Source organism: Micromonospora sp. AMSO12t (genome assembly GCF_008806585.1).
In the GTDB taxonomy this organism is placed as follows: Bacteria; Actinomycetota; Actinomycetes; order Mycobacteriales; family Micromonosporaceae; genus Micromonospora; species Micromonospora reichwaldensis.
This window is the reverse complement of sequence record NZ_WAAS01000011.1, coordinates 1-53,890: the sequence shown is the minus strand read 5'-3', so window position 1 is coordinate 53,890 and position 53,890 is coordinate 1. Positions and strand designations below refer to the sequence as shown.

Annotated in this window: 54 protein-coding genes; 14 read left to right on the top strand and 40 right to left on the bottom strand. The window is 73.3% G+C overall.

The genetic code is table 11. The annotated features are described in order from the left end of the window. The 3 genes from F6X68_RS03230 to F6X68_RS03225 form a co-directional block, all read left to right on the top strand. Window positions 1–1,370, top strand: a 1,370-nt coding sequence (locus F6X68_RS03230; RefSeq protein ID WP_370518895.1) for an ABC transporter ATP-binding protein, incomplete at its 5' end; no start/stop codon positions are given. Continuing rightward, a complete protein-coding gene (locus F6X68_RS34605; RefSeq protein WP_255474683.1) occupies window positions 1,367–1,498 on the top strand; it encodes a hypothetical protein in 132 nt (43 codons plus the stop codon). The genes F6X68_RS03230 and F6X68_RS34605, both read left to right, overlap by 4 nt. Beyond that, complete coding sequence (locus F6X68_RS03225; RefSeq protein ID WP_151452832.1) at window positions 1,495–2,295, top strand: energy-coupling factor transporter transmembrane protein EcfT; 801 nt, start codon at window positions 1,495–1,497, stop codon at window positions 2,293–2,295. The genes F6X68_RS34605 and F6X68_RS03225 overlap by 4 nt, the downstream gene beginning before the upstream one ends. Window positions 2,296–2,460: 165 nt before the next feature. Here F6X68_RS03225 and F6X68_RS03220 read toward each other — a convergent pair whose 3' ends face one another. After that, window positions 2,461–2,697: a hypothetical protein gene (locus tag F6X68_RS03220; protein WP_151452831.1), complete on the bottom strand. Its 237-nt coding sequence runs from the start codon at window positions 2,695–2,697 to the stop codon at window positions 2,461–2,463. 463 nt (window positions 2,698–3,160) lie between these two features. Between F6X68_RS03220 and gndA the strand changes: the two genes are divergently transcribed. Next, window positions 3,161–4,603, top strand: coding sequence for an NADP-dependent phosphogluconate dehydrogenase (gene gndA, locus F6X68_RS03215; RefSeq protein ID WP_151452830.1), 1,443 nt, complete (start codon window positions 3,161–3,163; stop codon window positions 4,601–4,603). A gap of 150 nt (window positions 4,604–4,753) precedes the next feature. Here the strand turns inward: gndA and F6X68_RS03210 are convergent, their stop codons facing one another. From F6X68_RS03210 to recO, 3 genes are all read right to left on the bottom strand, one after another. Further along, window positions 4,754–4,939 carry a hypothetical protein gene (locus F6X68_RS03210; RefSeq protein ID WP_151452829.1) on the bottom strand — a complete coding sequence of 62 codons (186 nt, stop codon included), beginning with the start codon at window positions 4,937–4,939 and terminating at the stop codon, window positions 4,754–4,756. Window positions 4,940–5,003: 64 nt separating this feature from the next. Continuing rightward, a complete protein-coding gene (locus tag F6X68_RS03205; protein WP_121400234.1) occupies window positions 5,004–5,807 on the bottom strand; it encodes an isoprenyl transferase in 804 nt (267 codons plus the stop codon). Window positions 5,808–5,815: 8 nt separating this feature from the next. After that, the gene (gene recO, locus F6X68_RS03200; RefSeq protein WP_151452828.1) at window positions 5,816–6,658 is read right to left on the bottom strand and encodes a DNA repair protein RecO; all 843 of its coding nucleotides are present in this window, start codon (window positions 6,656–6,658) and stop codon (window positions 5,816–5,818) included. A 100-nt stretch (window positions 6,659–6,758) separates the two neighbouring features. Between recO and F6X68_RS03195 the strand changes: the two genes are divergently transcribed. Next, window positions 6,759–7,589, top strand: a complete 831-nt coding sequence (locus tag F6X68_RS03195) for a DUF4097 family beta strand repeat-containing protein (protein ID WP_151452827.1) — start codon at window positions 6,759–6,761, stop codon at window positions 7,587–7,589. On the opposite strand, the gene F6X68_RS03190 is transcribed toward F6X68_RS03195, so the two are convergent. The 8 genes from F6X68_RS03190 to F6X68_RS03155 all read right to left on the bottom strand — a co-directional run bounded on the left by F6X68_RS03190 (window position 7,576) and on the right by F6X68_RS03155 (window position 15,063). Continuing rightward, window positions 7,576–8,742 carry an acyltransferase gene (locus F6X68_RS03190; RefSeq protein WP_151452826.1) on the bottom strand — a complete coding sequence of 389 codons (1,167 nt, stop codon included), beginning with the start codon at window positions 8,740–8,742 and terminating at the stop codon, window positions 7,576–7,578. The genes F6X68_RS03195 and F6X68_RS03190 overlap by 14 nt on opposite strands. A gap of 176 nt (window positions 8,743–8,918) precedes the next feature. Then, a complete protein-coding gene (gene era, locus F6X68_RS03185; protein ID WP_151452825.1) occupies window positions 8,919–9,815 on the bottom strand; it encodes a GTPase Era in 897 nt (298 codons plus the stop codon). After that, window positions 9,812–10,198 carry a cytidine deaminase gene (locus F6X68_RS03180; protein ID WP_101412356.1) on the bottom strand — a complete coding sequence of 129 codons (387 nt, stop codon included), beginning with the start codon at window positions 10,196–10,198 and terminating at the stop codon, window positions 9,812–9,814. Before F6X68_RS03180 ends, era begins: the two co-directional genes overlap by 4 nt. Beyond that, window positions 10,191–11,603: a hemolysin family protein gene (locus F6X68_RS03175; protein WP_151452824.1), complete on the bottom strand. Its 1,413-nt coding sequence runs from the start codon at window positions 11,601–11,603 to the stop codon at window positions 10,191–10,193. Before F6X68_RS03175 ends, F6X68_RS03180 begins: the two co-directional genes overlap by 8 nt. Beyond that, the gene (gene ybeY, locus F6X68_RS03170; protein WP_132240405.1) at window positions 11,579–12,052 is read right to left on the bottom strand and encodes an rRNA maturation RNase YbeY; all 474 of its coding nucleotides are present in this window, start codon (window positions 12,050–12,052) and stop codon (window positions 11,579–11,581) included. The genes F6X68_RS03175 and ybeY overlap by 25 nt, the downstream gene beginning before the upstream one ends. Before the next feature lie 15 nt (window positions 12,053–12,067). Then, window positions 12,068–13,123, bottom strand: coding sequence for a PhoH family protein (locus F6X68_RS03165; RefSeq protein ID WP_151452823.1), 1,056 nt, complete (start codon window positions 13,121–13,123; stop codon window positions 12,068–12,070). 207 nt (window positions 13,124–13,330) lie between these two features. Continuing rightward, the gene (locus F6X68_RS03160; RefSeq protein ID WP_151452822.1) at window positions 13,331–14,707 is read right to left on the bottom strand and encodes a serine hydrolase; all 1,377 of its coding nucleotides are present in this window, start codon (window positions 14,705–14,707) and stop codon (window positions 13,331–13,333) included. After that, window positions 14,704–15,063, bottom strand: coding sequence for a histidine triad nucleotide-binding protein (locus tag F6X68_RS03155; protein WP_151452821.1), 360 nt, complete (start codon window positions 15,061–15,063; stop codon window positions 14,704–14,706). The genes F6X68_RS03160 and F6X68_RS03155 overlap by 4 nt, the downstream gene beginning before the upstream one ends. A 93-nt stretch (window positions 15,064–15,156) precedes the next feature. Here F6X68_RS03155 and F6X68_RS03150 point away from each other — a divergent pair, with 93 nt between their 5' ends. Together F6X68_RS03150 and ppk2 are read left to right on the top strand one after the other, a co-directional pair. Further along, window positions 15,157–15,918: an SDR family NAD(P)-dependent oxidoreductase gene (locus tag F6X68_RS03150; protein WP_151452820.1), complete on the top strand. Its 762-nt coding sequence runs from the start codon at window positions 15,157–15,159 to the stop codon at window positions 15,916–15,918. Between the two features lie 74 nt (window positions 15,919–15,992). Further along, on the top strand, window positions 15,993–16,901 hold the full coding sequence (gene ppk2 / locus F6X68_RS03145) for a polyphosphate kinase 2 (RefSeq protein ID WP_151452819.1): 909 nt from the start codon (window positions 15,993–15,995) through the stop codon (window positions 16,899–16,901). A 193-nt stretch (window positions 16,902–17,094) separates the two neighbouring features. Here ppk2 and F6X68_RS03140 read toward each other — a convergent pair whose 3' ends face one another. The 6 genes from F6X68_RS03140 to hrcA all read right to left on the bottom strand — a co-directional run bounded on the left by F6X68_RS03140 (window position 17,095) and on the right by hrcA (window position 22,728). Next, window positions 17,095–18,060, bottom strand: a complete 966-nt coding sequence (locus tag F6X68_RS03140) for an ABC transporter permease subunit (RefSeq protein WP_151452818.1) — start codon at window positions 18,058–18,060, stop codon at window positions 17,095–17,097. Window positions 18,061–18,073: 13 nt separating this feature from the next. Continuing rightward, a complete protein-coding gene (locus tag F6X68_RS03135; RefSeq protein WP_151452837.1) occupies window positions 18,074–19,018 on the bottom strand; it encodes an ABC transporter ATP-binding protein in 945 nt (314 codons plus the stop codon). A gap of 29 nt (window positions 19,019–19,047) precedes the next feature. Further along, window positions 19,048–19,437: a GntR family transcriptional regulator gene (locus F6X68_RS03130; protein WP_151452817.1), complete on the bottom strand. Its 390-nt coding sequence runs from the start codon at window positions 19,435–19,437 to the stop codon at window positions 19,048–19,050. A gap of 267 nt (window positions 19,438–19,704) precedes the next feature. Then, window positions 19,705–20,439, bottom strand: coding sequence for a 16S rRNA (uracil(1498)-N(3))-methyltransferase (locus F6X68_RS03125; RefSeq protein ID WP_151452816.1), 735 nt, complete (start codon window positions 20,437–20,439; stop codon window positions 19,705–19,707). A 47-nt stretch (window positions 20,440–20,486) separates the two neighbouring features. Continuing rightward, window positions 20,487–21,632, bottom strand: a complete 1,146-nt coding sequence (gene dnaJ, locus F6X68_RS03120) for a molecular chaperone DnaJ (RefSeq protein WP_192581261.1) — start codon at window positions 21,630–21,632, stop codon at window positions 20,487–20,489. A 73-nt stretch (window positions 21,633–21,705) separates the two neighbouring features. Continuing rightward, window positions 21,706–22,728, bottom strand: coding sequence for a heat-inducible transcriptional repressor HrcA (gene hrcA / locus F6X68_RS03115; RefSeq protein WP_151452815.1), 1,023 nt, complete (start codon window positions 22,726–22,728; stop codon window positions 21,706–21,708). A 242-nt stretch (window positions 22,729–22,970) separates the two neighbouring features. On the opposite strand from hrcA, the gene F6X68_RS03110 reads away from it, so the two are divergent. Continuing rightward, window positions 22,971–23,669, top strand: coding sequence for a DUF4870 domain-containing protein (locus F6X68_RS03110; protein ID WP_151452814.1), 699 nt, complete (start codon window positions 22,971–22,973; stop codon window positions 23,667–23,669). Window positions 23,670–23,709: 40 nt separating this feature from the next. Here the strand turns inward: F6X68_RS03110 and hemW are convergent, their stop codons facing one another. Further along, the gene (gene hemW, locus F6X68_RS03105; RefSeq protein ID WP_192581260.1) at window positions 23,710–24,933 is read right to left on the bottom strand and encodes a radical SAM family heme chaperone HemW; all 1,224 of its coding nucleotides are present in this window, start codon (window positions 24,931–24,933) and stop codon (window positions 23,710–23,712) included. 19 nt (window positions 24,934–24,952) lie between these two features. Here hemW and F6X68_RS03100 point away from each other — a divergent pair, with 19 nt between their 5' ends. The 3 genes from F6X68_RS03100 to F6X68_RS03090 all read left to right on the top strand — a co-directional run bounded on the left by F6X68_RS03100 (window position 24,953) and on the right by F6X68_RS03090 (window position 27,921). Continuing rightward, on the top strand, window positions 24,953–25,756 hold the full coding sequence (locus F6X68_RS03100; RefSeq protein WP_151452812.1) for an enoyl-CoA hydratase-related protein: 804 nt from the start codon (window positions 24,953–24,955) through the stop codon (window positions 25,754–25,756). A 179-nt stretch (window positions 25,757–25,935) separates the two neighbouring features. Beyond that, entirely contained in the window at window positions 25,936–26,796 is an 861-nt protein-coding gene (locus F6X68_RS03095; protein ID WP_192581257.1) for a hypothetical protein, read from the top strand. Window positions 26,797–26,985: 189 nt separating this feature from the next. Continuing rightward, window positions 26,986–27,921, top strand: coding sequence for a phytanoyl-CoA dioxygenase family protein (locus F6X68_RS03090; protein WP_151452836.1), 936 nt, complete (start codon window positions 26,986–26,988; stop codon window positions 27,919–27,921). Window positions 27,922–28,007: 86 nt separating this feature from the next. Here F6X68_RS03090 and F6X68_RS03085 read toward each other — a convergent pair whose 3' ends face one another. From F6X68_RS03085 to F6X68_RS03050, 8 genes are all read right to left on the bottom strand, one after another. Continuing rightward, the gene (locus tag F6X68_RS03085) at window positions 28,008–28,649 is read right to left on the bottom strand and encodes an MOSC domain-containing protein (RefSeq protein WP_151452810.1); all 642 of its coding nucleotides are present in this window, start codon (window positions 28,647–28,649) and stop codon (window positions 28,008–28,010) included. Window positions 28,650–28,774: 125 nt separating this feature from the next. Further along, window positions 28,775–29,632 (bottom strand): carbohydrate ABC transporter permease, encoded by an 858-nt coding sequence (locus F6X68_RS03080; RefSeq protein WP_151452809.1) that lies wholly within the window; start codon window positions 29,630–29,632, stop codon window positions 28,775–28,777. After that, complete coding sequence (locus F6X68_RS03075) at window positions 29,629–30,615, bottom strand: carbohydrate ABC transporter permease (protein ID WP_151452808.1); 987 nt, start codon at window positions 30,613–30,615, stop codon at window positions 29,629–29,631. Before F6X68_RS03075 ends, F6X68_RS03080 begins: the two co-directional genes overlap by 4 nt. Beyond that, the gene (locus F6X68_RS03070) at window positions 30,612–31,901 is read right to left on the bottom strand and encodes a sugar ABC transporter substrate-binding protein (RefSeq protein WP_151452807.1); all 1,290 of its coding nucleotides are present in this window, start codon (window positions 31,899–31,901) and stop codon (window positions 30,612–30,614) included. Before F6X68_RS03070 ends, F6X68_RS03075 begins: the two co-directional genes overlap by 4 nt. Before the next feature lie 228 nt (window positions 31,902–32,129). Beyond that, window positions 32,130–32,417, bottom strand: a complete 288-nt coding sequence (locus F6X68_RS03065; RefSeq protein ID WP_151452806.1) for a GlsB/YeaQ/YmgE family stress response membrane protein — start codon at window positions 32,415–32,417, stop codon at window positions 32,130–32,132. 269 nt (window positions 32,418–32,686) lie between these two features. Further along, window positions 32,687–32,974: a GlsB/YeaQ/YmgE family stress response membrane protein gene (locus F6X68_RS03060; protein WP_151452805.1), complete on the bottom strand. Its 288-nt coding sequence runs from the start codon at window positions 32,972–32,974 to the stop codon at window positions 32,687–32,689. A 334-nt stretch (window positions 32,975–33,308) separates the two neighbouring features. Continuing rightward, entirely contained in the window at window positions 33,309–35,186 is a 1,878-nt protein-coding gene (gene lepA / locus F6X68_RS03055; protein WP_151452804.1) for a translation elongation factor 4, read from the bottom strand. 224 nt (window positions 35,187–35,410) lie between these two features. Continuing rightward, window positions 35,411–35,947: a DUF4240 domain-containing protein gene (locus F6X68_RS03050; RefSeq protein WP_151452803.1), complete on the bottom strand. Its 537-nt coding sequence runs from the start codon at window positions 35,945–35,947 to the stop codon at window positions 35,411–35,413. Window positions 35,948–36,058: 111 nt separating this feature from the next. Between F6X68_RS03050 and F6X68_RS03045 the strand changes: the two genes are divergently transcribed. Continuing rightward, window positions 36,059–37,045 (top strand): phosphotransferase family protein, encoded by a 987-nt coding sequence (locus tag F6X68_RS03045; RefSeq protein WP_225851942.1) that lies wholly within the window; start codon window positions 36,059–36,061, stop codon window positions 37,043–37,045. 198 nt (window positions 37,046–37,243) lie between these two features. Further along, window positions 37,244–37,510 carry a 30S ribosomal protein S20 gene (gene rpsT, locus F6X68_RS03035; protein ID WP_132240425.1) on the top strand — a complete coding sequence of 89 codons (267 nt, stop codon included), beginning with the start codon at window positions 37,244–37,246 and terminating at the stop codon, window positions 37,508–37,510. A 350-nt stretch (window positions 37,511–37,860) separates the two neighbouring features. Here the strand turns inward: rpsT and F6X68_RS03030 are convergent, their stop codons facing one another. From F6X68_RS03030 to pepN, 10 genes are all read right to left on the bottom strand, one after another. Beyond that, window positions 37,861–38,382, bottom strand: coding sequence for a hypothetical protein (locus F6X68_RS03030; protein ID WP_225851941.1), 522 nt, complete (start codon window positions 38,380–38,382; stop codon window positions 37,861–37,863). Beyond that, complete coding sequence (holA, locus tag F6X68_RS03025) at window positions 38,379–39,359, bottom strand: DNA polymerase III subunit delta (protein ID WP_151452801.1); 981 nt, start codon at window positions 39,357–39,359, stop codon at window positions 38,379–38,381. The genes F6X68_RS03030 and holA overlap by 4 nt, the downstream gene beginning before the upstream one ends. A 123-nt stretch (window positions 39,360–39,482) precedes the next feature. Continuing rightward, entirely contained in the window at window positions 39,483–41,948 is a 2,466-nt protein-coding gene (locus F6X68_RS03020) for a ComEC/Rec2 family competence protein (RefSeq protein WP_225851940.1), read from the bottom strand. Continuing rightward, complete coding sequence (locus F6X68_RS03015) at window positions 41,945–42,784, bottom strand: helix-hairpin-helix domain-containing protein (protein WP_151452833.1); 840 nt, start codon at window positions 42,782–42,784, stop codon at window positions 41,945–41,947. The genes F6X68_RS03020 and F6X68_RS03015 overlap by 4 nt, the downstream gene beginning before the upstream one ends. A gap of 319 nt (window positions 42,785–43,103) precedes the next feature. Then, window positions 43,104–43,673 carry a DinB family protein gene (locus tag F6X68_RS03010; RefSeq protein WP_151452800.1) on the bottom strand — a complete coding sequence of 190 codons (570 nt, stop codon included), beginning with the start codon at window positions 43,671–43,673 and terminating at the stop codon, window positions 43,104–43,106. A gap of 75 nt (window positions 43,674–43,748) precedes the next feature. After that, window positions 43,749–44,609 (bottom strand): DegV family protein, encoded by an 861-nt coding sequence (locus F6X68_RS03005; RefSeq protein WP_151452799.1) that lies wholly within the window; start codon window positions 44,607–44,609, stop codon window positions 43,749–43,751. Between the two features lie 39 nt (window positions 44,610–44,648). Beyond that, entirely contained in the window at window positions 44,649–45,275 is a 627-nt protein-coding gene (locus F6X68_RS03000) for a histidine phosphatase family protein (protein WP_151452798.1), read from the bottom strand. Then, window positions 45,272–45,682, bottom strand: coding sequence for a ribosome silencing factor (gene rsfS / locus F6X68_RS02995; RefSeq protein WP_132240430.1), 411 nt, complete (start codon window positions 45,680–45,682; stop codon window positions 45,272–45,274). Before rsfS ends, F6X68_RS03000 begins: the two co-directional genes overlap by 4 nt. Window positions 45,683–45,792: 110 nt before the next feature. Continuing rightward, on the bottom strand, window positions 45,793–46,389 hold the full coding sequence (gene nadD / locus F6X68_RS02990; protein WP_151452797.1) for a nicotinate-nucleotide adenylyltransferase: 597 nt from the start codon (window positions 46,387–46,389) through the stop codon (window positions 45,793–45,795). Window positions 46,390–46,505: 116 nt separating this feature from the next. Continuing rightward, entirely contained in the window at window positions 46,506–49,022 is a 2,517-nt protein-coding gene (gene pepN / locus F6X68_RS02985) for an aminopeptidase N (protein ID WP_151452796.1), read from the bottom strand. Window positions 49,023–49,091: 69 nt separating this feature from the next. Between pepN and F6X68_RS02980 the strand changes: the two genes are divergently transcribed. Beyond that, on the top strand, window positions 49,092–49,310 hold the full coding sequence (locus F6X68_RS02980; protein WP_151452795.1) for a DUF397 domain-containing protein: 219 nt from the start codon (window positions 49,092–49,094) through the stop codon (window positions 49,308–49,310). 70 nt (window positions 49,311–49,380) lie between these two features. Here F6X68_RS02980 and F6X68_RS02975 read toward each other — a convergent pair whose 3' ends face one another. The 3 genes from F6X68_RS02975 to F6X68_RS02965 form a co-directional block, all read right to left on the bottom strand. Further along, window positions 49,381–50,751: a cellulase family glycosylhydrolase gene (locus tag F6X68_RS02975; protein ID WP_151452794.1), complete on the bottom strand. Its 1,371-nt coding sequence runs from the start codon at window positions 50,749–50,751 to the stop codon at window positions 49,381–49,383. A gap of 298 nt (window positions 50,752–51,049) precedes the next feature. Beyond that, window positions 51,050–52,948 carry a hypothetical protein gene (locus F6X68_RS02970; protein ID WP_151452793.1) on the bottom strand — a complete coding sequence of 633 codons (1,899 nt, stop codon included), beginning with the start codon at window positions 52,946–52,948 and terminating at the stop codon, window positions 51,050–51,052. A gap of 417 nt (window positions 52,949–53,365) precedes the next feature. Continuing rightward, window positions 53,366–53,758, bottom strand: coding sequence for a hypothetical protein (locus F6X68_RS02965; protein ID WP_151452792.1), 393 nt, complete (start codon window positions 53,756–53,758; stop codon window positions 53,366–53,368). Window positions 53,759–53,890: the final 132 nt, after the last annotated feature.

Genomic DNA, 53,890 nt, shown 5'->3' with positions numbered 1-53,890 from the left:
GGCGGGCCTGGGCCGTGCGCGGGGTGGACCTGCGCGTCGAGGTTGGCGAGCGGGTGCTGCTGCTGGGGCCCTCCGGGGCCGGCAAGAGCACGCTGCTCGCCGCGCTGGCCGGGCTGCTGCCCGAGGACTCGGGCGAGCAGGAGGGCACCGTCGAGATCGACGGGCTCGACCCTCGCAAGGGCCGGGAGCGGGTCGGCATCGTCTTTCAGGACCCGCAGACCCAGCTCGTGATGGCCCGCAGCGGCGACGACGTGGCGTTCGGGTTGGAGAACCGCGGCACCCCCGCCGGGGAGATCTGGCCCCGCGTCGACGAGGCGCTGGCTCGGGTCGGTTTCCCGTATCCCCGGGACCGCCACACGGCCGCGCTCTCCGGCGGCGAGCAGCAGCGGCTCGCCCTGGCCGGGGTGCTGGCCCTGCGCCCCGGCCTGCTGCTGCTCGACGAGCCGACCGCCAACCTCGACCCGACCGGCGCGGCGCTGATCCGGGCGGCGGTGGCCGGCGCGCTCGACGCCGACACCACGCTGATCCTGGTCGAACACCGCGTCGCCGAGTCGTTGCCCCTGGTCGACCGGGTGGTCGTGCTCGAACCCGGCGGCGGCGTCCGCGCCGACGGCACGCCCGAGGCCGTCTTCGGTACGCACGGCGACGCGCTCGCCGACGAGGGCGTCTGGGTGCCCGGCCGCCCGGTACCGCCCCGCCACGCGACCGCGCCGCCCGGCGACGTGTTGCTCACCGCCGACCGGCTCGGCCTGCCGCCCCGGCTGGCCCCCGTCGACCTGGCGGTACGCGCCGGCGAGGCGCTCGCCGTCGTCGGGCCCAACGGGGCCGGCAAGTCGACCCTCGCCCTGCTGCTGGGCGGCCTGCTCAAGCCCGGGGCCGGCCGGATCGCGGCGACGACGGCACTGGCCGGAGGCGACGCCCGCACGCCCCCGCACCGCTGGCGCGCCCCGGCACTGGCCCGCCGGATCGGCTCGGTCTTCCAGGACCCGGAGCACCAGTTCGTCACCAACACCGTCTTCGACGAGCTGGCGCTCGGCCCGCGCCGCACCGGCCAGCCCGAGACGGCGGTCCGGACCACCGTCGACACCCTGCTGTCCCGGCTGCGGTTGACGAAACTCGCCGCCGCCAACCCGTACACCCTCTCCGGCGGGGAGGCGCGGCGGCTGAGCGTGGCGACCGCCCTGGCCACCGCGCCCCGCCTGCTCGTCTGCGACGAACCGACCTTCGGCCAGGACCGGCGGACCTGGCTGGAGCTGGTGGACCTCTTCGCCGAGCTGCGCGACGCCGGGCACGGCCTGGTCGCCGTCACCCACGACCCGGAGTTCGTCGCCGCCCTGGCAGATCGCCGCCTCACCCTGGAGCGCCCGTGACCAGCGACCGAACCGCCGCACCGGTCACCCACCCGGACCGTCGCCCCGCCCTGGGGGCGGGCGTGACCAGCCCGAACGCCGCACCGGTCACCCACCCGGATCGCCGCCGCACCCTGGGGCGGGCGTGATCAGTTTCGAGCCGGTCGCCGCGCCGGAGGCGTTGCTGGCCCGGCGCAACCCGGTGGCCAAGCTCGCCGCGGCGCTGGTGTTCTCGTTCATCCTGATCGCCACCCTGGACCCGGTGGCCCCGGCCATCGCGATCGCCGTCGAGTTGGCCCTGCTGCCGCTGTTCGGGGTCCGTTTCCGGGTGTTGGCGCGGCGGGCCTGGCCGCTGCTCGTCGGCGCGGTCGGCGTGGTGGTGACGCTGGTGCTCTTCGCCGCCGAGCGCTCCGGCCGGGTCCTGGTCGAGGCCGGCCCGGTGGTGGTCACCTCCGGGGTGCTGCTCACCGCGCTCGGCCTGGTGCTGCGCATGTTCGCGGTGGCGCTGCCCGGCGTGATCGTCTTCGCCACCACCGACCCGACCGACCTGGCGGACGCGCTGATCCAGAACGCGAAGGCACCGGCCCGGTTCGCCATCGGGGCGCTGGCCGCGTTCCGGCTCGTGCCGCTGCTGGGGCAGGAGTGGCAGATGATCTCCATGGCGCGTCGCGCCCGGGGGGTCGAGGCCGGCCGCAACCCGCTGGCGAAACTTCGGCTGTTCGTGTCGACGGCCTTCGCGCTGCTCGTCGGGGCGATCCGCCGGGGCACCCGGCTGGCCGTGGCGATGGACGCCCGGGGCTTCGACGCCGGGGTCCCGCGCACCGTCGCCCGGCGACAGCGCTTCGTCGCCGCCGACGGCCTGCTGATCGCCGGCGCGGCGGTGCTCGCCGGGGCCGCGCTGACCGTCAGCGTGCTGCTCGGCACCTTCCGCCCGCTGATCGGCTGACGCCGCCCGTCGATCGGCGGGCGGGCCCGGGTGGAGGCGCCGACCGGGCGCGCAGCGGGCTGGTCGTCCGGCGAGCGGGCCGGGCGGAGGCGCATGCCCGGGTGGTCGGGCGCGGGCGGGCCGGGTGGAGTCGCCGGTGACGACGGCTCCACCCGGCCGGCACCGTCAGCTGCGCCGGAAGGCGTACCGGCGGGCCTGCCCGGCCTTCTGGCCGCGCAGCGGGCCGGAGCGGCCGGCGCCGGAGACCGGCGGACCGGCCTTCGGCGCCGTCGGTCGGTCGACCGGCAGCGCCGGCACGACCGGCGCGACCGCCACCTCGTCGAGGTTGACGGGCGTCAGGTCCGCGACGGACGGCGTGGGGACGGTGGTACGGGACTTCTTCGGGTTGCGCCTGGCGGGCATCCGGTGCCTCCTCGGTCTGCGGGCCCTGCCGCACCGGAACGACGTCCGGTGACCGGGGCCCGCCTCGTTCGGCGACCGTCGCGCGACGGTCGGGCGGGATCGGGACAGCTGCCCGGGATCGGCCACGAGGAGCACCGCCGTTCGACGGCAGGTGCGGAATGCGGACGCCCGGGAGCACGCGGACCCGCGGCGATGCGGCGGCGGGTCGGCTCGGAAGTGGGGCGTCAGTTGCGCATGCCCACACGCTAGCCGCCCGACCGGTCGCGCGCACCCGAATTACCGGCGGGGATCCGCAGCCGGCCGGCCGGGCCCCGCGGAGGCCGCCCGGCGCAGGATCCGGCCGGCCCCCGCGCCCTTCAGGACGACAGCCACGTGGCGGTGACGGGGTGCCCGACACGCTCTCCGGGCCGCCCCGCAGGCGATACGGTCGCACCGGCGGTTGTCGACGGCGGAGGGTGGACGGATGGCCGGGCGGGCGACGGCACGGATCGGCGTGACCGGGCTGGCGGTGATGGGCCGGAACCTGGCCCGCAACCTGGCCCGCAACGGTTTCGCCGTGGCGGTGCACAACCGGTCGCCGGAGCGCACCCGCGACCTCGTCGCGGAGCACGGGGACGAGGGGAGGTTCCTGCCCGCCGAGTCGATGGCCGACTTCGTCGCGTCGCTGGAGCGGCCCCGGGCGGTCATCGTGATGGTCAAGGCGGGCGGCCCCACCGACGCCGTGGTCGACGAACTGGTCCCGCTGCTCGACGCGGGCGACATCGTCGTGGACTGCGGCAACGCGCACTTCGCCGACACCCGCCGGCGGGAGGAGGCGCTACGGGCCCACGGCCTGCACTTCGTCGGCACCGGCGTCTCCGGTGGCGAGGAGGGCGCCCTGCGCGGCCCGAGCATCATGCCGGGCGGATCCGCGGAGTCGTACCGCACGCTCGGGCCGATCTTCGAGCGGATCGCCGCCCAGGTGGACGGGGTGCCGTGCTGCCGGCACATCGGGCCGGACGGGGCCGGGCACTTCGTCAAGATGGTGCACAACGGCATCGAGTACGCCGACATGCAGCTCATCGCGGAGGCGTACGACCTGCTGCGGGCCGGACTGGGCGCGCAGCCGGCGGAGATCGCGGAGATCTTCCGTGGCTGGAACTCCGGCGAGCTGGAGTCCTTCCTGATCGAGATCACCGCCGACGTGCTGGCGCACACCGACGCGGCCACCGGACGGGCGTTCGTGGACGTCGTGCTGGACCGCGCCGAGCAGAAGGGCACCGGCCGCTGGACGGTGCAGAGCGCGCTCGACCTGGGCATCCCCATCACCGGCATCGCCGAGGCGACCTTCGCCCGCTCGCTGTCCGGGCACGCCGACCAGCGCGAGGCGGCCCGGCAGGCGTTCCCGGAGGCGGACGCGACCTGGCGGGTCGAGGACTCCGACGCCTTCGTCGAGGACGTCCGCCGCGCCCTGCTCGCCTCGAAGATCGTCGCGTACGCGCAGGGCTTCGACCACATCCGCGCCGGCTCCCGCGAGTACGACTGGGGCATCGACCTGGGCGGCACCGCCACGATCTGGCGGGGCGGCTGCATCATCCGGGCCCGCTTCCTCGACCGCATCCGCCAGGCGTACGACGAGCGGCCCGACCTGCCGACGCTGCTGGTGGCGCCGTGGTTCGCGGACACCGTGAACGACGGCGTGCCGAGCTGGCGGCGGGTGGTGGCCGACGCGGCGCGGGCGGGCGTGCCGGCACCGGCGTTCGCCTCGTCGCTGGCGTACTTCGACGCGCTGCGCGCCCAGCGGCTGCCGGCCGCCCTGATCCAGGCGCTGCGGGACAACTTCGGGGCGCACACCTACCAGCGCGTGGACCGCGAGGGCACCTTCCACACCCGCTGGCCCACCGACCGCACCGAAACCAGAACCTGACCGCCCACCCCGAACCCGAAACCCCCGACCCGCGAGCCGATCATGCACTTCTGGTGGGCGGAACGCCCCGGTGTGGGGCATTCGCGGGGCACTACGACTGCATGATCGACGAACGGGTCGGGGGTGGGGTCAGGTCACGGCTGGGTTGGGTCAGAAGAAGCGACGACGCTTCGCCTTCTGCGGGCGGAGCATGTCGGCGCCCTTGGTGAGCAGGCGACTCACCCCGGTCGGGCCGCGGCGGGCCTCCAACCCGTGGCTGAGCCGGCGCGCGCCCGCCGCCGCCAACGGCACGGCGACGGCCATCATCGCCCACTGGGCAATACGCTTCTGGATCATGTGGGTTCACCTCCGTCGGTGGCTGCTGACCACCGTGGTACCCCGTACGACCGGGCGGTAAGCCTCAGGCGGGCGGCGGGGCGACCGGGTTGGGCAGCGCGCCGCCGAAGCGACGGTCCCGCTGCGCGTACAGCTCGCAGGCGTACCAGAGGTGGCGGCGGTCGAAATCGGGCCAGAGCGTGTCGAGGAAGATCAGCTCGGCGTACGCGGTCTGCCAGAGCAGGAAGTTCGAGATCCGCTCCTCGCCGGAGGGACGCAGGAACAGGTCCACCTCGGGGATCTCCGGGTGGTAGAGGTACTTCGCGACGGTCTTCTCGTTGACCTTCTCCGGGTCCAGCCGGCCCGCCGCCACGTCGCGGGCGATGGCGGCGGCGGCGTCGGCGATCTCGGCCTGGCCGCCGTAGTTGACGCAGAACTGGAGGGTCAGCGTCGAGTTGCCCCGGGACATCTCCTCCGCCGTCTGCAACTCGGAGATGACGCTCTTCCAGAGCCGGCCGGCCCGGCCGGACCAGACCACCCGCACCCCCAGGTCGACCAGCTGGTCACGGCGGCGGCGGATGACGTCGCGGTTGAAGCCCATCAGGAACCGGACCTCGTCCGGCGAGCGCCGCCAGTTCTCGGTGGAGAAGGCGTACGCCGACAGGTAGGGGATGCCCAGCTCGATGGCGCCCTCGACCGTGTCGAAGAGGGAGAACTCCCCCGCCTCGTGGCCCTTGGTGCGGGGCAGCCCGCGATCCTTGGCCCACCGGCCGTTGCCGTCCATCACCACGGCGACGTGCTTCGGCACCGCGTCGGCGGGCAGCGCCGGCGGCCGGGCGCCCGACGGGTGCGGAGTCGGCGGCACCGGCTCGCGACGACCGGCCCTCATCGATCGGATCACTCAGTTCTCCCCCTGTTCACGCCGTCCGCACCGGACCCGGCGCCAGGCGGCGGCGGGACCGGGCCGGCCGCCGGGGCGCCCCGGTCGACCAGCGGCAGCGAGCGTAGCGCGCGCTCCAGGTGCCACTGCAGGTGTGCCGCGACCAGGCCACTGCACTCCCGGCGTACGCCGGTCTCGGTGGCGTCGGCGACCCGCCAGTCGCCGCTGGTCAGCGCGGACATCAGGTCGATGGTGGCCGGGGCGGGATGGGCCGCGCCGGGCGGCCGGCAGTCCGGGCAGACCGCGCCCCCGGCCGGTACGGAGAACGCCCGGTGCCGCCCCGGCGTGCCGCAGACGGCGCAGGCGGTCAGCGCCGGCGCCCAGCCGGCGAGCGTCATGCCCCGCAGCAGGTACGCGTCGAGCACCAGGGTGGTGGCGTGGCTGCCCTCGGCGAGCGCCCGCAGCGCGCCCAGGGTGAGCTGGAACAGCCGCAGCGACGGCTCCCGCTCGACGGGGGTGAGCCGCTCGGCGGTCTCGGCGATCGCGCTGGCCGCCGTGTAGCGGGGATAGTCGCCGAGGAACCGCTTGCCGTAGAGGTCGATGCCCTCGACCTGGCTGACCGTGTGCAGCGAGCTGCCCAGGTTGCCCTTCGGGTCGCCGGCGAGCTGGAGGTCGACGTGACCGAACGGCTCCAGCCGGGCCCCGAACTTGCTGGTGGTGCGGCGGATCCCCCGGGCCACCGCGCGGAGCCGGCCGTGCCGGCGGGTGAGCAGGGTGATGATCCGGTCGGACTCGCCGAGCTTCTGCGCACGCAGGACCACCGCGTCGTCGCGGTAGAGCTGTCGGCGGTACCCGGCCATCGGACCATTCTCTCTCGGGGTGCGGAATCAGGGTCAGCTCGGGGTGTCCGCGCGCGGAACCCCGATGCGCGGGGGCCGTCACGCCTCGTAGCGTGCTCGCATGGCTCTGCACCGCACCGCCGCCGCGCTCGCTGCGGCCACCACCCTGATCGTCGCCGCCGGATGCGACAACCTGTCCTTCCGCCGGCTCGACTACGACAACACCGAGGCGGTCCGGATCAGCAGCATCCGGGTGCTCCCGGGGGCCGGCGACGTGACCGTCCGCGCCATCGGCGCGCAGGACGAGGTGCGGATCAAGCGGGTGGTGCGCTACCAGGGCGGTCAGCCCGACGCGACGTACGAGATCAAGGGCGGCGAGCTGGTGCTGGACACCGACTGCGGTTCCCGGTGCAGCATCTCCTACGAGGTCACCGCCCCGGACGGGGTGAGCGTGAAGGGCGAGACCGGCTCCGGTGACGTCGACCTGAGCAGGGTGGGCCCGGTGGAGATGCGGCTCGGCTCGGGCAACATCCGGGTGACCGCCTCCAGCGGCCCCGTACGCGCGGAGACCGGCTCCGGCAACATCCAGGTGGCCGGCGCCGGCGGGCCCGTACGCGCCCAGACCGGCTCCGGCAACGTCGAGGTCGACGAGGTCGCCGCCGCGGTCACGCTGCGTACCTCGTCGGGCGACATCACCGGGCACCGCCTCGGCGGCGGGGTGGACGCGGAGACGGGCTCGGGGGACATCGCCGTCGACCTGACGACGCCCGCCTCGGCGCGGGTGCACGCCTCCAGCGGGAGCGTCGATCTGGTCGTGCCGGCGGGCCGCTACCGGGTCCGCTCCAACACCGACGGCGGCGACGCCGAACTGGGCGTCACCGACGACCCGTCCGCCACGCTGGTGCTCGACCTCTCCACCGGCAGCGGCGACATCAGGGTCACCCAGCGTTGATCTCGACGGTCTCCGGCTCCCGCGCGGCCCGGGGCGCCGGCACCACCGCCCGCCCGCTGACCGGTCCACCGGCCCTGCCGTCGACCCCGTGCCGGGTGGCCGGTCCGCCGGTCCTGCCGTCGGCGGCCGCGTCGACGGTGGCCGGGCCGGGGCGGGCCCGGCCCGGGACCAGCTCCGGCGGCCTGCGGGCGGCCACGTCCTCCACCCAGCCGACGAGGGCGGTCACCGCCGCGACCAGCGCGAAGACCAGCGCCACCCGGATCGCCAGGCCGAGCGGGTCCTGGTGCGACCAGCCCACCACGTCGACCAGCGGGGTGAGCGCCACCACGAACGGCATGTGCCACAGGTAGACGGTGAGCGCCCGCCGGTTGAACATGGTCACCACCCGGCCGAACGCGGCGCTGCGGTCCACCCAGGGTGCGCTCGCCGGACCCCGACCGAGCAGCACGAGGACGAAGGCCGCCGACCAGAGGGCGTTGCCCAGGGGGTTGTCGTTCAGGTCGTACCCGCGCGGTCCGGGGTGGGTGACGATCCAGGCGGCCCCGGCGGCGGCGAGGGCCAGCGCGACCGGGACCAGCACCCGGTTGGCGAGGCGGCGCAGCATGCCGGCCTGGTGGGCGAAACCGAGCAGCCAGGCCCCGAAGTAGAGCCCGAACTGGTGCAGCGCCACCGGCAGCGCCGGGAGCAGGCCCAGTTCGGCCGCCGCGAGCAGGGCGTACGGGGCGATCAGGGTGGGCACCGGGGCGCGCCGGAACAGCCAGAGGGCCACCGGCGAGGCGAGCACGAACCAGAGGTAGTCGCGCAGGTACCAGATCACGCTGAGCGCGATCGCGCCCCAGCCGTTGGCCGGCGGGTCGGCGATGGGGAAGAGCCAGAGCAGCACCTTCGGGCTCAGCGGCAACCCGGTGAGCAGCATGGCCGGCACGAAGACGGCGGCGAGCACCCACAGCGACGGCAGCAGGCGCCGCAGCCGGCGCACGACCGCCCCCGGCCCCCACCGGTGCAGTGAGGCCGCCATCAACGAGCCGGCGAGCGCGAACATCACCGACATCGCCGGGAAGACGAGGGTCAGCGTGGCCCAACCGGTGACGTGGTAGACGACGACTCGAACGATGGCCAGGAAGCGGAGCAGGTCCAGGTATCGGTTTCGCATCAGCCTGCATCTATGTCCGGGGATACGGGGGCTGTCTTACCCCCTACCCTCCGGGCCGAGCACGCCAAACAGAAGAGAACCCACCAGAAGGTGACATCTTCCATACGTCCGACCGATACCGATCATGCGTCGGACGGGCTCAGGGGCCGGGACGCGGCGCGTCCCGGCCCCTGGCGTCAGAAGCCCAGCTTGCGCAGCTGCTTCGGATCCCGCTGCCAGTCCTTCGCCACCCGGACGTGCAGGTCGAGGTAGACCCGGGTGCCGAGCAGCTCCTCGATCTGCCGGCGGGCGGTGGTGCCGACGTGCTTGAGCCGGCTCGCCCGGTGGCCGATCACGATCGCCTTCTGGCTGGGGCGCTCGACGTAGACATCGGCGTAGATCTTCATGAGCCGGCCCTCGGGGACCATCTCCTCGACGACCACCGCGATGGAGTGCGGCAGCTCGTCGCGGACGCCCTCCAGGGCGGCCTCCCGGATCAGCTCGGCGACCAGCACCTGCTCCGGGTCGTCGGTGAGCATGTCGTCGGGGTAGAGCTGCGGCGACTCGGGCAGGTAGCCGGTCATCACGTCGACCAGGGTGTCCACCTGGTGCCCGGAGACCGCGCTGACCGGCACCACCTCGGCGAACTCACCCAGCTCGCTGACCGCGAGCAGTTGCTCGGCCAGCCGCTTGCGGTCCACCAGGTCGGTCTTCGTGACCACCGCCAGCACGGTGGCCTTCAGCTCGGCCAGCTCGCCGGTGATGAACCGGTCACCCCGCCCGATCGGCTCGTCCGCCGGGATGCAGAGGCCGATCACGTCGACCTCGCTCCAGGTCTGCCGGACCAGGTCGTTGAGGCGCTCGCCGAGCAGCGTACGGGGGCGGTGCAGGCCCGGGGTGTCGACCAGCACGAGCTGGGACTCCGGGCGGTGCAGGACGGCCCGGATGATGTGCCTGGTCGTCTGCGGCTTGTTCGAGGTGATGGCGATCTTCTGCCCGACGATCGCGTTGGTCAGCGTCGACTTGCCGGCGTTCGGCCGGCCGACGAAACAGGCGAACCCGGCCCGGTAGGGGCGCGGCTGGAGATCGCTCACTCGACCACCGTGCCGAGGACGGACCCGTCCGGGGCGGCCACGTGGATCGGCGCGTCCGCGGCGAGGTCGCGTACCGCCGCGTGCCCCGCGCCGTCCAGCGTCGACGCCTCGGTGACCACCACGGCCGCCTCCAGCCGGGTCGCGCCGGCCGCCACCGCCGAGGCCACCGCGAGCTGGAGCGCGGTGATCGTCAACGACGGCAGCGACACGCTGGCCGCCGCGTACGTCCGACCGTCCTGGTCGCGGACCGCCGCGCCCTCCACGGCGCCCACCCGGCCACGCGCGCCCCGCGCCAGGACGACCAGCTTGCCGTCCTCGGCGCTCAGCTCGACCGGGTCGGACGGGGTGGGCCGGGCGGCCGGTACGGCGGGTGACTCAGGCATCGGCGGGTTGCCTCTCCTCGGATCGGTTCGTGTCGTCCCGGGGCTCGGCGTGCTCGCCACGCCCCGGGCCGTTCTGCGTGTCGGTCGACTCCGCCCGGTTCACCAGCACGGTGTCGATCCGGTTGCGTCGGCCGGTGGTGCCCTCGGCGACCAGCTGGAGCCCGGCGACCTCGGCCTGCGCCCCGGGAATCGGGACCCGGCCCAGGGACTGGGCCAGCAGGCCGCCGACGGTCTCCACCTCGTCGGTGGGGAGGTCGGTGTCGAACAGCTCGCCCAGATCCTCGACCGGGAGCCGCGCGGTCACCCGCACCGCCCCGTCGTCGAGGTGCTCGACCGGCGGGCGCTCGACATCGTACTCGTCGGTGATCTCACCGACGATCTCCTCCAGGATGTCCTCGATGGTGACCAGCCCGCCGGTGCCGCCGTACTCGTCGACGACGATGACCAGGTGGTTGCGGGCGGCCTGCATCTCCGAGAGCAGGTCGTCGACCGGCTTGGACTCGGGCACGAAGGTGGCGGGGCGCATCAGCTCGGCGACCGGGAGCTGCCGGTCCTCCGGGGCACCGCCCTGGGTCCGCCGGATCAGGTCCTTGAGGTAGAGCACGCCGAGCACGTCGTCGACGCTCTCGCCGATGACCGGGATGCGGGAGAAACCGGAGCGCAGGAAGAGCGCCAACGCCTGGGAGAGCGTCTTGCGCTCCTCGATCCACACCATCTCGGTACGCGGCACCATCACCTCCCGGGCGATGGTGTCGCCGAGCGCGAAGACCGAGTGGATCATCTGCCGCTCGCCGTGCTCCACGACACCGCGCTGCTCGGCCAGGTCGACCAGCTCGCGCAGCTCCACCTGGGTGGCGAACGGGCCCTCCCGGAAGCCCCGGCCCGGCGTGACCGCGTTGCCGATCAGGATCAGCAGCGAGGCGAGCGGGTTGAGCGCCCGGCCCAGCCAGCGGACCAGCGGGGCGACGGACCGCCCGACCACGTACGCGTGCTGCCGGCCGATGGTCCGGGGGCCGACCCCGACCACCACGAAGCTGATCACGGTCATCGCGCCGGCGGTGACCAGCGCCGCGCGCCAGCCCGCGCCGAAGGTGTCGACCGCGACCAGCGCCACCAGGGTGGTGGCGGTCAGCTCGGCGAGCAGCCGCAGCAGGAGCAGGAGGTTGAGGTGGCGGACCACGTCCCCGGCGACGGCCTGGAGCGTGCGTGCGCCCCGCGCGCCGTCGCGGGCCAGTTCGGCGGCGCGGGCGGGCGAGACCGCGGCGAGAGCCGCCTCGGTCATGGCGATGAGGCCGGCCAGCACCACCAGGCCGGCCGCGAAGACCAGCAGTTGCAGGTCGGGCAGGCCGGTGGCGGCGGCCGCCAGTGTCGGGGTGGCCATCACCGGGACCGGGTCGACCGCCAGCTCGCCAGCAGCCGGGCCTGGAGAGCGAACATCTCCCGTTCCTCCTCCGGCTCGGCGTGGTCGTAGCCGAGCAGGTGCAGCACCCCGTGCACGGTGAGCAGGTGCAGCTCGTCGGCGGCGGCGTGACCGGCGGTGGCCGCCTGCTTGGCCGCCACCTCCGGGCAGAGCACGATGTCGCCGAGCAGTGCGGGCTCGCCGCCGGCGGCGGACGTCTCACCGGGCCCGTGGTCGACGCTGCCCTCGTCCATGGGGAAGGCGAGCACGTCGGTGGGGCCGTCGCCGCCCATCCACCGGTGGTTGAGCTCGGTCATGTAGTCGATGTCGACCAGCAGCACGGACAGCTCGGCGAGGGGGTTGACCCCCATCTCGTCGAGGGCGTGCCGGGCCACGGCGAGCACGGCGTCGGTGTCGACGTCGACACCCGACTCGTTGGCGATCTCGATGGACAACAGTCTTCCCTCGGTCTAGCGGCGCCGGCCGGCCCGGCCGCCCTGGGCGGACCGCCCCGGCACGGCGTGCACGCTCTGCGCCTGCTGGTTCTCCCGCTCGTCCCAGCGGGCGTACGCGTCGACGATCTCCCCGACCAGCCGGTGGCGGACCACGTCGGAGCTGGAGAGCTCGGCGAAGTGCACGTCCTCCACGTTCTCCAGGATCTCCCGGACCACCCGCAGGCCGCTGGTCGTGCCACCCGGGAGGTCCACCTGGGTGACGTCACCGGTGACGACGATCTTGGAATTGAAGCCGAGCCGGGTGAGGAACATCTTCATCTGCTCGGGCGTGGTGTTCTGCGCCTCGTCGAGGATGATGAACGCGTCATTTAGGGTTCTTCCCCGCATGTATGCCAGCGGCGCGACCTCGATCGTGCCCGCTGCCATCAGCTTGGGGATGGAGTCGGGGTCGAGCATGTCGTGCAGCGCGTCGTAGAGCGGGCGCAGGTAGGGGTCGATCTTCTCGTTGAGCGTGCCGGGCAGGAAGCCGAGCCGCTCGCCCGCCTCGACCGCCGGCCGGGTGAGAATGATCCGGCTGACCTGCTTGGCCTGCAACGCCTGGACGGCCTTCGCCATCGCCAGGTAGGTCTTGCCGGTGCCGGCGGGGCCGATGCCGAAGACGATGGTGTGCGCGTCGATCGCGTCGACGTAGCGCTTCTGCCCCAGCGTCTTGGGACGGATGGTGCGGCCGCGCCGGGAGAGGATGTTGAGCGTCAGGACCTCGGCGGGCCGCTCGGCGCCGCCCTGCTCGAGCATGCCGACGGTACGCCGCACGGCGTCAGTGGTCAGGGTCTCGCCTTTCTCGATGAGTTCCAGCAGCTCGCTGAAGATCCGCTCGGCGAGGGCGTTGTCGGCGGGGGCGCCGGTGATGGTGATCTCGTTGCCCCGGACGTGCACGTCGCTGTCGACCGAGCGCTCGACCAGTCGCAGGATCTCGTCACCCGCGCCGAGCAGGTTGACCATGATCTTGGAATCCGGGACGGTGATCCTGGTCTGCACCCGGGGCGGGCCGGGAGGTGGGGTGCCGGTCATAGGTCGGGCCGAGGGGCCCTGCGCACCTGCTCTCGATCTCGGCGCCGGCCTGCTGGCGCGACGCGCTGACGTTACTGCCATCTTATCTTTCCAACAGCGGTGGCACCCTGCCCATTTCCGCGCGTGGGGCACGAGCGGACCGGTCACCTCTTCCGCGGCCGGGGCGGACCGGACGGAGCGGGTCCTCGGCCCGTCCGGTCGCGCGCGTCAGGAGCCGGCTCGGAAGTCGTACCGCTCGAAGGTCTCCTGGTGCCGGGTGAACCGGTAGGTCGCCCAGTGCATCCGCACCACCGTGCCGTGCTCGTCCCGGGTCAGCCGGAGCAGCTCCCCCGCCTCCCGGCCGGAGACCGTGCGGAACACGTCCGGCCGGTCCGGCAGCGCGACGAAGACCGACGGCGGCTTGCCGGCCGGATCGTCCGCGCCCCGGGCCCGCAGCTCGCCGTCGTGCCAGGAGAAGACGTACTCGAAACCCTCCCCCCACCAGCGGCCGAGCAGCCCGCGTACGCCCTCGGGGGCGGGCGGGCCCGGCTGCCACGGTGTGACGTCGGCGGGGTCGTGCTCGACCGCGGCGGCCAGCAGCCGGTGCGGCAGGTCGAGGACCTCGCCGGCGGTGCCGGAGGAGCCCAGCACCGCGACGCCCATCGCGCCGGGGGTGCCTTCCCCGCCCCGCCGTCCGTAGACGCTGGCCAGGAAGCCGGGCATCGCGCCGTAGTGCCCGACGTGCATGATCCGTTCGCCCTGCGGCACCAGGATCAGGCCGAGCCCGAAGCCGTCGGCCCAGAGCGTCTCGTCGGTGACCGTCGCCGGCCAGCGCATCTCCTCCAGCGTGGCCGGGGCGAGCACCGCGCCGGCCGGGTCCAGCGCCGCCGGGTCGGCGAGGAAGGCCGCCCAGCGGGCCATGTCGGAGGCGGTGCTCCAGAGCTGCGCCGCCGGGCCGACCGCCCCGAAGTCGGTCGGCGGCTCGGGGCGTGCCTCGTCGGAGTAGGCGTCGACCAGGAACCCCGTCGCGGCGTGCGGCCCGGGTTCCGTCGAGGTCCCGGCCAGCCCCAGCGGGGTCAGCACCCGCTCGGCGAGCACCTCCGCCCAGGTGCCGCCCCGCAGGTGGCCGACGAGCCGGCCGAGCAGCGCCATGCCGAGGTTCGAGTAGTGGTAGCGGCGGCCCGGGGGCAGCACCCGCTCGGCCCGGGCCAGGTCGGCGACCAGCCCGTCGGCGTCCGGCATGCGCAGGGTGTCCCAGACGTCGCCGTACGGCTCGCGTTGCAGGCCGGCGGTGTGCGACAGCAGCCGGCGCACCGTCAGCTCGCCGTGGGCCGGCGGGTCCAGGTGTCGGCCCAGCGGGTCGTCGAGGTCCAGCAGGCCGTCGTCGCGGCACTGGAGGGTCAGCACGGCGGTGAGCGTCTTCGTGACCGACCCGATCCGGAACCGGGTGCCCGGCCCCAGCTCGGTGTCGTTGCCGGTCCCGCCGACGGCGCACGTCCAGAGCGGGCGGTCCGCCCGGTGCAGGGCCGCCGACACCGCCGGCACCCGGGCCTGCGCCTGGACCGTCCGGACCATCCGCGACAGGCGGTCGTCGACCACCGTCACGCGAGGTTCCGGGCCAGCATCGGGCCCAGCGGCGCCCCGCCGAGCACGTGCGCGTGCACGTGGAAGACCTCCTGGCCGCCGTACGCGCCGGTGTTGAACATCAGCCGGAAGCCGTCGCCGAGCAGTCCCTCGTCCTCGGCCACGGCGGCGGCTGTGGCGAGCACCTCCCCGGCCAGCGCCGCATCGCCCTGGGCGAGCGCCGCCACGTCGGCGTAGTGCTCCTTCGGGATGACCAGCACGTGCACCGGCGCCTTCGGGTCGATGTCACGGAAGGCGAGCGTGGTGGCGGTTTCCCGGACGATCGTGGCCGGGATCTCCCCGGCGACGATGCGGCAGAAGAGGCAGTCGGTTCCCATGCGGGGCAGTGTAAGGAAGGGCACCTGTCAACGCCTTCGGTAGCGGAAGGGTCCCTTCCTCGCACCGGGGGTAGGCCAGGCATGATGGCCGGCGTGACTTCACGGGCGGTACTGGTGACGGGGGCCTCGCGCGGCATCGGGCGGGCGGTGGCGACCGCGTTCGCGGCAGGCGGCGACCGGGTGGCGATCCACCACCGGGACTCGGCGGAACTGGCCGAGGGGCTGCGCGCCGAACTGCCCGGCGAGGGGCACGTCGTGGTCCGCGCCGACCTCACCGACCCGGACGCCGTACGGGCCATGGTCGACGAGGCGGCCGGCCTGCTCGGCGGGCTCGACGTGCTGGTCAACAACGCCGGCGTGTACGGCGAGCGGGACGCCCCGCACCCGGTCTTCGGCGCCTCCTACGAGCAGTGGCGCGCGCAGTGGCGGCAGGTGCTGGAGACCAACCTGACCGGCGCGGGCAACGTCATCTGGTGCGCCGCGCAGCACATGCGCGACCGGGGCGGCCGGATCGTCAACGTCTCCTCCCGGGGTGCCTTCCGGGGCGAGCCGGAGCAGCCGGCGTACGGGGCGAGCAAGGCGGGGCTGAACGCGCTGGGACAGTCGCTGGCGGTGGCCCTCGCCCCGTACGGCATCACGATCGCGACGGTCGCCCCGGGCTTCGTGGAGACCGACATGACCACCGGACACCTGAGCGGGGAGCGGGGCGCCGCGATCCGGGCGCAGAGCCCGTTCAACCGGGTGGCCCGCCCCGAGGAGATCGCGGCCGCCGTGCACTGGCTCGCCTCACCGCAGGCGGAGTGGGCCTCCGGCACCATCGTCGACCTCAACGGCGCCTCCTACCTGCGCAGCTGACCGGCTTCGTTCCTCAACGAACTCCCAGCGTGGCGGGGGTGACGGTGGGCAGTGCCGGGGTAAGGGTTGCCGGCATGACGGACAGCGTGCTGGACCTCACCGACGACTACCAGGTGGTCGACGGTCACGACGACGATCCCGTACTGCTGCGCCCGGACGGCAGCCCGGTGGACACCTGGCGGGAGGACTACCCGTACGACGAGCGCATGGAGCGCACGGAGTACGACCACCACAAGCGGCTGCTCCAGATCGAGCTGCTGAAGCTCCAGGACTGGATCCGGGAGTCCGGTGAGCGGCTCGTGATCCTCTTCGAGGGGCGCGACGCGGCCGGCAAGGGCGGGACGATCAAGCGCTTCATGGAGCACCTCAATCCGCGCGGCGCGTCGGTGGTGGCCCTCGCCAAGCCGAACGAGCGGGAGTCCACCCAGTGGTACTTCCAGCGGTGGCTCGGGCACCTGCCGGCGGCCGGCGAGATCGTGCTGTTCGACCGGTCCTGGTACAACCGCGCCGGGGTGGAGCGGGTGATGGGCTTCTGCACCCGCAAGGAGTACCTCGAGTTCCTCCGCCAGGCCCCCGAACTGGAGAGGATGCTGGTGCGCTCGGGCATCCGCCTGGTCAAGTTCTGGTTCTCGGTGTCCCAGAACGAACAGCGCACCCGGTTCGCCGTCCGCCAGGTGGACCCGGTGCGGCAGTGGAAGCTCTCCGACATGGACATCGCCTCCCTCGACAAGTGGGACGAGTACACCGAGGCCAAGGAGGCGATGTTCTTCTACACCGACACCGCCGACGCACCGTGGACGGTGCTGAAGAGCAACGACAAGAAGCGGGCCCGGATCGAGGCGATGCGCCACGTACTGAGCCGCTTCGACTACTACGACAAGGACCACGAGGTGGTCGGCGTACCGGACCCGCTGATCATCGGCCCGGCCGGGCTGGACCTGGACCCGGAGGAGCAGACGGTGCACGTCTTTCCCAGGCTCTGACCCCCGCCGGACGCGCGCCCCGACCACGCTGGCCGAAATGCCCTGGCCAGCGACGGTCAAGGACGAGGCCCGCACCGCTGGTGACCGACCCGTCGGGCCGCGGCCTCCGGGCCGGAGGTCACCGTCGTCGCGGTCAGCCCACAGCAGGGTACGAAAGGATCTGTCCTGTATCGAATACAGGCTGGCTCACGATTCAGTGCAGCCGGAGTGTCCGGCGCACCGTGACGACGAGCAGGACGACAGCGCCGCCGACCAGCAGGAGGGCCTGGAGCGACTGGAACAACCAGAATCGACTGGCTGGATGGACGTCGAAGGCCGCCTGGTATCCCTTGGCGAGCAGGCAGTCTTGTTCGGCGAGTTCGGCCCGGCTCGACGACGGGTCGACGCCGGCGGCGGGTGGGCACACGCTGGACAGCGAGCCGTCCACCACCCGGCCGTCCGGGGCCACCCGCATCTCGGCGACGATGACGTCCCCGTTGGCGATGAGAGCGTCCCGGCTCACGCCGACCTGCCGGTCCGGCTTGGCGTAGAGGTCGTGACTGACGATGACCGCAGGGATGGCAACGGCGATCACCGCCACGGTGACCGCCATGGCCGGCACGGTGCGGCGCAGGATGGCGCTGGCGGCGGCGCCGACTGCGAATGCGAAGAGCCACCACGCGGCAGGCGCGAGGCCGACGATGTTGAACTTGCCGGGGTTGGTGAAGGAGGAGTCAGGGAAGGCACCCTCGAACACCGCGTTCCACCGACCGACCATCACCGCCAGGGCTGCCCCGGCGACCACGACGGCCACGCACAGCAGGCCGAGCTTGGCGAGGATCCAGCGTAGCGTCGTCACGGACTGGGTCCAGGCCATGCGGAACGTGCCGCGCTCCATCTCCCGAGCCACGAGGGGCGCGCCCCAGAAGGCACCGATCAGTGCCGGTCCCACCAGGGGCAGGTAGCCGAAGACCTGGTAGACGGCGTGGTAACGGTCGAACATCCCGCGGTTGAAGTCGTGACACACCGGCGACGATCCCGGGCAGCCGTCGGGAGCGTGGCCTGCCGCCCACGAGGTGGCTTCGAGGGCGGAGACCAGGAGTATCCCGCCGAGCAGAATCAACGCCCCGAACGTGACCAGCAGCTGGGCGCGGTGCTGACGGTAGGTCAGCCAGACCATCTTGCTCTCCTTCTCAGTTCGCCCGGACGATGTTGGGGCGGGGCAGCGCTGCGGCGTCGGGGTCACGCAGGTAGGTCAGGACGAGGTCCTCGAGGGACAGGGGACGTTCGGTCCACCGCTGGTCCGCAACGGCACCGGCGCCGCGGACCAGCATCGTGGCCTGCCGGCCGGTGCTGCTACGGGCGACGACGGGCAACTGGGCGGCCACCGCCTCGGCGCTGTCCGCCGGGCCGGTCAGTAGCCGGTGCTCGGAGAGCAGGTCGTCGATGTCCCCGCTGACCTGCACACGGCCGCCGTTGAGAACGACCAACCAGTCGCAGGTGCCCGCAAGGTCGGGCACCACGTGCGAGGAGAGCAGGACGGTCATGCCCGTCTCCGCCACGGCGGACATCAGGCTGCTCGTCACGTCGTGTCGGGCCAGGGGGTCCAGGTCGGCGAGCGGCTCGTCCAGCACCAGCAGGTCGGGCCGCTTGGCGATCGCCAGGGTGAGCGCCACCTGGGTCTGCTGGCCGCCGGAGAGCCTCGCCACCCGCCGGTCGAGCGGGATCCTCAACTCGTCGAGCCTGCCGCGGGCCAGGTCGTCGTCCCAGTTCGGATTCATCACCCGGCCGAACCGCATCATCTCCGCGACGGTGAAACCGTCGTAGAGAGGCTTCTCCTGGGCCAGGAACGCGATCCGGGACAGCGCGGCGCCGTCGCGTCCCACCGTCGTGCCGAAGACGCGGACCGACCCCCGAGTGGGTTGCAGCAATCCGACGATCATGTGGAGGAAGGTCGTCTTGCCCGCTCCGTTGGGGCCGACCAGCGCGGCGACCCGACCGGCCGGTACGGCCACCGAACACTCGCGCAGCGCCCAGGTACGGCGGTACTGCTTGCCGAGCCCGGTCGCCTCCAGCGCATTGCCCTCCCGTCGCGCATGGGCCGGATGCTCCTCCGGAGACCTGCCCAGTCCTGGCATGTTCACGACCACCGCATCCTCACTCGTCCTCACGCCGACCGCCGGAACGAATCCATCAACACCGACGCGAACAGCGCCTCCACGTCCTCCTGGTCCAGGCCGGCGCGGCGGGCCTGGCCGACCCAGGCGGACAGCTGGGCGGCGAGTCGGGCCTGCTCACCCGCGTCGGCGGTCCGCAGCGACCGACGGACGAACGTGCCCTGCCCCGGGCGGCCGATGGCGAGGCCCTCCCGCTCGAGCTCCCGGTATGCCTTGAGCACCGTGTTGGGGTTGATCGCCAACCGCGCCACCACCTCCTTGGCGGTGGGAAGCTTGTCGCCGGGTTGAAGAACCCCTAGCCGGAGCGCGTGTTTCACCTGGTGGACGAGCTGTAGATAGGTGGAGACCCCGGACCCACGATCCAGATGGAACTCGATCAACTCCGCCCCCTTTCACTATTTCAATAGTGAAAGGGTGAAGGCGTGAGGGGGCCCTGTCAAGCCACTCCGACGGATCGGCAGTGACTCGCCGCGATCACGCGGGCGTGACGCCGCCGCCGACCACCGGAATGCGCGACAGCCCTGGCACGATGGCGGTGCTGCGGCGCTGAGCCCCCGAGGCGTTCACGTCGCCGCCGCGAGCGGCCCGGCGCACGGGGATGAGCACAGCTCCGGAAGGAACCCGATGCGGCTGCGGCGTACCGACGGTCACCAGTGGCCGAGGCGGGTGGCCAGGACACTGAGGGCAGCCACCCCGGCGGTCGACGTACGCAGCACCGAGGGCCCCAGGCGCACCGGCCGGGCGCCGGCCTCGGCGAAGGCGGTCAGCTCGGCCGGGGCGATGCCGCCCTCCGGGCCGACGACCAGCACGATCTCACCGGCGGCGGGCAGCTCGACGGTGGTCAGCCGCTCCCGCGCCTCCTCGTGCAGGACGAACGTCGCGGCGGCGCCCGCGATCCGGCGGGCCACCGTCGCGGTGGACTCGTCGGGGGCGCCGGCCACCACCGGCAGCCACGACCGGCGGGCCTGCTTCGCCGCCTCGCGGGCCGTCGCCACCCACTTCTCCCGGGCCCGGGCGCCCCGGTCGCCGCGCCACTGCGCCACCGAGCGGGACGCCGCCCAGGGCACGATCTCGTCCACCCCGACCTCGGTCATCGCCTGCACGGCCAGCTCGCCCCGGTCGCCCTTGGCGATGCCCTGCACCACGACGAGCCGGGGGACGGCCGCGTCGACGTACCCCCGGGAGATGACGTCGAGTTCGAGGCTGCCCCGGCCGACGGCCGTGACCACCGCGGACGCGGTCCCGCCCCGGCCGTCGGCGAGCAGGAGTTCCTCGCCGACGCGCAGCCGTTGCACCGTGGCGGCGTGGTGCCCCTCGGGGCCGCCCAGGGTGAGCTGGTCGGCGGTGGGCAGCGACTCGACCAGGAACAGCGGCGCGGACACGACGATCAGGCTAGCCGCCCCGGCGGACGCCGGGGCGGTCAGGCCGCTCAGGCGTGGCCGTTGAAGGCGTCGCGCATCCGGGAGAAGAAGCCGCCCTGCTTGGTGAGCTCGGCGACCTCCTCGCCCCGGGTCTTGGCGAAGTCGCGCAGCATCTTCTCCTGGTCGGCGTCGAGCTTGGTGGGGGTGCGCACGTCGAGGTGGACGTAGAGGTCACCCCGGCCGGTGCCACGCAGGTGCGGCACACCCCGGGCGCGCAGCCGCAGCGTGCTGCCCGGCTGGGTGCCGGCCTTGACGTCGACCGTCTCCTCGCTGTCCAGCGTCTTGATGGTCAGCCGGGTGCCGAGGGCCGCCGCGGTCATCGGCACCGTGACGCGGCAGTGCAGGTCGTCGCCCTTGCGGGAGTAGACGTCGTGCGGCCGCTCGTGGATCTCCACGTAGAGGTCGCCGGCCGTGCCGCCGCCCGGGCCGACCTCACCCTGCTGGGCGAGGCGGATGCGCATGCCGTCCTCGACACCGGCCGGGATCTTGACGGTCAGCGAACGGCGGGTGCGGACGCGGCCGTCGCCGGCGCAGGTCGGGCACGGGTGCGGGATGGTGGTGCCGTAGCCCTGGCAGACCGTGCACGGCCGGGCGGAGACCACCTGGCCGAGGAAGGTGCGCTGCACGGACTGCACCTCGCCCCGGCCGGCGCACGCCTCACAGGTGGCCAGGTGGGTGCCGGCCGCCGTGCCGGCGCCGGAGCAGGTGGTGCAGAGCACGGCGGTGTCGACGGTGATCGGCGCCTCGACGCCGAACGCGGTCTCGTGCAGGTCCAGCTCCAGCCGCAGGATCGCGTCGGCGCCGGGCCGGGTACGCGGTCGCGGACCCCGCGAACCGCCGGCCGCGCCGCCGAAGAACGCGTCCATGATGTCCTGGAAGCCGACGAACGGTCCGGCGCCGCCGGGGCCGCCCGGGCCACCCGCACCCCCGCCCCCGGGGGCGAGCGGGTCACCGCCCAGGTCGACGATCTGCCGTTTCCGGTCGTCCGAGAGGACCTCGTACGCGGCGTTGATGTCCTTGAACTTCTCCTGGGCCTCCGGATCCGGATTCACGTCCGGGTGGAACTGCCGCGCCAGCTTGCGGTAGGCGCGCTTGATCTCGTCGTCGGAGGCTTCCCGGCTCACGCCGAGAATGCCGTAGTAGTCCCTGGCCACTGCGTTCCGTGTCCTCATGTTCGTCTCGCGTTGCGCCGGTCGGCGGCCGGAGCCGGCCGTCGGCCCTGACTGGTCAGTTCTGGGCCAGCAGCTCGCCCACGTAGCGTGCCACGGCCCGCACCGTGGCGATGGTGCCGGGGTAGTCCATCCGGGTCGGCCCCAGCACGCCGAGGCCGCCGACGCTGGTCGCGCCCGGCCCGTAGCCGGTGCTGACCACCGAGGCGGCGCGCAGGTTGTCGATCTCGTTCTCGTCGCCGATCAGCACCCGCGTCGTGCTCGGCTCCGCCTCGCCGATGAGCTTGAGCATGACGACCTCCTCCTCCAGCGCCTCCAGGATGGGGCGCAGGGAGCCCTGGAAGTCGAGCAGGCCGCCGCGGGTGAGGTTGGCCGTCCCGGCCAGCGCGATCCGCTCCTCGTGCCGCTCGATCAGCGTCTCCAGCAGCACGGTGGAGAGGGTGGTCATGGCCGGGCGCAGGTGGGGCACCGACTCCTCGACGAGCGCCTGCACCAGCGGCGGGGTCTCCGACAGCCGGGTGCCGACCAGCTTCTCGTTGACCAGCCGGCGCAGGTCCGTGACGTCGTCGGCGGGGATCGGCGCGGGCAGCTCGACCAGCCGCTGCTCGACCCGGCCGGTGTCGGCGATCATGACCAGCATCAGCCGGGTGGTGGAGATCGGCACCAGCTCCAGGTGACGCACCGAGGAACGGGCCAGGCTCGGGTACTGCACGACGGCGACCTGCCGGGTGAGTTGCGCCAGCAGCCGGACGGTGCGGTGCACCACGTCGTCGAGGTCGACGGCGCCGACCAGGAAACGCTCGATCGCCCGGCGCTCGGCCGGGCTGAGCGGCTTCACCCGGGACAGCCGGTCCACGAAGAGCCGGTAGCCCCGGTCGGTGGGCACCCGGCCGGCACTGGTGTGCGGCTGGCGGATGTAGCCCTCCTCCTCCAGCACGGCCATGTCGTTGCGGACGGTCGCCGGTGAGACCCCCAGCTGGTGCCGCTCGACAAGCGCCTTGCTGCCAACGGGCTCCTGCGTGGCGACGTAGTCCTCGACGATCGCGCGCAGCACGGCGAGCTTGCGGTCGTCGAGACCCATCCTCCCCACCTCCTGTCGCACGTCGGCCCCGGCACTCGGGGGGCCGGGGCGGGCTGCTGGCACTCGACTGTAGCGAGTGCCAGTCTACGTCGGCGGGGCCGCCCGCGCGATGATCGACCTGGGGTGATCAGTCCGATCGGCGACCGCGCGGGCCCACCCGACGCCCCCGTGGGGCCGGTGTTCCGGGCGTCCCGGCCGGTCGCGCTGGTGCCGCCTTGCCGGCTGCCCCTACCGTGACCTTCATGACTGAACCACCTCGCCCTCCCGGAGCGGGGGACCCCGGCTTCCCGCCGGACCCGACCGCCCCGTCGGGGGTTCCCGGCCCCGCCGGCTCCGGCGACCCCACCGCACCACTGTCCGGGGCACCGGGCCCGGGCAGCCATCCTCCACCCGGTGGCTATCCGCCGCCCACCGGTGACCAGCCGCCGTCGGGCGGCTACCCTCCGCCCGGCGACTACCCACCGCCCGGTGGCTACGGACCGCCCGGCGACTACCCGCCGCCCGGCGGCTACGGACCGCCCGGCGGCTACGGAGCGCCGGGGGCCGGCTATCCGGCCGGTGGCGGCTACGGGCCACCGACGGGCGGCTACGCCAGCAACGAGGACAAGAACTGGGCCCTGATCGCCCACTTCGGCGGCGCGGCCGGCGTGATCGTCGGCGGCGGCATGCTCGGCTGGCTGGCGCCGCTCATCGCGCTGATGGTCCGGGGGCAGCAGTCGCCGACCGCCCGGGCGCACGCCGCCGCGGCGCTGAACTTCCAGCTCACCTGGACGATCGTCGGGGTGCTGAGCTGGGTGGTCACGCTGATCACCTGCGGGGTGCTGTTCTTCGTCCCCATGCTCGTCTCGCTGGTGCCGCTGATCTTCGGCATCATCGGCGGGCTCAAGGCCAACGAGGGCGTGCTCTACCGCTACCCGCTGACCTACACCTTCACCAAGTGACCCGGGTCGGCCGCTCCCCCGGCCGGCCCCGGCACGCGGCTCAGGGCAGCAGGTCGCGGACGACCGCGTCGGCGAGCAGCCGGCCCCGCAGGGTCAGCACGGCCCGGCCGGCCGCGTGCTCGTCGGCGGCCAGCAGCCCGTCGGCGAGGGCCCGCGCGGCGCCGGCCCGACCGGCGTCGTCGAGGGCGTCCAGGGGCAGCCCGGAGGCGAGGCGCAGCCGGAGCATGACGTCCTCCATGTGCGCCTCGTCGGCCGTGAGCACCTCGCGGGCCAGGCCGGGCGACTCGCCGCCGGCGAGCCGCTTCGCGTACGTCGTGGGGTGCTTGACGTTCCACCAGCGCACGCCGCCGACGTGGCTGTGCGCCCCCGGGCCGAGGCCCCACCAGTCGGCGCCGGTCCAGTAGAGCAGGTTGTGCCGGCACCGGGCCGCCTCGTCGCGGGCCCAGTTCGACACCTCGTACCAGGAGAGGCCGGCCGCGCCGAGGGCGGCCTCCGCGGCGAGGTAGCGGTCCGCGGCGACGTCGTCGGAGGGGTACGGCAGCTCGCCGCGCCGCATCCGGGCGGCCAGCCGCGTGCCGTCCTCCACGATCAGGGCGTACGCGCTGACGTGGTCCACCCCGGCGGCGACGACCTGGTCGAGGGAGGCGGCGAAGTCCGCCTCGGTCTCCCCCGGCGTGCCGTAGATCAGGTCCAGGTTGACGTGGTCGAACCCGGCGTCGCGGGCCTCGCGGGCGGCGGCGACGGCCCGGCCGGCGCTGTGCGTGCGGTCGAGGATCGCCAGCACCCCCGGCGCGGCGGACTGCATGCCCAGCGAGATCCGGGTGTAGCCGGCGGCCCGCAGCGCCTTCAGCGACTCGGGCGTGACCGATTCCGGATTGGCCTCGGTGGTCACCTCGGCGCCGGGCGCGAGCCCCCAGGTGCGGTCGATGCCGTCGAGGATCCGCGCCAGGTCGTCGGCGGGGAGCAGGGTCGGGGTGCCGCCGCCGACGAAGACCGTGTCCACCCGGGGCGGGGGCGCGTCGCCCAGCACCCGGCGGGCGAGCGCCAGCTCGGCCAGCACGGTGTCGGCGTAGTCCTCCCGGCCCGCCCCGCCGCCCAGTTCGGCGGCCGTGTACGTGTTGAAGTCGCAGTAGCCGCAGCGGCTGGCGCAGAACGGCACGTGCACGTACACGCCGAAGCCGCGCGCGCCGACGGCTCGGGTGGCGGTGGCGGGCAGCGAGCCGTCGACGGGGACGGTTTCGCCTTCTGGAAGGACGCCGGGCATGGCCACTAGTGTGCCCGGCATGACCTCTCCAGACGTGCTCGTGCGGGTCGCCACGGCCCGTGGGGTGACCACCCTCACCCTGGACAGCCCGCACAATCGCAACGCGCTCTCCACGCCGCTGATGACCCAGCTGCTGGCCGGCCTCGCCGAGGCGGTCGCCGACGACGCCGTACGCGTGGTCGTGCTCGACCACGGGGGCCCGGTCTTCTGTTCCGGCGCCGACCTGAAGGAGACGGCCGCCGCGTACGCCAGCGGGAGCGTGCCGGCCGGGATGCTCGGCGACGTGCTCGCGGCGGTCTGGGAGTGCCCGAAGCCGGTGGTGGCGAAGGTGGCCGGCCCGGCCCGGGCGGGCGGCCTCGGTCTCATCGCGGCGGCCGACCTGGCGGTGTGCGCGCGGGAGGCGACGTTCGCCTTCACCGAGGTGCGGATCGGCGTGGTGCCGGCGGTCATCTCCGCGACCGTGCTGCCCCGCCTGCACCCCCGCGCGGCGGCCGAGCTCTACCTGACCGGCGACACCTTCGACGGCCGGCGGGCGGCCGAGATCGGCCTGGTCACCGTCGCCGTGCCGGCGGACGGACTGGACGCGGCGGTTGCGGGGTACTGCGACTCTCTGGTGCGGGGGGCACCGGGCGCGCTGGCCGGGGCGAAGCAGCTGTTGCGCCGGCCGCCCGCCACGGACCTGCGGGCGGAGATCGCCGACCTGTCCACCCTCTCGACCGGGTACTTCCTGTCGGAGGAGGGACGCGAGGGCGTCCTGGCGTTTCGGGAGAAGCGGCCGGCGCGCTGGGTGCCCGCCGACGGCGACGCGGGCGCCGACCGGTGACACCGGGCCGGGGCGGGGGTGTGGCCGCGCGGTGAGCGGGGACTGCGGGTTGCGTCCCGGCGGCCCGCCGGGGCGTCCGCCCGGCGGGCCGGTGCCACGCCCGGCGCTCTTGGAGAACCGGTCGGACGACCCGGAAGGCACCACGAGGGACGTACGCTTGTCGGACTGTCGATCAGGGGGTGTGGGTGCGTACTCGGGCAGTCGTGGCGGGCGGTGTCGTCCTCGTCGTCCTCGTCGCGGTCGGGATCTGGATCGTCATCCGGCAGATGGGCGGGCAGCTGCGCCTTCCCCTGGCCAGCCGGACCTGCACGGTGCAGGCGGACGGCCGGGTGGCGCTGGACCCCGACCAGATGGCCAACGCGGCGACGATCGCGGCCATCGGCATCCAGCGGAAGATGCCCGAGCGGGCCGTCGTCGTGGCGCTGGCCACCGCCTACCAGGAATCCGGCCTGCGCAACCTCGCGGGCGGCGACCGCGACTCGGTCGGGCTGTTCCAGCAGCGCCCCAGCCAGGGGTGGGGCACCCCGGAGCAGATCCGCGACCCCCGCTACGCGGCCAGGAAGTTCTACGCCGGGCTGAAGAAGGTGCGCGGCTGGGAGCAGATGCGGGTCACCGACGCGGCGCAGAAGGTGCAGCGCTCGGCCTTCCCGGAGGCGTACGAGAAGTGGGCCGACGAGTCCGAGGTGCTGACCCGGGCCCTGGTCGGGCACGCCACCGGCGCGGTCGCCTGCACGGTGGGCCGCGACCCGGCGATGCGCGGCGAGGCCGCGGCGACCGCGCTGACCCGCGGCCTGTCGTTGGACTGGGGCCTGGCCGGCGCGACCACCGCGGCGGACCTGACGGGCCTGACGGTCCCGGCCGCCGACGAGCTGCGGGGCTGGCGGTACGCGCACTGGCTGGTCTCGCACGCCCAGGACCACGGCGTGAAGCGGGTGCGCTTCGGCGACCTGGAGTGGACGGCCCGCGACGGCACCTGGAACCGGACCGACGACACGCCGGCCACCGGGCGGGTCGTCGCGGAGGTCTTCGCCGAGGCGTAGTGGCCCCCGATCTCCTTACCGGCAGTCACCGCATAAACCGGCATTACCGGCGATAACTCTCGCCACGCCACCCGGCTCTGACAGATCGTCACCGCGCCGCTCCCCACAGTCCGGACAACGGTCGCATATCGTGCTGGGCAGTACCCCGCCCCGAAACCAGCGGGTTACGATCGGCGGCCTGTGCCAGCAATGGTTTCGCCTCATGGGGAGGGGTACGTCGAAGTGTTCGACTACGGCGACCGGACCGGTTACGAACCGATCAGTGACACCGACCGCAAGGAGTTCCACGAGCAGGGCTTCCTCCTGCTGCGCAACGTCCTGACGGAGGACCACCGGGCGGCGCTGGAGGCGGCGGTGGACCGCGTCTACGCCGAGGAGAAGGCGAAGGGCACCACCACCAAGGACGGCACCCTGCACCTGTTGGGCTTCCTGGAGCGCGACGAGCTCTTCGGCGACCTGCTGACCCACCCGATCGCCTTCCCGTACATGTGGGGCCTGGCCGGCTGGAACATCTACACCCACCACAACCACCTGGACGTCACCCCGCCGGCGGCGGAGCCGGAGAAGCCCTACTGGGGGTGGCACCAGGACGGCTACCGGCAGAACTCCGACCCGGAGACGATGGACCCGAACCTGCCCCGGCCGATGTTCTCGCTCAAGGTGGCCTACGTCCTCTCCGACCTGTCGGAGAACGGCCGGGGCGCCACCAAGGTGATCCCGGGCAGCCACCTGTGGAACTCGCTGCCCCGCCCGGCGGACACCTCCGTGCACAACCCGGACCCGGAGGGCACGGTGGAGATCACCGCCAACCCCGGTGACGCCTTCATCTTCGACCGCCGCCAGTGGCACTCGCGGTCCACCAACCTGTCGACCATCACCCGCAAGATGCTCTTCGTCGGCTACACCTACCGGTGGATCCGACCGCTGGACGAGCTGCACATCGACAAGGACGGCGAGTGGTGGGCCAACCGCACGCCGGTGCAGCGCCAGCTCTGCGGTGAGGGCACCCACACCGCCAACTACTGGGGCATCAACTGGGACGGCTACATCGACGACGAGATCCCGCTGCGCAAGGAGCTCAAGCAGCGCGGCCTGCTCGACCGCAACGTGCCCTGGCTGCGCTGAGCCGGTCACCCGGCGCGCGCCGAGCCGACGTCGGACGGGCCCCCTCCCCCACGGGACGGGGCCCGTTCCCGTTCACCCGCCCGCCGTCAGCTCCGGCCGGCGAGCCGGCGGCGCACCTTCTCCCGGACCCCGTCTGGCAGGTCGGGCGCGTCGAGCAGCCGGGGCAGCAGCTCAGGCTCCAGGCTCAGGGCCCGGAACACCTCGCCGATCGTCACCCCGTGCGCGGGCCGGTCCACCACCTCGACCGGGTCCCCCGCGCCGACCTCCCCCTCGCGCAGCACCCGCAGGTACGCCCCGGGCGTCGCCCGTACCGTGAACCGTTTGATCAGGTCGGGTACGCCCCAGAAGCCGGCGAAGGTGGTGCACGGCGTGCGCGGCTTGGTCACCTGGAGCAGCGCGGACCCGACCGCCCACTGCTCGCCGATCACGGCCCCCGTCACGTCCACCGCGTACGTGGTCAGGTTCTCCCCGAAGCCGCCGGGGCGGATGCTGCGGCCCATCTCCCCCGCCCACCAGGACGCGTCCTCCTCGGCGTACGCGTAGACCGCCTGCTCCGGACCGCCGTGGTGGGCGCGTTCGCCGATGAAGTCGCCGGCCACCCCGTCCACGCGCAGCAGCACCGGGCCGCCGACGGGCCGCTTGTCGATGCCGCTGCGGCCGCTCGCGTCGCCCGCCCATTCCGCCTCGGTCACGCCGCCGAGGTTCACCGAAGCCAGCCTGCCCGTCATGGCGGTCAGCCTAGCCCGCTGCCGAACGCCCCCGACAGGCGAAGGAAGGGCCCTCGTACACGAGGGCCCTTCCTTGCACTGCGCGTTTGGAGCCGGCCAGGGCCGGCTCCTCCCCGTGCGGGGGGTCAGCCCTTGACGGCGCCGGCCACCAGCCCGGAGACCATCCGCCGTTGCACCAGCAGGAAGAAGATGATCACCGGCAGGGTGAACAGCGTGGACGCGGCCATCACCGGGCCCCAGGCGGTGTCGTCGCGGCCGAAGAAGAACGTCATCGCGACCGGCAGGGTGTAGCTCTCCTGGTCGTTGATGAAGGTCAGCGCGAAGATCAGCTCGTTCCAGGCGGTGATGAACGAGAAGATGCTCGTCGCCACCAGGCCGGGCGCCACCAGCGGGAAGAGGACCTTGCGGAAGATCTGCGCCCGGCTGGCCCCGTCGATGGCGGCGGCCTCCTCCAGTTCCTTGGGCACCGCGGCGACGAAGCCGCGCAGCATCCACACCGCGAACGGCAGCGAGAAGCCGAGGTAGGTGAGGATCAGGCTCGGCAGGGTGTTGTAGAGCCCGAGCCGCTGGATCATCAGGAACAGCGGGATGACCAGCGCCTCCAGCGGGATCATCTGCACTATCAGCAGCATGATCAGGAAGGTGGTCCGCAGCTTGAACCGGAACCGGGCCACGGCGGTGGCGGCCAGCAGCGCCACCAGACCGCTGAGCACCACGGTGGCGACCGCCACCAGCGCGCTGTTGAGGAAGAAGTCGCCGAAGGTGACGCCCGGGATCAGGTTGCCGGTGAGGATCTGCCGGTAGTGCTCCAGGGTCGGCTCGGTGGGCACCGGCCGGGGAGTGGACGAGAAGATCTCCGAACTCGGCTTCAGCGAGGTCGCGATCATCCAGTAGACCGGGAACGCGGCGAAGAGCGCCACCAGCAGCCCCGCGCCGTTGAGCGCGAGTCGCTTCGCGCCCCCGCCGCCTCCGCGTCGGGTCACGCGTCCTCCTCCTGCTTGAGCACCATGCGGACGTAGAGGCCGGTCACCACCAGCAGGATCAGGGTGAGGATCACCGCGATCGCGGCGCCGAGACCGTACTTCGGCGGGGGTGAGAACGCCTCGGCGTACGAGTAGATGGAGAGCATGAACGTCGGCCGGTCCTGCGTGCCGCCGGCCAGCACGAACTGCTGGGTGAAGACCTTGAAGTCCCAGATCGTGGAGAGCACGATCAGGATCCCGAAGACCGGCCGCAGCAGCGGGAAGGTGATCTTCCAGAACACCTTCCACGGTCCGGCTCCGTCGACCCGGGCCGCCTCGTGCAGCTCACTCGGCACGCTCTTCAGCCCGGCGAGCACGCTGACCGCGATGAACGGGAACGAGTGCCAGACCACCACCAGCGTCAGGATCGAGAAGAACAGCAGCGGCGAGTTGAACCAGCCGTAGCCCGTCCAGTCGCTGCGCCCGAAGAGGCTCTGCGACAGCCCGTCGGGCAGCGCGTTGAACAACCAGGTGACCAGGCCGCTGGTGTCGTCGAAGATCCATTTCCAGACGATCGTGCCGGTCAGCGCCGGGGTGGCCCAGGCGAGCATCACGCAGCTGGCCACGAAGGCGGCCATCTTCTTGCCGAGCCGGTTGAGCAGCAGCCCGACCAGGGTGCCCAGGATCATCGTGAGCACGACGTTGGCCACCGCGAAGAGCACGGTGTTGCGCAGCACCGTCAGGAAGAACGGATCGCTGAGGATCTCGGCGTAGTTGCCGAAGCCCACCCACGGCCACTCACGGTCGCCGCGCAACTGTCGGACGTTGTTGAGCTGGTGGAAGGACATCACCACCACCTGGCCGAGCGGCCAGAGCAGCAGCACGCCGATGATCACCAGGCAGGGCAGGAGCAGCAGGTAGGGCAGGCGGTCCACCCGGCGACGCCGCCGCGCGGGGGTCTCCCGCGCGGCGGCCGTCTCCGGCGCCTCGGTCAGCGTGGTCACTTGGCGTTGAGGATGCTTTCCATCTCCGCGGCCGCGTCGGCGGTAGCCTTCTCGACCGTCTTCTGACCCTTCATGACCGAGCTGTTCATCGCCTGGGTCACCGTCTTGGTCCGGCTGACCTCCACCCACTTCGGGGTGAGCGGCGTGAGCTTGGTGTTCTGCATCGTGGTGGCGAACGCCGACATGATCTTGTCGTTGGCGTACTTGTCGCCGCCGACCAGGTCCTTGTAGACCGGGAAGAAGCCGAGGCTGTCGGCGAAGGCCTGGTCGTTCTTCTTGTTCACCAGCACGGTCAGGTAGTCCCAGGCGAGATCCTGCCGCTCGCTGTCCTTCCAGATCGCGACGTCGGAGCCGCCGGCGAAGCCGGGTGCCGCCTTGCCGTCGGGGCCGGGGATCGGGAACGTACCCCAGACCTTCTCGATCTCCGGGTTGTCCTTCTTGATGGCGCCCTGCTGCCAGCTGCCGCCGAAGGCCATCGCCGCCTTGCCGGTGGCGAACTGGGTCCGGGCGTCGATCTCGTTCCAGCCCGCGGCGGCCGGCGGGGCCACCTTGTGCACGGTCACCAGGTCCGTCCAGAACTTGACGGCCTTCTGCGCCTCGGGCGTGTTGTAGCCGGACTTCCAGGAGTCGCCCTGCTGCGTGGCGATCTCCGCGCCGGCGCCCCACAGGAACGAGTAGAACGGCAGCTCGGAGTTGCCCGGCAGTGCGATGCCGTAGGTGCCCGGCTTCTTGGCCTGCACGGTCTTGGCGGCGGCGACCAGCTCGTCCCAGTTGGTCGGCGGCTTGACGCCCGCCTCGGCGAACCAGTCGGCGCGGTAGTACATCCCCCGGACACCGGCGTACCACGGGACGCCGTACTGCTTGCCGTCGAGCTGGGCGTTCTTGACCAGGTCGGGGAGGAGGTCCTTGCCCTCGGTCCAGCCGTTCATCCGGTCGGTCACGTCGGCCAGCGCCTCCTGCGCCGCCCAGCCCTGGGTCTCGGTGTTGCCCAGCTCGGTGATGTCCGGCCCCTCGCCACCGGCGAGCGCGGCCTGGAACTTCTTCGGCGCCTCGAGCCAGGGGATGTACTGGACCACCACGTCCGTGTCCGGGTGCTTCTGCCGGAACTCGGTCTCGACGCCGTCGAGGAACTTGGTCTGCGCCTCGCTGCCCTCGCCCATCATCCAGACCGTCAGCTTGCTGTTGTCGGCGGCCTTGTCGTCATCCGAGCCACCGCAACCGGCCAGGACCATCGCGGCCGAGGCCACGACGGCGGTGACCGGGGCCAGCCGCTTCCACCTGTTCACGCCACATCTCCCTCGCGCCGCTTGGCACTAACCTTCTCCGCCGCACCTTAGTAGGAAAAATTCCTTTACGACAGTGGGCGGTTGGCGAAAGAGAGGCGACGGTACCGCAGCGGGTCGGTCACGCGCGGCCGGGCGCGGGGGGCGAAACCGGGCGCACCCAGACGATCGGGCGTACGCGAAACGGGCGCCCGACCTGTGCGGTCGGACGCCCGTCGAGCGGTACGGGAATTACCGGTGGGTGACGCTGCGGCGACGACCCACACCGGCGACCAGCGCCACGGCGATCGCAGCCAGCACCACCTGGACCAGCAGCTCGCCCCAGTCGACACCGGCGGTCGAAGTGGCGATACCCATCGCCCGGGCCAGCACGGTGCCCAGCAGCGCGGCGCCGACACCGATCAGCATGTGCAGCCACATCGGCATGTTCTGGCGGCCCGGCACGAGCAGGCGACCCAGAGCGCCGACAATGAGACCGACGATGAGCGCAGTGACGATGCCCCAAACGGTGAGCTCCATGTCGCCCTCCTCCTTGAGAAAGTCAGTTCCACGATCTGTGGTGTTCCTGTCGTGACCGCTAAGTTCCCGACCCGCCGAAATTCCAAACCGCTTTTCTGGGGCACCGGTTCGGCACGCTCCAGACCGGACTTCCGGCACCGCCGCAGCGCCGCCGGGTCCGGCCGGGACCGGGCGGACGGACGCCCCGGACTGCCCGTGAAGGGCCCCGGGGCGTACGCGAAACGGGCGCCCGACCTGTGCGGTCGGACGCCCGTCGAGCGGTACGGGAATTACCGGTGGGTGACGCTGCGGCGACGACCCACACCGGCGACCAGCGCCACGGCGATCGCAGCCAGCACCACCTGGACCAGCAGCTCGCCCCAGTCGACACCGGCGGTCTCCGTGGCGATACCCATCGCCCGGGCAAGCACGGTGCCCAGCAGCGCGGCGCCGACACCGATCAGCATGTGCAGCCACATCGGCATGTTCTGGCGGCCCGGCACGAGCAGGCGACCCAGAGCGCCGATGATAAGACCAACGATGAGCGCAGTGACGATGCCCCAAACGGTGAGCTCCACGTCGCCCTCCTCCTTCAAAAAGAATCAGTTCCACTGTCTGTGGTGTTCCTGTCGTGACCGCTAAGTTCCCGACCCGCAGAAAACCCAAACCGGTTCGACCGACGAAGACGACGTCGTACATCAATGGCGCACCGGCGGTGACCGCACCCGCGCGATCATTCGCGCAGGTGGCGCCCTTCTGCCCGGCGGGCGGAGCCCGGGGGCCACGGGGCCGAAAAATTCCTCCGACGCGAACGGCCGGCGCCCCGGGACGGGCGGGACCACCGAGGGTCCGCAGCCCGGCCGGGGCGCCGGCCGTCGTACGTCGTCATCCGCCGGACGCACCGGCGGCAGGTCACTTCTTGCCGGGGGCCTTCCCGTCGCCGGAGTCGGAGGAGAGCGCGGCGATGAAGGCCTCCTGGGGGACCTCCACCCGGCCCACCATCTTCATCCGCTTCTTGCCCTCCTTCTGCTTCTCCAGCAGCTTGCGCTTGCGGCTGATGTCACCGCCGTAGCACTTGGCGAGCACGTCCTTGCGGATCGCCCGGATGGTCTCCCGGGCGATCACCCGGCTGCCGATCGCCGCCTGGATCGGCACCTCGAACTGCTGGCGCGGGATCAGGTTGCGCAGCTTCGCCGCGATCGTGACGCCGTAGTTGTACGCCTTGTCCTTGTGCACGATCGCGCTGAACGCGTCCACCGGCTCACCGTGCAGCAGGATGTCGACCTTCACCAGGTCGGACGCCTGCTCGGTGGAGGGCTCGTAGTCCAGCGAGGCGTAGCCCTTGGTACGGCTCTTCAACTGGTCGAAGAAGTCGAAGATGATCTCCGCGAGGGGCAGCGTGTAGCGCAGTTCCACCCGGTCGGCGGAGAGGTAGTCCATGCCGAGCAGGCTGCCCCGGCGGCCCTGGCAGAGCTCCATCACCGCGCCGACGTAGTCGTTCGGGGTGAGCACCGTGGCGCGCACGACCGGCTCGTACACCTCGGCGATCTTGCCCGTGGGGTACTCGCTCGGGTTCGTCACGACGATCTCCTCGCCGTCCTCCGTGATGGCCCGGTAGACCACGTTCGGCGCGGTGGAGATGAGGTCGAGGTTGTACTCGCGCTCCAGCCGTTCCCGGATGATCTCCAGGTGCAGCAGGCCGAGGAAGCCGCACCGGAAGCCGAAGCCGAGCGCGCCGGACGTCTCCGGCTCGTAGTCGAGCGCGGCGTCGTTGAGCTTGAGCTTGTCCAGCGCCTCGCGCAGGTTGGGATAGTCGGAGCCGTCGATCGGGTAGAGGCCCGAGTAGACCATCGGCTTCGGGTCCTTGTAGCCGCCGAGGGCCTCCTTCGCCGGCCGGGAGTTGATGGTGATCGTGTCACCGACCCGGGACTGGCGGACGTCCTTCACGCCGGTGATCAGGTAACCCACCTCGCCGACGCCGAGCGCGTCGCCCTTCACCATCTCGGGCGAGATGACGCCGATCTCCAGCAGCTCGTGCACGGCGGCGGTCGACATCATCTTGATCCGGTCGCGGGCGCTGATCCGCCCGTCGATGACCCGGACGTAGGTGACCACGCCCCGGTAGACGTCGTAGACCGAGTCGAAGATCATGGCGCGGGCGGGTGCCTCCGCGTCGCCGACCGGGGGCTTGAACTGCCGGACGATCTCGTCGAGCAGGTACGGCACGCCCTCGCCGGTCTTGCCGGACACCTTGATGCAGTCCGCCGGGTCGCCGCCGATCAGGTGCGCCAGCTCCTCGGCGTACTTCTCCGGCTGGGCGGCCGGCAGGTCGATCTTGTTGAGCACCGGGATGACGTGCAGGTCGTTCTCGAGCGCCAGGTAGAGGTTCGCCAGGGTCTGCGCCTCGATGCCCTGCGCGGCGTCGACCAGCAGGATCGCGCCCTCGCAGGCGGCCAGCGACCGGGACACCTCGTAGGTGAAGTCGACGTGGCCCGGGGTGTCGATCATGTTGAGCACGGCGGTCTCGCCGGCCCGGTCGCCCTCCCGGATGGTCCAGGGCATCCGGACGGCCTGGCTCTTGATCGTGATGCCGCGCTCGCGCTCGATGTCCATCCGGTCGAGGTACTGCGCACGCATCTGCCGGGGGTCGACCACGCCGGTGAGCTGCAACATCCGGTCGGCCAGGGTCGACTTCCCGTGGTCGATGTGGGCGATGATGCAGAAGTTCCGGATGCGCGCCGGGTCGGTGGCACCAGGAGCGTTCGCGCCGGAATCGAGCGTCGGTGGCACAGCGGTCCGTTCTGATCGGCTGACGTGAGCGGGCCGGCACGACGCCGGCTCCCTCTATGCTCCCACGTCGCCGCCGCGCGTCCGCTGCGCGGGCGATCCCCGCCGCCGGGACCGCCCCGGGAGCGCCGCCTCGCCCGGCGTCGCGAGCACCGCCCCCTCACCCGGCGTCGCCTCCCGCGCCGCGCCGAGCGGCGAAGGGGCGAGCGGCGGAGGGGCGAGCGGGGTCACTCGGCGGGGGGCTCGACGAAGAGGGCGGCGAGCTTGGGCAGCCGCCGCTTCGCCTCCTCCTCGTCGTCGAAGTCCCAGAAGTCGTTGAGGTCGGGCACCGGCGCCAGCTCCGGGTCCGCCGGCAGCTCGGCGGCGGTGACCCGGCGGTACGCGTCCCACGGCGCCGCCAGCATCTCGGCGGCCGAGAACTCCTCACCGCTGAGCGAGGCCGCCCTGACCTGGGACAGCCCGGCCAGCGAGTCCGGGTCGGCGACGGCACGTGCGAACACCTCGCGACCCTGGGTCATCAGCCAGCCCCGGAAGTGGTGGAAGCCCTCGTCGGACACACCACCGTTGATCAGGTAGGCGGCACCCCAGAGGTCGACCTTGTGGGAGGCGGACAGCACCCGCGCCTGGTGGCGGGCGTACCCGACGATGTCCTCCGGGTCGCGCTCGGCGAGCAGGGCGACGGCCCGCGCGGCGACCGCGTGCGGCTCTCCCCCGCCGCCGGCCCGGGCCCGGTCGATCAACTGCCAGAAGTCGTCGGTCCTCATGGCCTGGCAGTCTGGCAGACCTCGCGCCGCTCCCGCCCCGCCAAGGGAGGCACGGCGGGTCGCGGGCGCAGTGGCGGTGCGGGCCGATGCCCCGCCCGGCAGCATGGTGGCGTGACCCCGACGTCCCCGCCGCCCGTGCCGTACCACGCGACCGCCCGCCGGCCGGAGTGGGCGACGCTGCCGGCGGCGCTGCGTACCGCCATCGGCGACCGCCTCGGCGCGCCCGTGGTCGCGGCCCGGGTCGCCGGCGCCGGCTTCACCCGCGGCTTCGCCGCCATGCTCCGCACCGCCGCCGGGGACCGGGCCTTCGTCAAGGCCGCGGCCACCGCCGAGCAACCGCGACTGGTCGACTGGTACGCCCGGGAGGCCGCGATCCTCGACCGGCTCCCGGCCGGGCTGCCGGCGCCCCGCCCCCGGTGGACCCTGTACGAGGCCGGCTGGTTCGCGCTCTGCCTCGACGCCGTCGACGGGCACACGCCCCGACTGCCCTGGGACCCCGCCGAGCTGACCGCGACCCTGACCGGGTACGCCGACGTCGCCGCCGCGCTGGCCGGTGCGCCGGCCGGGCTGCGCGAACTCGGGCTGCCCCACCTCGCCGACCTGGCCCGCGACGACATCCTCTGGTGGGGCGAGGTGGCCGCCGGCCGGGAGCCGGCACCGCCGCTGCCCGCGCCGCTCCGGGACCGCCTGCCCGAGCTGGTCGCGCTGGAGTCCCGCCTCCCCGCGTACGCCGCCGGCGCCACCGGCCTGATCCACGGCGACCTGCGGCTGGACAACGTGCTGATCGACGGGGCGGGGCGGGCCTGGTTCTGCGACTGGACGTGGCTCTGCCAGGGGCCGCCCTGGTTCGACCTGGTGACCCTGCTGCTCACCGCGTACGCCGACGGCCTGGACGCCGACGCGCTCTTCGCCCGGCACCCGGCATCGGCGGGTGCGCCTCCCGACGCGCTGGACGCCAGCCTCGCCGCCCTCTCCGGCTACTTCCTCACCACCGCCGCCTCGGCGCCCGGTACCGCGTCACCGCACCTCCCGGCGCACCAGCGGTGGAGCGGCGAGCAGTCACTCGGCTGGCTCGCCCGCCGGCAGGGCTGGACCTGACCGGACCGCTCGCCGCCGTTGTGGCATGCCTACGACCGCTCGCCGTGGTGGCATGCCCGCGGCGCCCACCAGGGCGGGGACCGAGCCGTTTTGGCTCGTCCCGGGCGACCTGGTAACCTGGCTCTTCGCGCAGCGATGACGCATGCTCGTCGCGCGCGGAATGCAGACCAACCCGAGCTATCAAGACGAGGCTGTCGCGTGGCGAACATCAAGTCCCAGATCAAGCGCAACCGGCAGAACGAGAAGCGCCGGCTGCGTAACAAGTCGGTCAAGTCGTCGCTGAAGACCGCCGTCCGGAAGTTCAACGAGGCCGCTGAGGCCGGTGACGTCGAGAAGGCCACCATCCTCATGCGGGACGCCTCGCGCAAGCTGGACAAGGCGGTCAGCAAGGGCGTGATCCACTCGAACCAGGCCGCGAACCGCAAGTCCGCGATCGCCCGGCGCGTGGTGTCGCTCTCCGCCTGACGAGGCGACCTCAGACCTGACCGGAAGCCCCGGGCACGACCCGGGGCTTCCGGCTGTCTGCTTTTCACGCGCTGCGCTGCGAACGCGCCGCCGTTCGCCGTGGCCTGGCGTCGTCCGCCGTGGCCTGGCGTCGTCCGCCGTGACCGGGCGCCGTTCGCTGCGGCTCACCGCGGCTCGCCGTGGCTCGCACAGCAGATCTTGGCGGGAACAGGCCCTCACCGGGGCCGTTTCCTTCCAAGATCTCGAGCGGGGCGGCCTCGGGTGGGCCACGGCCTGCCGGGCGCGGATCGGTCGGCGGGCCGCCGTCGGTCGGTCGGCGAGTCGCCGTCGGGTCGGTCGGCGGCGGATCGTCAGCCCAGCGAATCGGGGTGGGCACGCTGCGGGCCGAACTCGGCGTCCGCGCGGCCACCGTCGCGCTCCCCCGTGCCGTACTGCGCGTCCAGGTACACCTGCCGGTCGCGTACGGCCCGCGCGGTGTGCGGCACCGGCGACGCCGTGACGACGACGCCCTGCACGGTGTGCGCGACCCAGTCGACCCTGGCCCGCCCGACCACCGGCTCCATCTGCTGGCGGAAGCGGTCCCGTTCCTGCTCGGGCACGAGGGCGGCGGTGCGGACCACCATCGCGGCCACCATGTCGTTGAGCTTCACCATCGCGGCCACCGTGGCGGGCAGGACGAGCACCGACCACCAGGTGACCAGCTCGGCGAGGGCGAGCAGCGCGGCGAGCGCGACGGCGCCCTCGAAGAAGAGGAAGCAGAGCACCCCGCCCGGGTTGACGAAGCGCAGCCGGAGCAGGCGCGCGTAGAGCGGACGGTACCGCTCCTCGTCGGCGGGGATCGTGGCCCATGAGCCGCGGGGTGCTCCGCTCACCGGGCGCCACCCTGCCGAGCGGCGGCGACCGAGAACACGGCCCGCTCCAGCGCGTACGCGCGGTCGTCCGAGCCGCCCTTGACGGCCGCGTTGCACTCGGCCGCGGCCCGCATCGCCTCGACCAGCCCTTCGGGCGTCCAGCCACGGGCCCGCTGCTGAGCGGACCTGATCTTCCATGCCGGCATGCCGAGGGTGCTCGCCAACTGGAAGGGGTCGCCCCGACCGGCGGCGGCGACCCGGGCCACGGTGCGGACGCCGTCGGCGATCGCGTCGGCGATCGGCACCGGGTCGACCCCCACGTGCAGCGCCCAGCGCAGCGCCTCCAGTGCCGCCGGCACGTCGCCCACCATGGCGGCGTCGGCGACGGTGAAGCCGGTCACCTCGACCCGCCCCCGGTAGTAGCGGGCGACCGTGTCGGCGCCGATGCGCCCGTCGGTGTCGGCCATCAGCTGGGAGCAGGCGGCGGCCAGCTCGCGCAGGTCGTTGCCGACCGCCGCGATGAGCGTCTCGGCCGCGTCGTCGGTGCACTTCCCGCCAGCCCGGCGGATCTCGTCCCGGACGAAGGCCACCCGGTCGCGGTGCCCCTTGAGCTTTGCCGCCGGCACCACCGTCGCCCCGGCCGCCTTCAGCCCGTCGGCGAACGCCTTGCCCTTGGCCCCGCCGAGGTGCAGCACGATCAGCTGCACGTCCGGGTCGGGATTCTTCGCGTACGCCAGCAGGGCCGCCACCAGGTCCTTGCGGGCGTCCTGGCCGGCGCGCAGCACCAGCACCCGTCGCCCGCCGAAGAGGGACGGGCTGAGCATCTCGGCGATCTCGCCGACGACGAGGGCGCCGGCCTGGTATTCGCGGACGTCCACGTCGGGGTCGACGCTGCGGGCCTTCACGACGGCTTCGGTGACCGCGCGCGTGGCGAGCAGCTCCTCGTCGCCGAGGACGAGCAGAATAGGAGCGAAGCTGGCGGCGGTCACGCCGCCCATATTCGCACGGCCGGCGGCCGGATCCAGTCTGCTCGTCCGCACTCCGGTTGCGGAGCCCGCACTCAGCGCAAATCCAGACATTTACCTCAGTACGCCGCTAAAGCCAATAATCGACGTCGATTCCTACCGTTGTCGGCCCGGCGGCGTGCCTCGTGTCGCCACCCCCAGGCCGGCCCGGCCGAGCACCGCCGCCACGTCCCCCTCCGTGTCGGTACGCAGCACCCGCGCCCCGCCCCGGGCCAGGCGCCCGAGCACCGCCGGATTGGGGTGCCCGTAGGTGTTGCCCGTCCCCACCGGCACCAGGGCCACCACGGGACGCACCGCGTCCAGGAAGGCCGGGTCCTGGTAGGCCGACCCGTGGTGCGCGACCTTCAGCACCTCGGCCCGCAGGCCGCCCGGCGAGGTGTCGTCCAGCAGCGCCCGCTGCTCCTCGGTCTCGGCGTCCCCGGCGAGCAGGATCCGTACGCCGGAGACGGTGGCGAGCAGCATCAGCGAGTTGTTGTTGGGATCCGACCGGGTGCCGCGCATCGGGCGGGGCGGGCCGATGACGGTGAACTCGACGCCACCCTCCCGGTACCGCCACCCGGCCGCGCCCGCCACCACGTCGACGGAGTGCGCCGCGGCCTCGGCGAGGACCAGTTCCCGCCCGGCGGCGGGCTCGGACCACTGCGGGGTGAGCACGGCACCCACCGGTCGACCCCGGAACACGCCCGCCACGCCGCCGGTGTGGTCGACGTGGAAGTGGCTGACCACCAGCAGCGCGACCTCCCGTACGCCCAGCCGACGCAGGCAGCCGTCCGCCGCCCCCGGGTCCGGCCCGGCGTCGACCACCACCGCCCGGCCGGCCGCCACCGGCAGCACGACGGTGTCGCCCTGGCCGACCGCGCAGGCGGCGACCACCCAGCCCGCCGGGGGCCAGCCGGGGGCGGCCAGCCGTACGGGCAGCGTGCCGACCACGACGGCGACGACGACCACCGCCACCAGCCGGCGGACGACCGGGTGCCGGGTGGCCACCAGCAGCGCGACGGTCAGCCCGGTCAGCAGCAGGGCCCCCGGCACCCCGCCCGGCCACGGCAGCGTGCCCGCCGGCAGCCGCGCGCCGTGCCGCGCCACCATGACCAGCCACCAGGCCGGCCAGCTGGCCAGCCACGCGACGAACTCCGCCCCGGCCGGCCAGACGGGCGACACCGCCGCCGCCAGCACCCCGAGCACCGTGGCGGGCGCGATCGCCGGCACCGCCAACAGGTTCGCCGGCACGGCGACCAGGCTCACCGTGCCCGAAATCCCGGCCACCACCGGGGCGCAGGCGAGCTGCGCGGCCGCCGGCACGGCCAACGCCTCGGCGAGCCCGGCCGGCACCCCGCGCCGACGGAGCCCGTCGCGCCACCTCGGGGCGAGCAGCAGCAGACCACCGGTGGCCAGCACGGAGAGCGCGAAGCCGGCGTCACCGGCCAGCTCAGGGTCGACCAGCACCAGCACGGCCACCCCGGCGGAGAGGGCGGGCAGCGCCGCCCGGGGACGTCCGGCCGCCAACGCCGCCAGCCCGATGGCGCCCATGGTGGCGGCGCGCACCACGCTCGGTGAGGGACGGACCAGGATGACGAAGCCCACCAGCGCCAACCCGCAGAGCCCGGCGGCCAGCCACGGTCCGGCCCGCGCCCACCGGGCCAGCAGCAGCACCGCCCCGACGACGATGGCCACGTTGGAGCCGGAGACCGCGTTCAGGTGGGTCATGCCGGTGGCGAGGAAGTCCTCCTCGACGGTGGGCGGCAGCCGGCTCGTGTCGCCGACCACCAGGCCGGGCAGCAGCCCGCCCTGCTCGTCGGGAAGCGGCAGGCAGGCGCGTTGCAGGCCGGCCCGCAACGATCCGGCGGCGCGCTGCGGCGACGGGGCGGCCCCGTGCGGCACCGGCGGTCCGGCCGCGCTCAGCACCGCCGCGGTCAGGTCGCCGCCGCGCGGGGCGGCGAGCCGTCCTTCGGCGGTCAGCCGCTGACCGGGCAGCAGGCCCCGCCAGGCGGGATCGGTGGCGAGGACCAGCACGTGGGCCGGCGTCGCGACCCGCCGTCCGTCCGGGCCGGTGAATGAGGTCAGCTCGGCCGGCACGAGCAGGGTGGCCGGGCGCCCGGCGACGCCGCGTACGGGGCGGGGGTCGTCGCGGACGACCAGTTCGGCGGTGACGACCGCCCGCTCCTCGACCAGGGCGCGGACGGGACCGGAGTCGCGGACGGACAGCCGCGCGGCGGTGGCCGTCGCGCCGCAGACCACGCCGAGCAGCACGGCGACGGCGATCCAGCCGTACCGCCGGACGGGGTCGGCCGGCCGCCCGAGGACGCCGGCCAGGTGCAGCCCGCCCAGCACCGACCCTCCGGCCGCCACCGCCGCCAGGAGCAGGGTCCGGCCGACGGTCAGGTGCAGCCCGGCCAGCGCGGCGAGCCAGGTGGCCACCGCCAGTCCGGCCAGCCGCAGGTCGATGACCGCCGCGACCCGCTCGCCCCCGGCGTCGACGCCGGGGGCCGCGGGGCCGGCCGGGCCGGAGCCGGACGAGCCGGGGCCGGGGCCCGACGGGCCGAGCGCGCCGCCGGTCGTCACACCGTCACCAGGTCCTTGAGCTGCTCGTAGCGGGCGTCGCCGATGCCGTCCACCTGGCGCAGGTCGCCGACCGAGCGGAAGCCGCCCTGCTGGTCGCGGTGGGTGAGGATGCGCTGGGCGAGCACCGGCCCGACGCCCGGCAGCGCGTCGAGCTGCGCGAGCGTCGCGGTGTTCAGGTTGAGCCGGCCGCCCGCGCCGGGCGCCCCCGGCGCACCGCCGGGAGCTGCCCCGGGCGGGGGTGCCGCGCCCGGCGGTGCCGCGACGCCGACCAGGATCAGTTCCCCGTCGGTGACCTTGCGGGCGGGGTTGAGCAGGGCCACGTCCACCCCCGGCAGCGCCCCGCCGGCCGCCTCCACGGCGTCGGCGACCCGCGCGCCGGCCGGCACCCGGACCAGCCCGGGACGGCGTACCTTGCCGGCGACCGCGACCACCAGCTCGCCGGCCGACGTGGCGGCCGGTTCCGCGAGGCCGGTCACCGTCGCGTCGGATGCCTCGGCGGTGGCGACCGGGCGGACCGGCTCGGTCTGCGGCCGGGACCGCCAGGCCCAGAAGCCGGCCCCGAGCACCACCAGCACGGCGACGACGGCCAGCGCCCGCACTCCCCGCCGGCCGGGGTCGAACGCCCCGGGCCCCGGCAACCGGGACGCCACGCCGGCATCGACGGCCCGGGTCGGCGGGTCGGGTTCCGGCGGCCCCGTCGCGCCGGCCGGCGACGCCGGTGCGCGGGACGGAAACGCCGGTGTGCGGGGCGGCAGCGCCACGACCGGCTCCGGCACCCCGACCGAGCCCGGACCGTCGACGGACAGTCCGGCGAGCCTCCGATGATCGCCGGACAGCGCGGCCGGCCCGTTACGGTCGCCGAACGGCCCGGCCGGCCCCTGACGGTCGTCGAACTGCCCGGCGGGTTCGCCGGTCCGTTCCAGGGGATCGGCGGACTCGCCGAGGTGCGCCGGTGCGGCGCTCGACGGCCAGCCCGCCACGAGCTGGCGCAGTCGTTCCCGGACCACCGTCTCCTCGTCTTCTGACACGACGCGAAGCTAGGTCCGCGAGCCCGGGGCGCGCGGCCGGCCGGGGCACGGCTGTGGATGACGGCACCGCCTGTGGACAACCGCCTGATCATGCGGGTGATGTGCTAGGGCGGCGAAGAACGGCAGCTCAGCGGTTGCTGGCGTCGAGGGCAGCCTGCTCCACCCGCTGGCGGTGGTCCCGCCACCACGGCTCGTCAGCAGGTGGCAGGTTGTCGTTACTCGGCAGCAGCCCGGCCGCGCCGTCGACCAGCTCGCGCACGATGTCCGCGTGGCCGACGTGCCGTTGTGTCTCCGCGACGACGTGGACCAGGACGCGGTGCAGTGTGACTGCGGCATCGCCCCACCACGGCACCCGGCCGATGTCGTCGAGCGCGAGGGCTTCGATGGTGGTGTCGGCGTGGGAGCTGGCGCGACGGTACAACGCGACGATCTCTTCGCGACTCTCGTCGGCGGTCGCCCACATGTCGGCATTGGTCTCGGCGCCGTCGCCGACGTACGGCAGCTCCTGCTCGAACGGCCGGCCGAACACGACGCCGAAGTAGAGGATCTCCATGGCCGCCGCGTGTTTCACCAGGCCGAGCAGGTTGGTCGCGGTCGGGGTCAGCGGGCGCCGGGCGTCGTACTCGCTGAGCCCGTCGAGCTTCCACAGCAGCGCGTCACGGCCGCCCTTCAGGTAACTGTGCAGGTCGTCCTTCATCGGGTCACGATGGCACCCGGACGGGTGTCGGCGCTGCCCCGCGTGATCGACAGCGATCACGGTCGACAGGACACCCTAGTCGCTGACCGGCGGGCGGCGGTGCACGACGACGCAGGCCAGGCCGGGCCCGGCGTGCGCGGCGACCACCGCGCCGGCCTCCGAGACGTACGAGTCGTGCAGGCGGTCGCCCAGCCGGGCCGTCAGCGCCTCCAGCAGCGCCTCCGCCCGCTGCGGCGCGGCGAGGTGGTGCACGGCCAGGTCGACGTCGGCGTCCCCGGCGGCCTCGACGGCCAGGTCGGCCAGCCGCGCCACGCCCCGGCTGGCCGTACGCACCTTGTCCCTGAGGACGATCGCGCCGTCCGGCATGTGCATGATCGGCTTGACCGACAGTGCGGTGCCGAGCAGCGCCTCGGCGGCGCCGATCCGGCCGCCCCGGCGGAGGAACTCCAGCGTGTCGACGTAGAACCAGATGCTGGTACGGGCGATGGCGTCGACGGCGGCGTCGCGTACCGCCGACAGGTCCTCGCCCCGCTCGGCGGCCGTGGCGGCGGCGACGGCGGGGAAGCCGAGGCCCATGCCGGTCGAGCGGCTGTCGACCACGGCGACCCGGTCGTCGAACCCGGCGGCGGCCAGCCGGGCGGCCTCCACCGTGCCGGAGAGTTCGGCCGACAGGTGCACCGAGACGATCCCGTCGGCGCCCGCGTCGAACAGCTCCCGGTACGTCTGGGCGAACTGCTCCGGCGCGGGGCGCGAGGTGCTCACCGAGACGCGCCGGCCGCCGAGCACCCGGGTGGCGTCGGCAGGGGTGGTCTCCACCCCCTCCAGCCCTTCGGCGCCGTTGAGCACGACGGCCAGCGGCACCACCGTCAGCCGGTGCACGCGCAGCAGCTCGGGCGGGAGATAGGCGGTGGAGTCGGTGACGACCGCGACGGGCATGCCCGGCACGCTAGCCGATGTCGTCGGGGAACGCCCGGGTCAGACGGCCTCGGTGGCCGGGACGGTGATCAGGCCGACGTTGTGGGCGCGCAGGTGCCAGCCCCGGGCGGCGTCGTGGCGCAGCTCGGTCCAGTGGCAGTTCTGCAGCGAGCCGATGGTGCGCAGGACGGCGTGCTCCCAGCCGAGCAGGTGGCCGCAGCCCTGCCGGGCCGCGCCGCCGTGGGTGGCGACCACCACGGTGCCGCCGGGCACGGCGTCGGCGGCGTCGGACAGGGCCGCGCCCATCCGCTTGCCGAGGTCGTCCAGGGTCTCGATGCCGGCGCCCGGGTCCGGGTCGCCGGCCCGCCAGCGGGCGAACTCGGCGGGATGGCGCTCGGCGGCCTCGGTGAGGGCCAGCCCCTGCCAGGAACCGAAGTGCCGCTCCCGCAGCCGTGGGTCGGTGCGCACCGGCAGCCCGGTCAGCGCGGCCAGCGCGCCGGCGGTGTCCGCCGCGCGGCTCAGGTCGCTGGCCACGATGGCGTCGGGCCGCAGCCCGGCCAGCAGGGGCGCCGCGGTGCGGGCCTGCTCGCGGCCGAGGTCGTTGAGCGGTACGTCGGTCTGCCCCTGGACCCGGCTGGCGGCGTTCCAGTCGGTGTTGCCGTGCCGCCAGATGATCAGGCGGGTCATTCCGCGGTGGTGGAGCCGGTGCCGGACTCGGCGTCGACGAGGTCGCGGTCGACGAACGGGATCGTCGGGCAGTCCTTCCAGAGCCGGTCGAGGGCGTAGAACTCGCGCTCCTCGGTGTGCTGGACGTGCACCACGATGTCGACGTAGTCGAGCAGCACCCACCGGCCGCCCCGCTCGCCCTCGCGCCGGATCGGCTTGGCCTTCTCCGGCAGCTCCAGCAGCCGCTCCTCGATGGCATCGACGATGGCGAGCACCTGACGCTCGTTGGGAGCCGCGGCGAGCAGGAACGCGTCGGTGATGGCGAGCTGGTCGCCCACGTCGATGATGACGATGTCCTGCGCCTTCTTGTCGGCCGCGGCCTGGGCGGCGGCGATGGCCAACTCGTGGGCGCGTTCGGAAATTGTCACCGTTCTCCTTCGATCAACCGTGCGATCCTCCAAGCGTCTCACACCCGGTGGAATCCCGACTCGTCAGTTCTGGCGCGTTACCCACCCGAACCGCCCCATACCGGGCCGAATCACGTCTGATAGAGGCGTCGCTTGGCGATGTACTGCACCACACCGTCCGGCACCAGATACCAGACCGGCTCCCCTCGGGCGACCCGGGCCCGGCAGTCCGTGGACGAGATGGCCATGGCCGGGACCTGCACCAGGCTCACCGTGTCGGCCGGCAGGTGCGCGGCGGTCAACTCGAAGCCAGGCCGGGTCACCCCGATGAAGTGGGCCAGCTCGAAGATCTCGTCCAGGTCCTTCCAGGAGAGGATCCGCTCCAGCGCGTCCGCCCCGGTGATGAAGAACAGCTGCACCTTCGGGCCGTACTCGGCGTGCAGGTCACGCAGGGTGTCGACGGTGTAGGTGGGCCCGCCCCGGTCGATGTCCACCCGGCTTACCTGGAAGCGGGGGTTGGAGGCGGTGGCGATGACCGTCATCAGGTAGCGGTCCTCCGCCGGGCTGACCGGCTCGTCCGCCTTCTGCCACGGCTGGCCGGTGGGGACGAAGACCACCTCGTCCAGCCCGAACCGGTCCGCCACCTCGCTGGCCGCGACGAGGTGCCCGTGGTGGATCGGGTCGAAGGTGCCGCCCATGATCCCGACCCGCCGGATGTCTTCCTCCACCCCGCGATCCTAGGCCGGGCGGAACCGGCGGCCCCGAGGGGTCGCCGGACCGTCCCGTCCGGCGACCCGGCCCCGGCGCGCTCGCGGTGGCCGCCGGCGACCACCCTCTTCGGCCGTCAGGCCGCCGCCGCGGCGACCGCCGTCCGGGCGACCAGGGCGCGACGCAGGTCGTCGTCGGCGTCGGTCACCACGCGGCGCAGGCCAGGGGTGACGTCGTCGCGGGCCAGCAGCGCCGCGGCCGCCTCCCGGGTGGGCTGCGCCACGGCGTGCCGGGGGAAGGCCAGTCTCGCGACATGGTCGGCCACCCAGGGCGTACGCGCCCGCGCGGCGGCCGGCATGTCGGCGAAGTAGCGCGCCACGTAGCCGGCGGTCAGCTCGGCCTGCTCCGGCTGCCAGAACCCCTCCGCGGTCGCCTCGACGAGTCGGTTCGACAGCTCGGTGTTCGACACGACGATCTCCCATGCGGCCCGCTTGGCGGCCGGGTCGGGCAGCGCCGCGCGGCAGCGGGCGGCCCGCTCGGCACCGGCGGCGCTCGGGTCGGCCGCGGCCTCGGCGGCGACCTGCGCCGCGCCGGCCGCGCCGAGCACCACCAGCCGCAGCAGCAGCGCCCAGCGCAGCTCGGCGTCGACCGCCAGCCCCGGCGGGACGTCCCGGCCGGCGAGCCAGCCGGCCAGCCGGTCCGCGTCGGTGCTGGCGGCGATCCAGCCCCGGGCCGCCGCGAGCTGGAGCGAGCCGCCCGCCGGGGCGCCGTCGAGCAGTTTCCGGCAGGCGGCGGCGACCTGCGCCAGGGCGGCCTCGCGGGCGGGCGGGTCGAGGTAGCGATCGACCAGCGAGCGGCTGAGCGTGAGCACGTCCTCGGCGATGATCACCTCGGTCTCGGCGGGGAGGGCGGCGGCGATCAGGGCCACCAGGCCGGCGACCGGGCGCTCCCCGTCGGTGGCGGCGTCCAGCGCCTCGCCCCAGAGCAGTGCCCGGGCCAGCGGGTCGGCCAGGCCGGGCAGCACCAGCGGCACGGCGTCCGCCGACGCGGGGTCGAGCCGGATCTTGGCGAACGTCAGGTCGCCGTCGTTGGGCAGCAGCAGCCGGGCCGCCGGCTCGCCGACCAGCCCGGTCAGCACCGTACGGCCGCCGTCGGCGTCCGGGTCGAGGTCGACCTCCGCCCGGACGACCGTCCCGTCGGCGGCGTACCGGCCGACGCCGATGCGGTGCGGGCGCAGCACCGGGTGCGAGTCGGGGGCGCTCTGCCGGATCGCCACCTGGGTGTAGCGGCCGTCCGCGTCGACGCTGACCTCGGCGCGCAGCGTGTCGACCTGCGCCGTACGCAGCCAGCGCTCCGCCCAGCCGGACAGGTCCCGCCCGGCGGCTGCGGCAAGGCTGCCGAGCAGGTCGGTCAGGGTGGCGTTGCCGAAACGGTGCTTCGCGAAGTGGGCGTTGAGGCCGGCGAGGAAGGCGTCGTCGCCGAGCCAGGCGACCAGTTGCCGCAGCACGCTGGCGCCCTTGGCGTACGAGATGCCGTCGAAGTTGAGCAGGCCCTCGGCGGCGTCGGCGACCTCCTCGGGCGCCACCGGGTGGGTCGAGGGGCGCTGGTCGGCCGCGTAGCCCCAGGCCTTGCGCCGCAGGGCGAAGGTCGTCCAGGCCTGGTCGAAACGGGTCGCCTCGGCGGTCACCCGGGTGCCGAGGTACTCCGCGAAGGACTCGTTGAGCCACAGGTCGTCCCACCAGCGCATGGTGACCAGGTCACCGAACCACATGTGCGCCATCTCGTGGGCGATGGTGGTGGCGCGCTGCTCCCGCTCGGTGTCGGTGACCGCGGAGCGGAAGACGTAGTCGTCGCGGAAGGTGACGAGGCCCGGGTTCTCCATCGCGCCGGCGTTGAACTCCGGCACGAACGCCTGGTCGTACTTGTCGAACGGGTAGCGCTCGGCGAAGAGCTGGTGGAACCGGTCGAGGCACTGCCCGGTGACCGTGAGGATCTCCTCGGCGTCGGCGTCCAGGTGTGCCGCCAGGGAGCGCCGGCAGTAGACGCCGAGCGGGATGCCGTCGTGCTCGCCGCGCCGGACGTGCCAGGGGCCGGCGATCAGCGAGACGAAGTACGTGGCCAGCGGCGCCGTCGGGGCGAACTCCCAGCGCCCGGGGCGCGGCGTGGCGGCGAGCTGGCCGTTGGCCGCGACGGTCCACTCCGGCGGGGCGGTGACCGACATGGTGACCGGGGCCTTCAGGTCGGGCTGGTCGAAGGCGGCGAAGATGCGCTGCGCGTTGTCCAGGAAGGACAGTGCGTAGACATAGGTCTCGCCGTCGGCGGGGTCGACGAAGCGGTGCATCCCCTCCCCGGTGTTCGAGTACGCCATCTCGGCGGCGACGGTGAGCGTGTTGGCCTCGGCCAGCCCGGTCAGCGGCAGCCGGTTTTCGTCCAGCGTGGCCGGGTCGACGTCGCGGTCGTTGAGTCGTACCGCCAGCAGTTTCGCGGGTTGGACCTCGACGAAGGTCTCCGCGCCGGGGGTCGCCCGGAAGCGGATGGTGACGTCGGAGCGGAATCGCTCGCCGTCGCCGGTCAGGTCGAGGTCCACCTGATAGGACTCGACGGTGATCGCCGCGCCACGCGCGGTCGCCTCTACACGGGTCAGGCTCGGCATCCGCTTATCCTGCCCGATGGGGAACCGTGCGTGTTTCCCTCATGACCCCTGGCACTGGAGGACTGAACGATGGCTTCGCACCCCAAGGGTGACTTCGACCTCTCCCGGGCGGTCTGGCAGCGGGCCGAGGGCGACACCTCCGAGAGCGCCGTCGAGGTCGCCTTCGTCGACGACCTGATCGGCATGCGCAACTCCGCCGAGCCGGAGGGCCCGGTCCTGGTCTTCACCCAGGCTGAGTGGGACGCCTTCGTCGCCGGCGCCCAGGACGGCGAGTTCGACCTGGACTGAGTCGGGCTGACCGCTTGCCTGCCCGAGCGTGCGGGCCGGGCTGACCGCGCCCGGCCCGCACGCCCGGCCGTCAGGTGGTGGTGCAGGTCAGCGGCGGTACGGGGTTGGTGCCGCTCCACGAGCCGAGGAAGCCGATGACCGTGTCGGCACCCGGGCCGAGGCTGCCGTTGTAGCCCACGTTGCGCGCGGCGACGGCGGATCCGCTGGTGGTGACCGTCGCGTTCCAGGCCTGGTTGACGGCCTGGCCGGAGGCGAGGGCCCACGTCACGGTCCAGCCGCTGATCGCCGTGCTCCCGGCGGTGATCCGGATCTCCCCCTGGAAGCCGCCCGGCCACTGGCCCACGATCCGGTAGGCGGCGGTGCAGGACTTGCTGCCGCTGGTCGGGGTCGGGGTGGGCTGAGCCGTCGGGGTGGGCTGAGCCGTCGGGCTGACCGTGGGCGTCACCGTCGCGGTGGGGCTCGGCCCACCGCCGAAGATCGTGGCCTCCCTGGCGGTCGCCCTGATGCCGTTGGCGCCGTTGAAGATCCGCTCGCCCCAGGTGGTGAGCCGCGCGGGGTCGAAGCTGGTGGCCATGTCCAGGATCGGGTCGGTGTTGCCGCTCCAGGACCAGCCGAGGTAGCCCAGGCCACGGGCCTGCGACTCGGCCAGGATCGTCTCGTGGTCGACCTCGTTGGCGTTGAACCGCCAGCCGAACTCGCCGATGACCAGCGGCCAGCCGTTGTCCTCGAACCGGTCCAGGTAGTCGGTGATGGCCGCGGCCGTGTTGAACACCGCGTACATGTGGATGGAGAGCACGGTGTTGTGCCGGCTGTCGGCGTCCAGGATCGCCTGCGCGTTGTCCCGCATGACGTACTGCCAGTCCTGGCCCCAGTTCGGCCCGTCGACCATGAGCAGGTGCTCGAAGCCGTTGGCCCGCATCTTCGTGATCGCGGCGGTGGTCGCGGCGGTCCACTGACCGGCGTTGACGTTGCCGATCGGCTCGTTGCCGATGTTGATGACGACGTGGTTCTCCTGGCCGACGAGCGCGTTCTTCTGGCTGATCCAGTAGTCGACCGCCTCGTCGAGCGACGCGGCGGTGCCCTCCTCGCCGTAGCCGGTGGTGTCGTGGACCTCCAGTACGCAGATCAGCCGGTTCTGCTTGCACAGTGAGATCACGTCGGCGACGTCGGTGGACGGACCCCAGCGCTTGCCGCTGCCCAGCACCACCCGGACGGTGTTGGCGCCGAGCGCCTTGACGTCGGCGAACGAGTCGGTCTCGCCCGTGTACCAGACGTGAGGGTGGTTGACGCCTCGCATGACGAACGGCTGGCCGTTCGCCTCGACGATGTTGCGTCCCTCGACGTGCAGTCCCACCGCCGCGTCCGCCGGCTTGACGAACATCAGGACGGACGCGGCGACGGCGAGCAACGCGGCGCCGACGGAGAGAAGTCTTCTCTTCATGGCCTACCTCAGGGTGAGGCCCCGACGGATCGGGGCACAGGCACGCCTGCCCAGGCGCACGCGGATGGCGGTGCGCGGCGCGCTCGTGACGAGTGCGACGTACGGGTGCGAGGCCGGCTCGGCTCTGCAACGGTGCCAAGCTACTCGTGGTCACGCAGGCTTCGCAATAGGACATCGTCGATGGGTCGGCTGTTCCCCCGGCCGGCGGCGGTACGGGACCGGGCGCTCCGCGTACCCGGCCCCGCACCGGTGGTCGGTCAGGTGGCGGGGCGGGGCCAGGCGCCGCTGGCGGGCCCGCTCACTGGCTCGGTCGCCGTGCCCGCACCCGCTTGGCCACCGCCGACCAGAGCCGGCCACCGAGCCGGGTCCGTTTGACCCAGCGCAGTCGGGCGACCGCGCCGCCGGCCGGCTGGCGTTGCTGCGGGGGCGCGGTGATCCGGGCGTACGCGGCGCCGGTGGCGGCCCGGGTGGTGCCCGGTTCGAGCTGCTCGGAGGCGAGCGCCAGCCAGGTGAACTGTTGCAGCGTCCGCTGGTCGGGTCGGCCGCCCCGGGCGGCGGTGCGGAGCGCCTTCTCCACGGCGGGCCGCCGGACGAGACCGGTCAGCGGGCCATGGGCGGTGTCCAGCAGTTCGGCCATGGCCTGGAGGCCGTCGCCCTCCCACACCCGGGTGGCGGTGGACGGGCCGGTGGAGACGCTGACGAACGGGACCTGCGCCCACTCGGGCACCAGGCGGGCGATCAGCCCGGTGTGCATCAGCCGCTCGCGCTTCTGCCCGGGAGTCAACGCGAAGGTGGCGGCGACGAAGCCGGGCGAGAGGAACGGGGTGACCATCCCGATCGCGTAGGCGGAGGTGTACCAGCGGCGGACCCGCTCCACCAGGTAGATGTAGTCGACCAGGCGCAGGTCGTGCAGGCCGAGCCCGCTGCCGTGGTCGAGCAGGCCGCGGATCCTCTCCCGCTCCGCGGTGACGACGGCCGCGTCGGCCACGCCCGTCGGCACGGCGTTCAGCAGCCGGGCCAGGGCGGTCTCCTGCGGGGACGGCTCGCCGTCGTCGTCCGTCGGGGGATACCAGTATTCGGTGGCGAGCTCCCCGGCGGCACCGGTGAAGGTCGCCGGGCCGGCCTGGTCGACCAGACGCCCGGGGCCGGCGGGGCGCACCAGGTAGCTGGAGGGGAACTGGTGGTCGGTCAGCTGTTGCAGTCGCCGGGCCCGCTCGTACAGGCCGGTCCCGAGCACGTTGGCCCGCGCCCCGGCGAGCCGGAGCGTGTGCTCGGGGTGCAGTCCTCGCTTGTCGCGCAGGATCCGCACCAGTTCGCGGGCGACCTCGCCCTCGGCGCGGGTGTCCTCGTTGGTCAGGAACCTGGGGGTCCGGCCGGCCGCGATCAGCGACGCGGCGATGAGCCGGGAGTCCTTCCCGCCGGACAGCCCGAGGGTGATGTCCTCGTCGTAGAGGCCGTGGATGCTGGCCGCGGTGGTCGTGATGGCGTCGGCGGCGCGGTCCAGCAGCTCGGTCACCGGTCGCCCCTGCGCCGCCAGCCCGTCCCGCACCACGTCGTCGGTCGCGTACTTCGTGGTGGTGGTGAGCTGCCACCCGCCGCCGTCGCGCCGGCGGCCGGTCACCCGCTCGCCGGGGCGGAGCAGTCGGGCGCCCCGCACCGGGGAGCTGTCGCCGCCGAAGTGCCCACAGAGGGTGTACGACGCCCAGCCGTCCAGGTCGGGCCGCAGGTCGCCGTGCAGGAACGCGGCCAGCAGGCTGGGCCGGGTGCAGAAGGCCGTCAGGCCGGCCGACCGGCCCGTGAAGACCCGGCACATGCCGATCCAGTCCTGTTGCAGGGCGAAGTTCCCGGCCGCGTCGAGGGCCAGCAGGCCGAACGGTGGCACCACCTCGCGGTGCACCTCCTCGCCCACCAGCAGGCGCCCGGCCAGCGCCGCCGGGCCGCCCGTCACGTCGACCCCCACGGGCAGCCCGAGCGACACGGCGGTGACCGGCCCGACGGTGTCGACGGTCGGCCACCGGTAGGCGCCCCGGTCGCTGCGGTGCAGGACGGTCACGCCCCAGTCGTCGGCGCCGAATTCGTGTCGTACGAAACTGTCGGGCACCACGTCGGCGACGGCCGTTTCAAAGCGATGTCTCGCGGCGCGCCGGGCGCTCTCCGACAGATTGTCGTCGGCGAACCAGGCCAACATCACGTGCATGTGCGATTCCCCCGAACTCGCAGGAGCGGTCGTTTCCGCCTGATGGGGAGTCAACCTCCGGATCACCTGGCGCGGTTGCCTCAGTGAACAAACGAGGTACTTCCGGCATTGGTGATCGGGGCCGACCTTTCGGCGTCGCCGCCGCTGCGAATTCGACCACTAAATAACCACAAAACGGACGACTGGCAAAGAGGTTGCTCCGGCGCGGATCTTGAGATCAATTCCTCAGCAGAGCTGTCGCCGCTTCGAAATGAGCCGCTGGCGGGATTCCCGGCACGGCATTTCTTCGATGACGGCAAATACGATGTCCCCGCTCCCGGATTCACGTCCGCGACGGGTATCCGACAGCCGCGCACGGGTCGATCTTTCCCATCGCCCGCACGCGCGACTGCCGCATCGGTGATCTCGAATGGCGGGCTAGTCGCCGTCGCCCCAGCCGAGCCCGCCCGGACCCGGAGCGTGATGGAAGCCGGGATGGCCGGCGACGTCGGCGCAGCGCTCGCCGTCCGGGCCGGACGCGCCGCAGAACAACCGCTCGGCCTGCTGCCACGCCTCGGCCGGCGACAGCGCCGACGCGCCCAGGGCCACCTCGGACCGCAGCAGACTCAGCGCCTCCGCGTACCCGACGGCCAACTCCCGGGCCGACGCCAGGTCGGCGGCGGTGAAGCCGAGGTGCACCGTGAAGAACCGGCCCGGCCGGGCAGAACGGCGGGGCGGCGCGATCAACGAGGCGCGGGCGACCTCCCCGGCCGCGCCGAGCGCCTCCCGCGCCTGCCGTTGCCGCCAGTACGCCGGCCTGTTGTCACGCATGTGTCCTCCCCGTGGCGATCGTGGGCGGCCTCGTCCTGCGGTGGACCCCCCGCGTTCCGTCCCGGCCACCGCCGCGGTCGTGCCGGCGGCGGACCGGCGCGGACCGCTCTCCCGAGGAAACCAGCTCGCCGC

Coding starts and splice junctions, on each gene's coding strand:
- gndA (WP_151452830.1), top strand. CDS start 3,161: ATGGCCGGGCGGGCGACGGCACGGATCGGCGTGACCGGGCTGGCGGTG.
- F6X68_RS02980 (WP_151452795.1), top strand. CDS start 49,092: ATGGCTTCGCACCCCAAGGGTGACTTCGACCTCTCCCGGGCGGTCTGG.
- F6X68_RS03100 (WP_151452812.1), top strand. CDS start 24,953: ATGACCTCTCCAGACGTGCTCGTGCGGGTCGCCACGGCCCGTGGGGTG.
- pepN (WP_151452796.1), bottom strand. CDS start 49,022: ATGCCGAGCCTGACCCGTGTAGAGGCGACCGCGCGTGGCGCGGCGATC.
- F6X68_RS03190 (WP_151452826.1), bottom strand. CDS start 8,742: ATGCGAAACCGATACCTGGACCTGCTCCGCTTCCTGGCCATCGTTCGA.
- hrcA (WP_151452815.1), bottom strand. CDS start 22,728: ATGGGTCTCGACGACCGCAAGCTCGCCGTGCTGCGCGCGATCGTCGAG.
- F6X68_RS03135 (WP_151452837.1), bottom strand. CDS start 19,018: ATGCCAGGACTGGGCAGGTCTCCGGAGGAGCATCCGGCCCATGCGCGA.
- F6X68_RS03005 (WP_151452799.1), bottom strand. CDS start 44,609: ATGCCCGTCGCGGTCGTCACCGACTCCACCGCCTATCTCCCGCCCGAG.
- F6X68_RS03110 (WP_151452814.1), top strand. CDS start 22,971: ATGACTGAACCACCTCGCCCTCCCGGAGCGGGGGACCCCGGCTTCCCG.
- F6X68_RS02975 (WP_151452794.1), bottom strand. CDS start 50,751: ATGAAGAGAAGACTTCTCTCCGTCGGCGCCGCGTTGCTCGCCGTCGCC.
- F6X68_RS03165 (WP_151452823.1), bottom strand. CDS start 13,123: ATGACCGGCACCCCACCTCCCGGCCCGCCCCGGGTGCAGACCAGGATC.
- F6X68_RS03000 (WP_151452798.1), bottom strand. CDS start 45,275: ATGACCCGCCTGATCATCTGGCGGCACGGCAACACCGACTGGAACGCC.
- F6X68_RS03220 (WP_151452831.1), bottom strand. CDS start 2,697: ATGCCCGCCAGGCGCAACCCGAAGAAGTCCCGTACCACCGTCCCCACG.
- F6X68_RS03205 (WP_121400234.1), bottom strand. CDS start 5,807: ATGAGGGCCGGTCGTCGCGAGCCGGTGCCGCCGACTCCGCACCCGTCG.
- F6X68_RS03140 (WP_151452818.1), bottom strand. CDS start 18,060: ATGGTCTGGCTGACCTACCGTCAGCACCGCGCCCAGCTGCTGGTCACG.
- F6X68_RS03180 (WP_101412356.1), bottom strand. CDS start 10,198: ATGCCTGAGTCACCCGCCGTACCGGCCGCCCGGCCCACCCCGTCCGAC.
- hemW (WP_192581260.1), bottom strand. CDS start 24,933: ATGCCCGGCGTCCTTCCAGAAGGCGAAACCGTCCCCGTCGACGGCTCG.
- ppk2 (WP_151452819.1), top strand. CDS start 15,993: ATGACGGACAGCGTGCTGGACCTCACCGACGACTACCAGGTGGTCGAC.
- F6X68_RS03210 (WP_151452829.1), bottom strand. CDS start 4,939: ATGATCCAGAAGCGTATTGCCCAGTGGGCGATGATGGCCGTCGCCGTG.
- F6X68_RS03195 (WP_151452827.1), top strand. CDS start 6,759: ATGGCTCTGCACCGCACCGCCGCCGCGCTCGCTGCGGCCACCACCCTG.
- F6X68_RS03050 (WP_151452803.1), bottom strand. CDS start 35,947: ATGAGGACCGACGACTTCTGGCAGTTGATCGACCGGGCCCGGGCCGGC.
- F6X68_RS03085 (WP_151452810.1), bottom strand. CDS start 28,649: ATGACGGGCAGGCTGGCTTCGGTGAACCTCGGCGGCGTGACCGAGGCG.
- F6X68_RS03090 (WP_151452836.1), top strand. CDS start 26,986: ATGGTTTCGCCTCATGGGGAGGGGTACGTCGAAGTGTTCGACTACGGC.
- holA (WP_151452801.1), bottom strand. CDS start 39,359: ATGGGCGGCGTGACCGCCGCCAGCTTCGCTCCTATTCTGCTCGTCCTC.
- F6X68_RS03155 (WP_151452821.1), bottom strand. CDS start 15,063: ATGGGAACCGACTGCCTCTTCTGCCGCATCGTCGCCGGGGAGATCCCG.
- F6X68_RS03065 (WP_151452806.1), bottom strand. CDS start 32,417: ATGGAGCTCACCGTTTGGGGCATCGTCACTGCGCTCATCGTCGGTCTC.
- F6X68_RS03010 (WP_151452800.1), bottom strand. CDS start 43,673: ATGAAGGACGACCTGCACAGTTACCTGAAGGGCGGCCGTGACGCGCTG.
- F6X68_RS02970 (WP_151452793.1), bottom strand. CDS start 52,948: ATGCACGTGATGTTGGCCTGGTTCGCCGACGACAATCTGTCGGAGAGC.
- recO (WP_151452828.1), bottom strand. CDS start 6,658: ATGGCCGGGTACCGCCGACAGCTCTACCGCGACGACGCGGTGGTCCTG.
- F6X68_RS02965 (WP_151452792.1), bottom strand. CDS start 53,758: ATGCGTGACAACAGGCCGGCGTACTGGCGGCAACGGCAGGCGCGGGAG.